The sequence below is a fragment of the Rhizobium sp. P1_E1 genome (genome assembly GCF_056406015.1).
In genome coordinates this window covers 1-52,818 of record NZ_JBFUAY010000032.1, presented here as the reverse complement: position 1 = coordinate 52,818, position 52,818 = coordinate 1, and the positions used below count along the sequence as shown (strand labels likewise).

Annotated in this window: 56 protein-coding genes and 1 riboswitch; of the genes, 37 read left to right on the top strand and 19 right to left on the bottom strand. The window is 61.8% G+C overall.

The features are described 5' to 3' along the window. Positions 1-1,137, top strand: a 1,137-nt coding sequence (locus AC1D1Z_RS14115; RefSeq protein WP_477850895.1) for a VCBS domain-containing protein, incomplete at its 5' end; no start/stop codon positions are given. Positions 1,138-1,321: 184 nt separating this feature from the next. On the opposite strand, the gene AC1D1Z_RS14110 is transcribed toward AC1D1Z_RS14115, so the two are convergent. After that, positions 1,322-1,492: a hypothetical protein gene (locus tag AC1D1Z_RS14110; RefSeq protein ID WP_018242662.1), complete on the bottom strand. Its 171-nt coding sequence runs from the start codon at positions 1,490-1,492 to the stop codon at positions 1,322-1,324. Positions 1,493-1,686: 194 nt separating this feature from the next. Here AC1D1Z_RS14110 and AC1D1Z_RS14105 point away from each other — a divergent pair, with 194 nt between their 5' ends. Both AC1D1Z_RS14105 and AC1D1Z_RS14100 read left to right on the top strand, forming a co-directional pair. Further along, entirely contained in the window at positions 1,687-1,887 is a 201-nt protein-coding gene (locus tag AC1D1Z_RS14105) for a hypothetical protein (protein WP_018242661.1), read from the top strand. Position 1,888: 1 nt separating this feature from the next. Then, positions 1,889-2,098, top strand: a complete 210-nt coding sequence (locus AC1D1Z_RS14100; protein WP_130652674.1) for a hypothetical protein — start codon at positions 1,889-1,891, stop codon at positions 2,096-2,098. A 101-nt stretch (positions 2,099-2,199) separates the two neighbouring features. Here AC1D1Z_RS14100 and AC1D1Z_RS14095 read toward each other — a convergent pair whose 3' ends face one another. Beyond that, complete coding sequence (locus AC1D1Z_RS14095) at positions 2,200-3,090, bottom strand: SDR family oxidoreductase (protein WP_130652673.1); 891 nt, start codon at positions 3,088-3,090, stop codon at positions 2,200-2,202. A 91-nt stretch (positions 3,091-3,181) separates the two neighbouring features. Between AC1D1Z_RS14095 and AC1D1Z_RS14090 the strand changes: the two genes are divergently transcribed. The 3 genes from AC1D1Z_RS14090 (at position 3,182) to AC1D1Z_RS14080 (ending at position 6,585) form a co-directional block, all read left to right on the top strand. Then, the gene (locus tag AC1D1Z_RS14090) at positions 3,182-4,006 is read left to right on the top strand and encodes a helix-turn-helix transcriptional regulator (protein ID WP_018447088.1); all 825 of its coding nucleotides are present in this window, start codon (positions 3,182-3,184) and stop codon (positions 4,004-4,006) included. 286 nt (positions 4,007-4,292) lie between these two features. Further along, positions 4,293-5,834, top strand: a complete 1,542-nt coding sequence (locus tag AC1D1Z_RS14085; RefSeq protein WP_130652672.1) for an Ig-like domain-containing protein — start codon at positions 4,293-4,295, stop codon at positions 5,832-5,834. A gap of 472 nt (positions 5,835-6,306) precedes the next feature. Then, positions 6,307-6,585, top strand: a complete 279-nt coding sequence (locus tag AC1D1Z_RS14080) for a hypothetical protein (RefSeq protein ID WP_018074348.1) — start codon at positions 6,307-6,309, stop codon at positions 6,583-6,585. Positions 6,586-6,688: 103 nt separating this feature from the next. On the opposite strand, the gene ftsZ is transcribed toward AC1D1Z_RS14080, so the two are convergent. The 4 genes from ftsZ to AC1D1Z_RS14060 form a co-directional block, all read right to left on the bottom strand. Further along, positions 6,689-7,708: a cell division protein FtsZ gene (gene ftsZ, locus AC1D1Z_RS14075; protein WP_012758070.1), complete on the bottom strand. Its 1,020-nt coding sequence runs from the start codon at positions 7,706-7,708 to the stop codon at positions 6,689-6,691. 258 nt (positions 7,709-7,966) lie between these two features. Beyond that, a complete protein-coding gene (locus AC1D1Z_RS14070; RefSeq protein WP_130652671.1) occupies positions 7,967-8,617 on the bottom strand; it encodes a hypothetical protein in 651 nt (216 codons plus the stop codon). 150 nt (positions 8,618-8,767) lie between these two features. After that, entirely contained in the window at positions 8,768-10,153 is a 1,386-nt protein-coding gene (locus tag AC1D1Z_RS14065; RefSeq protein ID WP_130652670.1) for a sensor histidine kinase, read from the bottom strand. Then, a complete protein-coding gene (locus AC1D1Z_RS14060) occupies positions 10,150-10,818 on the bottom strand; it encodes a response regulator transcription factor (RefSeq protein WP_130652669.1) in 669 nt (222 codons plus the stop codon). The genes AC1D1Z_RS14065 and AC1D1Z_RS14060 overlap by 4 nt, the downstream gene beginning before the upstream one ends. A gap of 145 nt (positions 10,819-10,963) precedes the next feature. Between AC1D1Z_RS14060 and AC1D1Z_RS14055 the strand changes: the two genes are divergently transcribed. Next, entirely contained in the window at positions 10,964-11,452 is a 489-nt protein-coding gene (locus AC1D1Z_RS14055; protein WP_018447095.1) for a hypothetical protein, read from the top strand. Positions 11,453-11,521: 69 nt separating this feature from the next. Next, positions 11,522-11,959 (top strand): hypothetical protein, encoded by a 438-nt coding sequence (locus AC1D1Z_RS14050; protein WP_130652668.1) that lies wholly within the window; start codon positions 11,522-11,524, stop codon positions 11,957-11,959. A gap of 214 nt (positions 11,960-12,173) precedes the next feature. Here AC1D1Z_RS14050 and AC1D1Z_RS14045 read toward each other — a convergent pair whose 3' ends face one another. The 3 genes from AC1D1Z_RS14045 to AC1D1Z_RS14035 all read right to left on the bottom strand — a co-directional run bounded on the left by AC1D1Z_RS14045 (position 12,174) and on the right by AC1D1Z_RS14035 (position 15,994). Then, positions 12,174-13,160, bottom strand: coding sequence for an aldo/keto reductase (locus AC1D1Z_RS14045; RefSeq protein WP_130652667.1), 987 nt, complete (start codon positions 13,158-13,160; stop codon positions 12,174-12,176). A gap of 178 nt (positions 13,161-13,338) precedes the next feature. After that, positions 13,339-13,875: an ATP-binding protein gene (locus tag AC1D1Z_RS14040; RefSeq protein WP_112903868.1), complete on the bottom strand. Its 537-nt coding sequence runs from the start codon at positions 13,873-13,875 to the stop codon at positions 13,339-13,341. Positions 13,876-13,981: 106 nt separating this feature from the next. Then, a complete protein-coding gene (locus AC1D1Z_RS14035) occupies positions 13,982-15,994 on the bottom strand; it encodes a BTAD domain-containing putative transcriptional regulator (protein WP_130652666.1) in 2,013 nt (670 codons plus the stop codon). Between the two features lie 176 nt (positions 15,995-16,170). Here AC1D1Z_RS14035 and AC1D1Z_RS14030 point away from each other — a divergent pair, with 176 nt between their 5' ends. Further along, on the top strand, positions 16,171-16,434 hold the full coding sequence (locus tag AC1D1Z_RS14030; RefSeq protein WP_018447101.1) for a YjiS-like domain-containing protein: 264 nt from the start codon (positions 16,171-16,173) through the stop codon (positions 16,432-16,434). On the opposite strand, the gene AC1D1Z_RS14025 is transcribed toward AC1D1Z_RS14030, so the two are convergent. Further along, complete coding sequence (locus AC1D1Z_RS14025) at positions 16,362-16,763, bottom strand: hypothetical protein (protein WP_165403071.1); 402 nt, start codon at positions 16,761-16,763, stop codon at positions 16,362-16,364. The genes AC1D1Z_RS14030 and AC1D1Z_RS14025 overlap by 73 nt on opposite strands. On the opposite strand from AC1D1Z_RS14025, the gene AC1D1Z_RS14020 reads away from it, so the two are divergent. Together AC1D1Z_RS14020 and AC1D1Z_RS14015 are read left to right on the top strand one after the other, a co-directional pair. Beyond that, entirely contained in the window at positions 16,752-17,132 is a 381-nt protein-coding gene (locus tag AC1D1Z_RS14020) for a VOC family protein (RefSeq protein ID WP_130652664.1), read from the top strand. The genes AC1D1Z_RS14025 and AC1D1Z_RS14020 overlap by 12 nt on opposite strands. A 45-nt stretch (positions 17,133-17,177) precedes the next feature. Next, positions 17,178-17,660 (top strand): cupin domain-containing protein, encoded by a 483-nt coding sequence (locus AC1D1Z_RS14015; RefSeq protein ID WP_018447102.1) that lies wholly within the window; start codon positions 17,178-17,180, stop codon positions 17,658-17,660. Between the two features lie 107 nt (positions 17,661-17,767). On the opposite strand, the gene AC1D1Z_RS14010 is transcribed toward AC1D1Z_RS14015, so the two are convergent. The 3 genes from AC1D1Z_RS14010 to AC1D1Z_RS14000 all read right to left on the bottom strand — a co-directional run bounded on the left by AC1D1Z_RS14010 (position 17,768) and on the right by AC1D1Z_RS14000 (position 20,707). Beyond that, positions 17,768-18,112: a response regulator gene (locus tag AC1D1Z_RS14010; RefSeq protein ID WP_018242640.1), complete on the bottom strand. Its 345-nt coding sequence runs from the start codon at positions 18,110-18,112 to the stop codon at positions 17,768-17,770. 1 nt (position 18,113) lies between these two features. Further along, a complete protein-coding gene (locus tag AC1D1Z_RS14005) occupies positions 18,114-19,586 on the bottom strand; it encodes a sensor histidine kinase (RefSeq protein WP_130652663.1) in 1,473 nt (490 codons plus the stop codon). Positions 19,587-19,711: 125 nt separating this feature from the next. Beyond that, complete coding sequence (locus AC1D1Z_RS14000; protein WP_018447104.1) at positions 19,712-20,707, bottom strand: AraC family transcriptional regulator; 996 nt, start codon at positions 20,705-20,707, stop codon at positions 19,712-19,714. A gap of 90 nt (positions 20,708-20,797) precedes the next feature. On the opposite strand from AC1D1Z_RS14000, the gene AC1D1Z_RS13995 reads away from it, so the two are divergent. Together AC1D1Z_RS13995 and blh are read left to right on the top strand one after the other, a co-directional pair. Further along, the gene (locus AC1D1Z_RS13995; protein ID WP_130652662.1) at positions 20,798-21,166 is read left to right on the top strand and encodes a DsrE family protein; all 369 of its coding nucleotides are present in this window, start codon (positions 20,798-20,800) and stop codon (positions 21,164-21,166) included. A 181-nt stretch (positions 21,167-21,347) separates the two neighbouring features. Further along, entirely contained in the window at positions 21,348-22,628 is a 1,281-nt protein-coding gene (gene blh / locus AC1D1Z_RS13990) for a bifunctional sulfur transferase/dioxygenase Blh (RefSeq protein WP_130652661.1), read from the top strand. 64 nt (positions 22,629-22,692) lie between these two features. On the opposite strand, the gene AC1D1Z_RS13985 is transcribed toward blh, so the two are convergent. Further along, positions 22,693-23,295 carry a tetratricopeptide repeat protein gene (locus tag AC1D1Z_RS13985; protein ID WP_018447106.1) on the bottom strand — a complete coding sequence of 201 codons (603 nt, stop codon included), beginning with the start codon at positions 23,293-23,295 and terminating at the stop codon, positions 22,693-22,695. Positions 23,296-23,516: 221 nt separating this feature from the next. Further along, positions 23,517-23,771, top strand: a riboswitch (cobalamin riboswitch). A 178-nt stretch (positions 23,772-23,949) separates the two neighbouring features. Here AC1D1Z_RS13985 and AC1D1Z_RS13980 point away from each other — a divergent pair. The 4 genes from AC1D1Z_RS13980 (at position 23,950) to AC1D1Z_RS13965 (ending at position 27,426) form a co-directional block, all read left to right on the top strand. Next, positions 23,950-24,966 carry an ABC transporter substrate-binding protein gene (locus AC1D1Z_RS13980; protein ID WP_018447107.1) on the top strand — a complete coding sequence of 339 codons (1,017 nt, stop codon included), beginning with the start codon at positions 23,950-23,952 and terminating at the stop codon, positions 24,964-24,966. A gap of 5 nt (positions 24,967-24,971) precedes the next feature. Beyond that, positions 24,972-26,003, top strand: coding sequence for a FecCD family ABC transporter permease (locus tag AC1D1Z_RS13975; protein WP_477850882.1), 1,032 nt, complete (start codon positions 24,972-24,974; stop codon positions 26,001-26,003). Then, positions 26,000-26,764 (top strand): ABC transporter ATP-binding protein, encoded by a 765-nt coding sequence (locus AC1D1Z_RS13970; RefSeq protein ID WP_018447109.1) that lies wholly within the window; start codon positions 26,000-26,002, stop codon positions 26,762-26,764. The genes AC1D1Z_RS13975 and AC1D1Z_RS13970 overlap by 4 nt, the downstream gene beginning before the upstream one ends. 98 nt (positions 26,765-26,862) lie before the next feature. Continuing rightward, entirely contained in the window at positions 26,863-27,426 is a 564-nt protein-coding gene (locus AC1D1Z_RS13965) for a hypothetical protein (protein ID WP_018242633.1), read from the top strand. Here the strand turns inward: AC1D1Z_RS13965 and AC1D1Z_RS13960 are convergent. Continuing rightward, positions 27,423-27,920, bottom strand: a complete 498-nt coding sequence (locus tag AC1D1Z_RS13960; protein ID WP_018447111.1) for an HIT family protein — start codon at positions 27,918-27,920, stop codon at positions 27,423-27,425. The genes AC1D1Z_RS13965 and AC1D1Z_RS13960 overlap by 4 nt on opposite strands. 221 nt (positions 27,921-28,141) lie before the next feature. On the opposite strand from AC1D1Z_RS13960, the gene AC1D1Z_RS13955 reads away from it, so the two are divergent. Continuing rightward, positions 28,142-29,065 (top strand): MYG1 family protein, encoded by a 924-nt coding sequence (locus AC1D1Z_RS13955; protein ID WP_477850879.1) that lies wholly within the window; start codon positions 28,142-28,144, stop codon positions 29,063-29,065. Between the two features lie 131 nt (positions 29,066-29,196). On the opposite strand, the gene AC1D1Z_RS13950 is transcribed toward AC1D1Z_RS13955, so the two are convergent. Beyond that, positions 29,197-29,841: a LysE family translocator gene (locus AC1D1Z_RS13950; protein WP_018447113.1), complete on the bottom strand. Its 645-nt coding sequence runs from the start codon at positions 29,839-29,841 to the stop codon at positions 29,197-29,199. 267 nt (positions 29,842-30,108) lie between these two features. On the opposite strand from AC1D1Z_RS13950, the gene AC1D1Z_RS13945 reads away from it, so the two are divergent. The 6 genes from AC1D1Z_RS13945 to AC1D1Z_RS13920 all read left to right on the top strand — a co-directional run bounded on the left by AC1D1Z_RS13945 (position 30,109) and on the right by AC1D1Z_RS13920 (position 35,155). Further along, positions 30,109-30,498: a c-type cytochrome gene (locus AC1D1Z_RS13945; protein ID WP_018242629.1), complete on the top strand. Its 390-nt coding sequence runs from the start codon at positions 30,109-30,111 to the stop codon at positions 30,496-30,498. Between the two features lie 148 nt (positions 30,499-30,646). Continuing rightward, positions 30,647-31,465: a cytochrome c oxidase subunit II gene (locus tag AC1D1Z_RS13940; protein WP_477850876.1), complete on the top strand. Its 819-nt coding sequence runs from the start codon at positions 30,647-30,649 to the stop codon at positions 31,463-31,465. Positions 31,466-31,523: 58 nt separating this feature from the next. Then, positions 31,524-33,317 carry a cytochrome c oxidase subunit I gene (gene ctaD, locus AC1D1Z_RS13935; RefSeq protein WP_018447114.1) on the top strand — a complete coding sequence of 598 codons (1,794 nt, stop codon included), beginning with the start codon at positions 31,524-31,526 and terminating at the stop codon, positions 33,315-33,317. Further along, positions 33,314-34,033, top strand: a complete 720-nt coding sequence (locus AC1D1Z_RS13930; protein ID WP_018447115.1) for a cytochrome c oxidase subunit 3 — start codon at positions 33,314-33,316, stop codon at positions 34,031-34,033. The genes ctaD and AC1D1Z_RS13930 overlap by 4 nt, the downstream gene beginning before the upstream one ends. A gap of 11 nt (positions 34,034-34,044) precedes the next feature. Beyond that, on the top strand, positions 34,045-34,764 hold the full coding sequence (locus tag AC1D1Z_RS13925; protein ID WP_018242625.1) for a heme-copper oxidase subunit III family protein: 720 nt from the start codon (positions 34,045-34,047) through the stop codon (positions 34,762-34,764). A gap of 25 nt (positions 34,765-34,789) precedes the next feature. Next, positions 34,790-35,155 (top strand): cytochrome C oxidase subunit IV family protein, encoded by a 366-nt coding sequence (locus tag AC1D1Z_RS13920; protein ID WP_018242624.1) that lies wholly within the window; start codon positions 34,790-34,792, stop codon positions 35,153-35,155. Positions 35,156-35,217: 62 nt separating this feature from the next. Here AC1D1Z_RS13920 and AC1D1Z_RS13915 read toward each other — a convergent pair whose 3' ends face one another. Beyond that, positions 35,218-36,255 carry an AraC family transcriptional regulator gene (locus AC1D1Z_RS13915; RefSeq protein WP_047621154.1) on the bottom strand — a complete coding sequence of 346 codons (1,038 nt, stop codon included), beginning with the start codon at positions 36,253-36,255 and terminating at the stop codon, positions 35,218-35,220. A gap of 121 nt (positions 36,256-36,376) precedes the next feature. Between AC1D1Z_RS13915 and AC1D1Z_RS13910 the strand changes: the two genes are divergently transcribed. The 5 genes from AC1D1Z_RS13910 (at position 36,377) to AC1D1Z_RS13890 (ending at position 41,566) form a co-directional block, all read left to right on the top strand. Beyond that, on the top strand, positions 36,377-37,828 hold the full coding sequence (locus AC1D1Z_RS13910; RefSeq protein WP_047621233.1) for an APC family permease: 1,452 nt from the start codon (positions 36,377-36,379) through the stop codon (positions 37,826-37,828). Continuing rightward, complete coding sequence (locus AC1D1Z_RS13905) at positions 37,825-37,998, top strand: hypothetical protein (RefSeq protein ID WP_165403096.1); 174 nt, start codon at positions 37,825-37,827, stop codon at positions 37,996-37,998. Before AC1D1Z_RS13910 ends, AC1D1Z_RS13905 begins: the two co-directional genes overlap by 4 nt. A 75-nt stretch (positions 37,999-38,073) precedes the next feature. After that, a complete protein-coding gene (locus AC1D1Z_RS13900) occupies positions 38,074-40,062 on the top strand; it encodes a primary-amine oxidase (RefSeq protein WP_131604868.1) in 1,989 nt (662 codons plus the stop codon). Positions 40,063-40,137: 75 nt separating this feature from the next. Next, positions 40,138-40,911: an ATP-grasp domain-containing protein gene (locus AC1D1Z_RS13895; protein WP_477850870.1), complete on the top strand. Its 774-nt coding sequence runs from the start codon at positions 40,138-40,140 to the stop codon at positions 40,909-40,911. Between the two features lie 73 nt (positions 40,912-40,984). Next, positions 40,985-41,566 (top strand): dienelactone hydrolase family protein, encoded by a 582-nt coding sequence (locus tag AC1D1Z_RS13890; RefSeq protein WP_018447120.1) that lies wholly within the window; start codon positions 40,985-40,987, stop codon positions 41,564-41,566. Positions 41,567-41,660: 94 nt separating this feature from the next. Here AC1D1Z_RS13890 and AC1D1Z_RS13885 read toward each other — a convergent pair whose 3' ends face one another. Both AC1D1Z_RS13885 and AC1D1Z_RS13880 read right to left on the bottom strand, forming a co-directional pair. Beyond that, a complete protein-coding gene (locus AC1D1Z_RS13885; protein ID WP_018242616.1) occupies positions 41,661-42,035 on the bottom strand; it encodes a VOC family protein in 375 nt (124 codons plus the stop codon). 8 nt (positions 42,036-42,043) lie between these two features. After that, positions 42,044-42,220, bottom strand: a complete 177-nt coding sequence (locus tag AC1D1Z_RS13880; RefSeq protein WP_165403095.1) for a hypothetical protein — start codon at positions 42,218-42,220, stop codon at positions 42,044-42,046. A 263-nt stretch (positions 42,221-42,483) separates the two neighbouring features. Between AC1D1Z_RS13880 and AC1D1Z_RS13875 the strand changes: the two genes are divergently transcribed. From AC1D1Z_RS13875 to AC1D1Z_RS13840, 8 genes are all read left to right on the top strand, one after another. Continuing rightward, positions 42,484-43,464, top strand: a complete 981-nt coding sequence (locus tag AC1D1Z_RS13875) for an SDR family oxidoreductase (RefSeq protein WP_130652658.1) — start codon at positions 42,484-42,486, stop codon at positions 43,462-43,464. Positions 43,465-43,728: 264 nt separating this feature from the next. Next, positions 43,729-44,802, top strand: coding sequence for a helix-turn-helix domain-containing protein (locus AC1D1Z_RS13870; RefSeq protein WP_130652657.1), 1,074 nt, complete (start codon positions 43,729-43,731; stop codon positions 44,800-44,802). A 172-nt stretch (positions 44,803-44,974) separates the two neighbouring features. Next, positions 44,975-46,255, top strand: coding sequence for an efflux RND transporter periplasmic adaptor subunit (locus AC1D1Z_RS13865; RefSeq protein WP_130652656.1), 1,281 nt, complete (start codon positions 44,975-44,977; stop codon positions 46,253-46,255). Positions 46,256-46,266: 11 nt separating this feature from the next. After that, entirely contained in the window at positions 46,267-46,971 is a 705-nt protein-coding gene (locus AC1D1Z_RS13860) for an ABC transporter ATP-binding protein (RefSeq protein ID WP_130652655.1), read from the top strand. Next, positions 46,968-48,107, top strand: coding sequence for an ABC transporter permease (locus AC1D1Z_RS13855; protein ID WP_130652654.1), 1,140 nt, complete (start codon positions 46,968-46,970; stop codon positions 48,105-48,107). Before AC1D1Z_RS13860 ends, AC1D1Z_RS13855 begins: the two co-directional genes overlap by 4 nt. Positions 48,108-48,111: 4 nt before the next feature. Then, positions 48,112-49,314: an ABC transporter permease gene (locus AC1D1Z_RS13850; RefSeq protein ID WP_130652653.1), complete on the top strand. Its 1,203-nt coding sequence runs from the start codon at positions 48,112-48,114 to the stop codon at positions 49,312-49,314. Positions 49,315-49,453: 139 nt separating this feature from the next. Next, positions 49,454-50,425 carry a DMT family transporter gene (locus AC1D1Z_RS13845; RefSeq protein WP_130652652.1) on the top strand — a complete coding sequence of 324 codons (972 nt, stop codon included), beginning with the start codon at positions 49,454-49,456 and terminating at the stop codon, positions 50,423-50,425. 422 nt (positions 50,426-50,847) lie between these two features. Then, positions 50,848-52,335 (top strand): right-handed parallel beta-helix repeat-containing protein, encoded by a 1,488-nt coding sequence (locus tag AC1D1Z_RS13840; RefSeq protein WP_130652651.1) that lies wholly within the window; start codon positions 50,848-50,850, stop codon positions 52,333-52,335. Positions 52,336-52,818: the final 483 nt, after the last annotated feature.

Below are 52,818 nucleotides of genomic sequence, written 5' to 3'. Positions count from 1 at the left end.
GCGTTTGCCGCCCCGGCCTCCCTCAACGGCATCTATGGCAGCTTCACCTTCAATGCCGCCAGCGGCAGCTGGACCTATACGCTCGACAATAACCGGGCCGCGACGCAGGCGCTCAACCAGGGCGACGCCGTCAGCGACACGCTGAGCGTCAGCTCGCTCGACGGCACGGCCAGCCACAACATCGTCGTCGCCATCACCGGCGCAGATGATGGTCCAGCTAGGCAGGCGCCGACCGACATTAAGCTGACGCCTGTCGTTCCGGCGGATAGCGTTAACTTCAATAGTTTTGAGTTCAGTGGGCTGCTGGCGGCGACTGATCCCGACGCAGGTGGATTCAGCTTCAGCATTGCCTCGCAGTCGAATCCGGGCTTGTTTTCGATTACCGGCAATACGCTTCATTCGGATGCGCTATCGACGAACGGTACATTTTCAGTGACGGTAACGGCAACGCAGACCGGTGATCCTATAGGCCCGGCCTTCGAAAAGACCGAGACGTTCACGATTATCACCGGTGGCAATGGCAACTCAGTGGACAATCCGACCGGTGGAACGGGCGACRATATGCTCTACGGCGGTGGCGGTAACGATATGATGTTCGGGCTCGGAGGTGACGACACTCTTTTCGGCCAAGACGGCAACGACACCCTAAACGGTGGTGCTGGCAACAACACCCTGACCGGGGGCGTGGGAAATGATACCTTCTTTTTCCAAAAGTTTGCCACCACCACGAACCATATGACTGACTTCAACGCTGGGACGAATAGCACAACCGTGGACAGGTTCCAGTTGGACGTCGGAGGCGGCACGTTCGAGTTCGCCGTCGGCAACAACAATACAAACGTGGACAATGTGAAGGTGGGAAACAACGGCACGATCAATGTTGCCGGAACGGAGGTTGCCGTCAAAACGGACGTGAGCGTCACGAACGCAACCGTCCAGAGCACCATCAATGGTTACAGCAACATAACCACAGGGGCATTGTTCGTGTTCCACAACACGGATCTCGGCCATGCGGCGGTCTACTACGATCAGAACCCAAGTTCAGCCGGCGGCGCGGTGCTGGTTGCTGAATTCGACAACATCACCACCCTCAGCGGGCTTACAAATTTCAACTCGGGCGACTTCTTGTTTAGCTGAGGCGGTCTGTGATCACCACCAGCATTCATCGCAGACGCAGCCCAATGGAGACCTCGCCTGCGGCGTACGTACTCGGGCCTGACGGGGAGGTCCCGGACGTTTGTGCGCCCAGCGCGCTGGGCGCGACGGATTCATCGGGTAGTGGATAGCATCAGGTCACACGCGTTGCGGCAGCCTTCCGATCTCAATTGCCGTCGTTGGGCCGTGCCTTGGCGCTGTCATTGCTGCTGTCCGAGGCGGTTTTTCCGTCCGGCTGTTGGCCGAAATAGGTGCCGCCGAGGTGGCCGCCGGCGCTGGTGTTCTTGACCTGCTGTTCGGCGCGTTTCTGAAGTTCACGGGCGTTGGTCTTGCTCATTTTCGGCTCCATATTTGAGGTCGACCTGTGGTCAACCGATGGAGGCCGACACTGTTCCATATTTTTCTGCGCCAACGCCGGGGCTGGCTGTTCGGTGAGAGCAAAAGATCGGCCGACTGGCTGGCATTTGTGAGACTGGGCGGGAACAGTTCGGGGTTTTGCCTGTTGTTCGAATTCAACATGGAGAAACGAACATGGGCATGACGACACCGAAAGACGGCGCCCCCGGCACGACCGACCAGTCACCCCGCTGGGAAGGGCCGAGGGGGAATAAGCCTCGCGGCTACATGAAGGCCAAGGATGATCCGGATCGCGACCGTGACGCGCATGGCGAAAACAATCGCGACCCCGAGACCAGAGATCTCGGCGATGCGCTGAAGCAGAAGGGCGATTGACATGGCCAACACCGAGAAAGACGCGACCGGCCAGTTCGCCAAGTCGCGGGCCGACCGGAAGAGCACCGGCGTCGCCAGCGCCAAGCCGACCGTCATCACCGGCTCCGAGGATGCGACGGTAAACAAGAACCCGCCCGGCAAGAAAAAGCCTGAGAAGGATTGGGAAATTAATTACGATCCCGCCGATAGGAACGAGAGCCGGTCGCACTAGCTCGGGCTGCCGCCGGTTCTCCTCACGAGCCAAGCCGGGAGGCATTTCCGTTTTTTTCCAGTCACGGAAATGCTCCATTTTTATATGCGGGCACGGTTACGCTACCCACCGAAATAGGCCGGGTGGTCGATATCGGCGAGGAGGCCGGGCTGTTGCGGCTGCCAGCCGAGCAGCGCGCGGGTATGCTCGCTCGAGGTCGGGACGTCGAAGCCGGCAAACATGCCGAACCAGCCGAAATGCTCGGCCGCTTCTTCCCGTGAGAGCGAGACGGCGGGCACATCGAGCCGACGGCCGATGACCTCGGCGATCTGCCTGAAGGGAACTCCCTCTTCCGCGACTGCCAGGAACGGACCGCCGACGGCGCCGCGCTCGATCGCCAGGCGATAGACGCGGGCGGCATCGAGCCGGTGCACGGCCGGCCAGCGGTTCTCCCCTTCGCCGATATAGGCCGAGACGCCCTTGCGCCGGGCCAAATCGATCAGGATCGGCACGAAGCCGTGGTCGCCATGGCCATGCACCGAGGGCGGGAGCCGGACGGTGGAGGCGCGCACGCCGCGGGCGACAAGCGATACCGCGGTGATTTCGGAGGCGCGAGGGTAGGTCTCCGACGTCGGCATGGGCGGATCCTTCTCGGTGCCGACACGGCCGGGGGCAAAGCCGAGGCCGGCCGTGACCAGCAGCGGCCGGCCCGAGCCTTGGAGGGTTTCGCCGAGCGCCTCGATGGCGCGCCGGTCGGCGGCGCAGTTCTCCGCGAATTTCGAGAAATCGTGGTTGAAAGCCGTGTGGATCACGGCGTCCGCCTCAGCGGCACCGCTCTTCAGACTTCCCAGGTCGTCAAGCGTGCCGTGATGGACTTCGGCACCGGCGGCCGCCAGTTGATCCACTCCCTTGTCGGAGCGGGTTAGGCCGAGCACCTTGTGGCCGGCGGCGATCAATTCATCGACGACGGCCGAGCCGACCCAGCCGGTGGCTCCAGTGACGAATATGCGCATGTGATATCTCCAGTTTTTGCCGGAGACACATATCGGCTCTGCCTGTATCATGGTAAAGTAGTGATATTATCATGGTATAAAGGCTAACAGGATGGGTGAGTTCGTCACCTCAGACAACCGGCTCGGCGCCTATCTGAAGGGTCGCCGCGTCAGGCTCGATCCCGCCGCCTTCGGCTTTGCGGGGGAGAGGCGGCGCACGCCGGGTCTGCGGCGTGAGGAGGTGGCAAGCCGCGCCAATATCAGCCCGACCTGGTACACCTGGCTGGAGCAGGGGCGCGGCGGTGCGCCGTCTGCCGACGTGCTCGACCGGATCTCGCGCGCCCTGATGCTGACGGATGTCGAGCGCGAGCATCTCTTCCTCATCGGTCTCGGCCGACCACCCGAGGTGCGCTACCACAGGCAAGAGGGCGTGACGCCGAGGCTGCAGGGCGTGCTCGATGCGCTCGACCCGAGCCCGGCGCTGATCCGCAACGCCATCTGGGACGTGATTGCCTGGAATAGGGCGGCGACGGTGCTTCTGACCGATTACGGCGCGCTGCCGCCTGAGGAGCGCAACGTGCTGCGCTTCATCTTCCTCGATCCGCGCGTACGCGCCGCCCAGTACGACTGGGAAAGTGTGGCCCGCTTCGTCGTCGCCGCATTCCGCGTGGATGCGGCCCGCGCGGGTGCCGCGGCCGAGGTCGAGCCCCTCGTCGACGAACTCTGCCGCAAGAGCCCCGAATTCCTGGCGATGTGGCGCGACAACGACGTGCGCAGCCACGGCGAGGGCGCCAAGCACATCAAACACCCCATCCTCGGCCCACTCGCTTTCGAATATTCCGCCTTCCAGGTGGATGGCCGGCCGGATCTCAGCATGGTGGTGTACAACCCGGCGACGGCGGAGGATACGGCGAAGATCAAGGGGTTGGTGGGCTGAGGCGAGGGCAATTGGTCGATCGACGAGATTGCGGTCTTCATCGCCTCAGTCCCGACAAATCTGCAGTCATTCTGTGGATAGGCGCGCCCAAGATTTGAGCCGCGCGGATGGGGGATTTCAATGAATTCATATCTGCCGCGGTCTTGGGCGCCGCTTCGGGCTTGCTAGCATGACAAAGCTGTGAAAGGCTAAAATACCACTCCTGCTAGAAAATTTATTGACCGACCCGGTTTCAGCTGCTTTCCTCCCGATAGACCAAGGCGAATGGAGCTTGAAGGAGATATCCATGGCAGTGCTTGCAAAACCTGTGGCGGTCGATGATGTCAGGAGCGCTTCCGAGAATGATGTGATCTCAGGCAACCTGCTGGATAATGATCTGGCAGGGGGCTCCGGCAACATGTTTCTCAACTTCTTCGACGGCGAGCGGGTGCTTGCCAAGAAGGATGGTGCGATTACCGATATCGAGGGTGAATACGGCACGTTCCACGTCAAGGCAGACGGCTCTTACACCTATACGCTGAACGAGGCGGCCAAGGCGAGCTTCGTTGACGGAATGACGCTGACGGAGACGATCGGCTACAAAATCTCCGACGGCGCCGGCAATACCGATGTCGGCCATTTCACGCTCGACATTCACGGGGTCACGAGCCCGCCGGTCGCGGTCGACGACGCCTTCTCGTTCCGCGAAGGAAGCGAGATGGCCGGCAACGTGCTTGCCAATGATCACGCTGGAGAGGCGGGCACGCTTTTCCTGCGTTCGGTCGAGGGCACGAGCATTCCTGCCGGTCAGGGGCAAGGGCAGACAACCGACGTGGCGGGTGAATTCGGCACCTTCCATTTCGCAGGCGATGGAAGCTTCACCTACGATCTCGATCCGGCCGTAAAGGCGGGCCTCAACGACGGCGAGCATATCACGGAGAAACTCCAATATTACAAGGTCTCCGACGGCGCCGGTCACGCGGATGCCGGCGTGATCACGCTGACCGTCGACGGCGTGACGGACGGGAAGTCGTTGAACACCAATCATGTCGAGGCCCAGGCGGATGTGGTGCGCCCCTTCCTGGACCATTACGAACTCCAGGGGGTCGCGATCGATCCGCTAACCGGCAAGTATTACGTCAGTTCCGGCCATGGTTTCCCAGATGGTTCCATGGTGAGCATTTACGACAACGCAGCCGCATTTGAAGCCGACAACGCCAGCGGCGCCATCTCTCTCGGCGACTATGACAAGGGCGAATATGACATCGGCGGAACCTATTTTTCGGTCCGCGGCGGCGAGATCATCGGAAGAACCAACGAGGCGAGAGGCGAGGAGGACCCTTTCCCCGATCAGACCTATCTCGCAAAGTGGGATGCCGCCGACGGATCGCTCGATCAGAAGGGCGACCCGATTCCCGGCCTTATCGGCAAGAACGGGGCGGGTACGTTCGACTGGGGTGGATACACGGCCGTCAATACGATGCAGGATTCGACCGGCATTTACGTCGTCGGCCGCATCGATGATGCTACCTGGCAGGTCTCCAAGATCGATCCCGACACGCTCAACCCGATCGAATCCAAGACCTTCGCGGCCGGCGGGCTCGGCTACGGCTTTGCCGTCGACGGCACGTTCTTCTTCGGCGATTCCTCCAGCAGCGAGCATATCGGCACGGCCTTCGACTTTGAAACCGGGGTCAAGACAGCGGTCGACGTCAACATCGCCATACCGGGAGACGACTTGATCACCAACGTGGTCTATGATTCAGCGGCGGATAATCTCTACATCACCAACACCGGGATCGACGAAATCTCCGTGGTGCACAATATCTCGGACGTCCTGTTCATCTAGCGCATCGGCCCGAAAATCGGAATCGATTTTCGGAAAGCACGATGCGAGGATTGAAAGTGTTAGAGCGTCCTTTGTGCGTCCGAAAGCAAGCACGGCGTTCTATTCCTTACCGCTCGAATGCCGACCCCGCCCGTTCTCTTCACGGCGGGGCCTTTAACGGCGGCGTGAGGCGCGGATGCGGGCAGCGGGCTGCCTTCCAGGCCGGTCGCTACCACTGAGACGCGGAACTTGCCGTCGAGGCAGCGGTCGAGATCACCCCGACGTATGCAGTCTTGCCGTTGCGGACAAGGCCGCTCTCCTGCCAGTACGAGGCGTCTCCGGCTGTCCTGGCAGCAAGAGCGGCGGGCCGTGCGGAACATGGATGGCGGCCGACGCCTTCAGCCGGCCGCGTGGACCGGTCTCGGCCGATGATTTGGAACCATGATCCCGCCGTACTGTTTAACAGGAAGGCGCGGAAGCGCCGATAACGGGGATGCCGATTGCCGGCCAACCCGGTAATGACGATCGGCCTTTCGGTTCGCCTATGGAGGAGCACGACATGCAAACGACCCGATCGAAAGAACTGGCGGACGAATACCTGCGGCTTGGCGGCAAACGGCTGGCCAAAATCGATGACAATATTGTCAAGATCCGCCACTGGGATGATGACACGCCGGAGGCCGAGGCCTTCTGGCAGAAGCACATTGAGCCGTTGGATGACAAGCGCCGCGTAGAGGTCGAAACGCACCTTCCGACGATCAACGACCGGTGATCGCGGCGATTTCGCCGGAGCGCAGGACATTGAAGCACGACAGCGCCGCGCGTCTGAAAAGACGCGGCAGGCTGTCGTGCTCGGATATGTCGCGCCGCTGCGCTTACTGCAGCGTGCGCGTCTGGATCTGTTCGGCGGCGTGAGGCGCGGATGCGGGCAGCGGGCTGCCTTCCAGGCCGGTCGCTACCACCGAAACGCGGAACTTGCCGTCGAGGCTGCGGTCGAAGATCGCGCCGACGACGATATCGGCGTCTTCCTGCACTTCGTCACGAATGCGGCTTGCCGCTTCGTCCACTTCGAACAGCGTCATGTCCGAACCGCCGGAGATCGAGATCAGTACGCCCCTGGCGCCCCGCATCGAGATATCGTCAAGAAGCGGGTTGGCAATCGCCGCTTCCGCCGCCTTCATCGCGCGGCTTTCACCGGAGGCTTCGCCAGTGCCCATCATGGCGCGGCCCATGCCTGACATGACCGACTTCACGTCGGCAAAATCTAGGTTGATCAGGCCTTCCTTGACGATCAGGTCGGTAATGCAGCCGACGCCGGCATAGAGCACGCGGTCGGCGGTCATGAAAGCATCGGCGAACGTCGTTTTTGCATCGGCGATGCGGAAAAGGTTCTGATTGGGAATGACGATGACCGTATCGGCCGCCTGGCGAAGCGCCTCGATGCCGATTTCCGCCATCCGCATGCGGCGGTTGCCTTCGAATGTAAAGGGTTTGGTGACGACGCCGACCGTCAGGATGCCTGCGGCACGTGCAGCGCGGGCGATGACAGGTGCGGCACCCGTGCCTGTGCCGCCGCCCATGCCGGCGGTGACGAAGCACATGTGCGAGCCGGCCAGGTGATCCATGATCTCATCGAGCGACTCTTCGGCAGCCGCATGGCCGACCTCCGGCAACGAACCGGCGCCGAGACCCTCCGTCACATTCGCGCCAAGCTGGATGCGGCGCGTCGCCTTGGAGGTGGCCAGCACCTGAGCGTCCGTGTTCGCAGCGACGAATTCGACGCCCGCCAGCTTTTCCGCGATCATATTGTTGATCGCATTGCCACCACCGCCGCCGACGCCAATGACTGTAATATGCGGCCGTAGTCCAGAAATGCCGCTCTTGGCGTCCGTCATCGCGCTCTCCTTTGATGCTTCGTTCATGCCCACCCTCGTTTGCGGACGGCGAATCGTGCGTCCACGATACGCGAGCAACAAGGCAGAGGCGAGGCGAAAGACGTCGCGACGGGAGCGGCGATAATCGGGATGGGGCTTGATGGCGGCATTGAGGGAGGGAGCGTTGTGCCGGGAACTGACAATTGCGCTTAAGGCATAAGGTCCTCCTCCCAATGTTAACCCATGCCAGTCCTACGCTTAACAGCGCAGGGTGAGACACTATCCGCTTTTGAATTCAGCCAGAGTGGGGTCGAAGATGACTATTCCCCGGTTCTCCCATTCATCAGGATTGAAATCAGAAAGAAAACCATCGGGGGTAGGATGCAAACATCTTACAATCGGACCGGTGGGAAGCATCTGCAGGTAGAAAATATTCTCGAAGACTGGAGCCGGATTGAGTGCTTTCAGCTTCATTTTGGCCAACGCAATAGCCTGGCCGGGCGCGTCAAAGGGCTCGTGGGTCGGATAGATCAACAGGTGAGTAGGGATTGACACAACCTGATAGTGATTGGACTTGCTTGTAACGCGCTCGACCAACGCCTCTGCATACTGGCCAAACGTCCGAAGCTTGTTTCCGGATTTGAACGGGTTTCCTTCGCCGTCGTGCAGCACAAGCTCCGTTAGTTCGAGCTTTACCCGCCCGCCCGGTAGGTCAAGGGTGAAGTCGACGTCGTTCTCGGGATTCTGATGCCACCGGAACGCCACACCAGTCTTTGTCTTCCAGGCTTCGGCAAACAATTCAACCACGCGGAGTTCAATGGCGTCTTTGCTTGTCCCTAGCAGGTCACGCAGGAATTCGCCCGAAGCGTTTCCATCGTCCTCAACTATGACCCGATAGCGTCCTTGGTTACCGGTCGGCTTCTTCGCCATTGTGTTTCCTCAAGGTGAGCGAATTTTTGTAGAATTCAATGACGATTCTTTCTGGGAAAGCGGCGACGATGCTAACGTCTTCGTTTGCCAAAGACACCAAAGGCTTCAAGAACTTGTAGCATTGCATCAACCGTCTAGGCGATGCGGGCGTCAACTTCCTCCCGAAGCAGCGACGTGTGTTACCGCCACCGGCAAACATAGCACACACCTCAACCCCACCATCCCATTCGCCTCCAACACCAGCGACCCACCGTAAAGCCCCGCGAGCTCGTTGACGATGCTGAGGCCAAAGCCGTTGCCGGGGACGCGTTCGTCTTCGCGGACGCCCGGCAGGAGGACGGCGGCGAGGCGGGCCGGGGGGATGCCGGGGCCGTCGTCTTCGATGGTGATGCGGGCGGTCGGGCCGTCGCGGCGGGCGCGGAGGGTGACGCGGGAGGCGGCCCATTTGAAGGCGTTGTCGATCAGGTTGCCGAGCATTTCCTCGACATCGCTTTCGTCGCAGGCGACCCGCAGGCCTTGGGCTATATCGGTGTCGAAGGCGATCTTGCGTTCGGCATGAATCTGGCCGATCGCCCGGTGCAGATCGGCGATCGATGTTGCCACGTCGGTGCCGGCGACACTGTCCGACGTGGCCATCACCCGGCGGGCTGCGGCGAGGTGATGCTTGATCCTGTTATCGATCCGGGCGGCGATGCTGCGCAATGCGCCTTGCGGATCGTTTTTCTCGTCGAGCGCCAGCAGCAGGCTCGCCACCGGTGTCTTGAGGCCATGGGCAAGGTTGGCGAACTGCATGCGTGTTGCCGCCAGCCGCTCTTCGTTGGCCGCCAGCAGCGTGTTGGTTTTCAGTGAGAGCGGCGTAAGCTCGACGGTCGCCTCATCGGGCAGGCGGGCGCGTTCGCCCCGGTTGATGGCATCGATATTGGCCGCCATGGATTTCAGGGGGCGCAGGCCGAAGCGGATCTGCCAGAGCGTACCGGCCATCAGCACGAGGCCGAGCAGCAGCATACAGGGCACAAGCCAGAAGAGCGCGCGGAGCGCCGGACCGACGAGGGCGATCATCGGTGCCGTCGCGGTGATCGTCAGCGTCATGCCGTCGATGCTGCGCACCGCCTGGCGAAGATAGAGCGGCCCTCTTCCCCGATCACCGCCGCTGCCTGATGTCGGCATGCCCATCAGCACATGACGCAGATCCTGCCGTGGCGGCGGTGCGTCTATCGTGCCATTCATCAGGGAGCGGGAGGTCAGGCGTTGTTGCCCGTCGTCGATCTGCCAGTACCAGCCGGAGGAGGGGCGATCGAAGGGCGGCGCATCGAGCGGCGTGGAGAGGGCGATCCGTCCCTCGGCGTCGCGCGTCACCGCGCCGGCAAGGGCGCCGATCTGGATGTCCAAACGCTGGTCGACCTGCTCGCGCACCACCGTTTTCAGCGCCAGCCAGAGCACGATGGCGGCCACAGCGAGCGCCAGCGTCACGAAGATGCCGGAAAACATCAGCAGCCGGCCGGCGATCGATCGCGGCTTGAGGGACGGGGCCTTCATGGCGCCACTGCCGCCGTCAGCATATAGCCGCGGCCGCGCACCGTCTCGATCCGATCGGCTCCGAGCTTCTTGCGCAGGCGCGCGACGATGACTTCGATGGAATTGGAGTCGACTTCGGCATCGCCGTCATAGACGCGCTCTGTGAGTTCGCGCCGGTCGACGATCATCTCCTTGCGCAACATCAGACAGGAGAGCACCCGCCATTCCAGCGCCGTCAGCTTCAGCGGTAGTCCGTCGAGCTCGAAGGTGCCGAGCTGCGCATCGAAGACCAGTGCGCCGCAGACGAGCCGCGAGGCGGCATGGCCGGACGCCCGGCGCACCAGAGCGCGCAGGCGCAGCACCAGTTCTTCCACCTTGAAAGGTTTGGCGAGGAAATCGTCGGCGCCGGCCTTGAAGCTCGAGACCTTGTCCGGCCAGCCGTCGCGGGCCGTCAGCACCAGAACCGGCAGGTTGCGATCGCCCTCGCGCCAGCCCTTCAGCACGCTGACGCCATCGATCTTCGGCAGACCGAGGTCGAGGATCGCGACATCGAAGAGTTCGGTGAGCCCCGCATGGAGAGCGTCCTCGCCGTTGCGGGCGATATCGACGACGAAGTTTTCCGATCGCAGCACGGCGGCGATCCGGCCGCTCAGGTCTTCGTCATCTTCGACGAGCAATACGCGCATGGGGCAGGGCTTTCATCGCAGGGCATCTCTGAGGACGGGCCAAAACTATCGGGCCGAGCTTAACTCAATCTGAACGGAGAGGTTCAGGCAGGCGAGGGGGTATGGCGGCTAGATTGCGGCCATTACTGAAGCAAGGAGCAGATATATGCCTGATGAAGACCAGGACAACGGACATCCCGAAGGCGCCGCCACGCCTATGCCGCCAGGATACCGCCGGCGCCGACTGGCGATCCCCGTGATCGCTGCCGCCGTGGCGCTTGTCATCGGTGCTGCCGGGGGCGCGAGCGCCGTGAAGATGATGCGTCCCACGCCTGAAATGGCGCCGCTGACGCCTGTGGCGATTTCGGCCATGCCGGCCACCAGCCTCATCACCATCAAGGGCAAGGTCGCCGAGATCTATGGCAACAAGTTCGTGCTGCAGGACGAGAGCGGCAAGGCGCTTGTTGAAACGGGCCGGGCCGGCGAGGGTGGCGCCCTCGTCACCCGGGATGAAGCCGTCACCGTTCAGGGACGCTTCGACGATGGCTTCGTGCATGCAAGCTACCTCGTTCGCCAGGACGGACGAACCGAAGCGCTGCGACCGCCGAAAGGTCCGCCGCACAGACGATTTGCCGATTTCGATCACAGGCCCTGACGGGCGTGAACCAAAGCCGCGCTGCGGTGTTTACAGACACGCCTCATAACTCCGAAAGGAAAGCTTCTCATGCAACGACTTCTCCTATCAGGCCTTGCCCTTGCCGCACTGGCCGGCACCGCCTTCGCCCAGCAGCCGCCCGCTCCGCCATCCGCCGGCACTCCGCCCGTGGCGGGCGATCCGGCGTCACCGCCGCCTCCGCCTCCGCCGTCTCCGCCGTCTCCGTCCGCCTCTGATGACGATGAGCGGATGATGGGCGGGCCGGATGCACGGCCGGGAGATCGCCCCGATTACCGCTGGCATGGTCGGAGAGGCGACATGGGCTTCCGTGGCGACATGGGCTTCCGTGGTCATCGCCCGCCACCGCCACCGCCGTCCAAGGCAGCGCATTTCCGGATCGAGGATGGGAACACCCGGATCGATCTGAAATGCGCCGAGGACGAACCGATGAAGGCCTGCGCCGATCTGCTGCTCCAGGTGATGGACCGCCTGCAGGGCCAGGACTGATCATCCGCGCTTGAGGCGGATGCCGTACAATAATGCAACCGTCCGCGTCTTTCTCGCGGGCGGTTTTGCGGGTTTCTCGGGGGCCGTGACACCGCCGTCGAAGTCAAACGCCATCCTGTAGACCTCAAGGAATGATGCCGCCGCTCGAATTGCTCGATCCCCCGCATGGTTTGCCCTCAGCGACCAAGGGGCCAACGGGTCATTGGCCTTCGGCTCACCGTGTGACGCGGGCGGCCGACGTTCCCGAGTAGCGGTCGCCGTGGATCTCGATACCTGAGAAGACCGAGTCGATCTCGGCCAGTTCTTCCGATGTGAAGGTGTTGTCGGCGGCGGCGATGTTTTCTTCCAGCCGGTGCAGCTTGGTGGTGCCGGGAATGGGGACGATCCAAGGCTTGCGCGCCATCAGCCAGGCGATGGCGACCTGGGCTGCGGTTGCCTTTCTGCGAGCGGCAATGGCCTCGATCGCATCGACCACCGGCTGGTTTGCCTTGCGGTTTTCGGCCGAAAGGCGCGGATTGGTCTTGCGGTGGTCGTTGCCGCCTTCGAAACTGGTGTTCTCATCCATCTTGCCGGTGAGGAAGCCGCGGCCGAGCGGGCTATAGGGCACGAAGCCGATGCCGACTTCTTCGAGGATGGGCAGGATTTCCCGTTCCGGGTTACGCCACCACAGCGAATATTCGCTTTGCAACACGGTGACGGGCTGCACGGCATGGGCGCGGCGGATAGAGTCGGCATCGGCTTCGGAGAGGCCGAAATGCAGCACTTTGCCGGCGTCGATCAGATCCTTGACCGTGCCTGCCACCTCTTCGATCGGTACGGCAGGGTCGACCCGATGCTGGTAGAAGATATCGATGCGATCGGTGCGAAGCCGCGTGAGGGCTTCTTCGATAACCTGCCGGATGCGAACCGGCCGGCTATCCAGGCCCACATCAGGCCGGCCATCCTTGAAGCCGAATTTCGTCGCGATCACCACCTCATCACGGATCGGCGCCAGCGCCTCGCCGACGAGATCTTCGTTGGTGAACGGCCCGTAGGCCTCTGCCGTGTCGAAGAAGGTCACGCCCCGCTCATGCGCCGCCCGCAAGAGCGCAATGGCATCGCCGCGCTCCATCGCCGGCCCGCGATGATAGTTCAGCCCCATGCAGCCGAAACCGATCGCCGAAACGTCAGGGCCTCTTTGGCCGAGCTTGCGTTTGATCATGCGGATGTCCTCCTCAGGTTTGATCCTACCCTAAGGGCAAAGGCTGGTATCGATTAGCYGGTGATATCGGCATGGGCTTATGAGTTGGGTTCATGAATGTCGCCCGACGAACTGGAAAACGGCGAATTGCAAAAGGGCGGGCGAGGGCTGGTTTGCGCTGAAGGYCGATGGCGTGACGTCATGACGCCAGCCGGAAGGCTCCGCTTTGCACGGCTTCGATAACCGCGCCCAGCGTCTCTTTCCTGCCTTGCCCATCCGTCGACAGAACATGTCGCTCAAACGCACCCAGCGATGAGAACTGTCGATGGAGCTCTGCAATAGGGCCGGGATCGGTCAGCGTATCGCCGCCACGCTCCCGGCAGCGCCGGATGGCGACATCGAGCGGCGGACGCAGAATCACGTAGTGGAGGGGTGTCGCGATTTTCCGGAACGGTTCCAGGAACCACGGCCCGACAATGCCGTCCACGACGACGAAGTAGCCTCCGCCGGCATAGCCCGCCGCGGCCTTCGTCAACACGTCGACGACAACGATGTTCTGTTCATGAGCTTCCGGCAGATAGGGCGGGATCACGCCGTTCTTGATGAAATGCCAGAAGTCGTCGGAATGAAGATGGACCTTCGGCGAGCCGGGCTCGCTGGCGAGCGCCTCGGCCGTCGTGGTTTTTCCGGAGCCCGGCGGCCCGGTGAGAATGAGAACTTCACCCGTGTGATCCATCGCGTGGCAATTTCGCACGAAGCAGCATCGTTTCGCAATTAGCCGATAGGGGGTGGGTAATAGCCCGGTATGCCCCTTCGTTCCGAGGACGCCGCTGAAGCGGCAGCTACTCCGGCAGTCCCGCCATCCTGAGAGCCTCGATATATCGATTGCGATCGTCCGGTCGCCGGAATGGTGGCAGCACGTCGGCGAGATTGGAAAGCCGGAGGGCGGGGTCCATCAGGCACAGGCGAGTGATTGTTTCCCCGGCTTGCGCCAGCCGTCCGGCCATGGCCTGGCCCGCCGCCATCACGCGCATGGCGCTCGGGTAGTTCGGCTGGTGCCGTAGCGATTTTCCCGCCCAAGCGGCAGCGTCGTCATAATGGCCAGCGCAAAAATGCGCGAGGCCGGTGTTGAATTGCCAGGCGAACAGGCGCGGATCCAAAGGGCTGAGGCGCATGGCAAGTGCTGCGTGTTCAACGGCCTTGTCGGGCTCGCCGAGGCAAGCCTTCACCCAACTGCTGACACCGAGCGCAGCGGCCAGGTTCGGGTTGAGAAAGACTGCGCGATCGATGCAGGCCGCACTGTCGTCGAGGTCACCGCCGACATAACCAATGACATATCCGCCGTAGGTGAGCGCAACCGCATCGTCCCAGCCGAGTTCGACCGCTCTGCGGGCCAGCCGGGTGGCTTCGGCGGTTTCCTCTGCGGGATTGAGCATCCAGCCGTTGCTCTTTCGGGTGGCGTAGCAGCGCGCCGCTCGGGCATGGGCTATGGCGAATTCCGGGTCACGCTCGATCGCCTTCATGAAAAGCCGTAGGGCCTCGTCGATGACCGATCTGTTGGTGATCGTCCGGTCGAAGGCCGCCAGGCCGCGGAGATAGTAGTCGTAGGCGTCGAGGCTCTCGGTCGGCTTGCGTTTGGCGCGCTCGATCTCAGCCTCCTCCACTTTCGGCGTTATGGCGCCGACGATGCTCGAGGCGACCTGATCCTGGAGATCGAAGACATTCGCCAGTGTTCCGTCAAAACGATCGGCCCAAAGATGTGTACCGGTGGACGTATCGATGAGCTGCCCGGCAATGCGCAGGCGGTCACCCGTCCGGCGCACACTTCCTTCGACCACATAGCGTACGTCCAGCTCGCGTCCGACCTGCTTTATGTCGACCGCCTGACCTTTGTAGGTGAAGCTCGAATTCCGTGCGATGACATAGAGGTGGCGGAATTGAGCAAGCGCGATGGTGATGTCCTCGACGATGCCGTCGGCAAAATATTCTTGCTCCGCATCACCGCTCAGATTCTGAAACGGCAATACGGCAACCGATGGCCGGTCGTGATGTTTCGCCGGGGCTGGGAAGACCTGCGGCTGTAAGGCCACGTCGAGGCTGGGTGCCGTCCGCTGATGTTCGGATCCCTGGCGCGATTGCAGCGAAGCGGCCAGGGAAAAGGTCTCTGCCTCAGGTTCTGCCTGAAGATGCTTCTTCAAGAACGCCCGACAGGCTTCGAACTGGCGCAAGGCCGCGTTTTCGTGACCCCTGAGAGCGTGGATCCGCATCAGCGCCCGATGGGCGGCCTCCACGGTCGGGTCCACGGCCAGCAGCCTCTCGGCGAGCCCTTCGCAAGCCGATTCTTCCGCGGAGCCCGGCTCGGAGAACGCGAGGCTCAACCGCTCCACCAGCTGCAGCGCCTTGCGTTGATATGTGCTCCGATAGGGTCCAAACCACTCATCCAGCCCGTCCGGAATGGCCTCGCCTGCGAGCACCTCGCCGCGGTAGAGGTCGGCGGCGAAGGCGAGATCGGCCGTCCGGCCGGCCTCCAGTTTACGGTCGAAGATCGAAATGTCGGTTTCATCAGGACCTGTTATCAGCGCGACGGTCTCCTGATCCCCGTCGATGTAGACGGCGGCATCTCCCCCGCTCGGGAACGATCGTCTGATATCCACCAGCGCCTGCCGCAGGCTATTGCGGGACTGCTCACTGCCTCGTCCCGGCCAGAAGGCTTCGGAAAGCAGTTCCCTGCGATGGCCACGGCGGCCTGCAAGCGCCAGGGCAGCAAAAAGAAGTGACGTCTTGCGCGTGGTGAAGCGGATTTGCCGGTGCTCCCGGGACGTCACTTCAAGGCCACCCAGCAACCTGATGCGCACAGATCGTCTCCCAGATTTCGACCGCCACCGCAGAATAGCATTTCGGCAGATAGATTTAACACCGATTTAGCGGCGGCTTGTCGAAGTTTTCCTGGCCGTTCACGCTGAACCGAACAGCCGCAATACGTCCGCGTGTCAGGCTCCCATCTGCAAATCTCACACATGGGAGACTGAAAATGGCTCACACGGAAACTCACGCCGGCATCAGCGCGCCGAAAGGACAGTTGTTCGGGTTCAGGTCCAACAGCGTCGCAATGATCGTCGCTGCCCTGAGGAAGTGGCAGCGGAGCGTCGCAAGACGGAAAGCATTGGCAGACATGACGCCCGACCAACTGAGGGACATCGGTCATCCCCGGGATGACATCGGTCATCCCCGGGCCAATCGACCCGTGCTCGAAATCAAAGCGGGGCTGATGACGAAGTTGATGTCGATGCGATAATCGGAACGTTCCACCGTGCGGACGCGTCGGCTGTCGGTCGACAAGGCGAGGATCCAAGGCGCAAGCTTTGACCGAAGGCAATCATTGATTCCTCCGAGGATGTAATGCCGATCGATTTTCAGCATGCACAGCCCCGTCAATGATTGGCGGGGTTTTTTGCTGTTCGGCGGCAGGTGGGCTGTGGGTGTGGGCGAGTCCGCTCTGTCGGGGCAGGGACCGTTGATCTGGCATTCACCCTTCGCCATCAGAGTCGTCGGTTTTTCCGCTGCGGCGATTTCGACTATGATGGGGCGCTGGAACGATCGGGAGGGCACGGCATGATCGATCATATCACCATCGCAGTGAGTGACCTTGAGAAGAGCAAGCTGTTCTATGAGCGCGCTTTCGACCCTCTGGGTTATCGCCTCTCCTTCGGAAAGGAGGGCGTATTCTGGGCCTTCGATGTGGGTGGCAGCCTGTTCGAAATCCAGCGCACCGAAGACAAGCCGCCTCTGACGCGTGTGCACGTTGCCTTCCGGGTTCGGAGCAGGGCGGAGGTCGAGGCGTTTTATCGGGCCGCGCTCGACGCCGGCGCCCGGGACAATGGCGCGCCCGGCCCGCGGCCGGAATATGAAGAGAACTATTATGCCTGCTTCGTTCTCGATCCCGACGGATACAATATCGAAGCGATGCTCAATGAGCCGGCGCCGCAAGGGTGAGGCGCAGGGCTCCGCCCAAAGAATGCAATCGAGGGGGAGGTGGATATGTCGAGTTTCAGGAACGCCGTCGTCTCTTTGCCCGGTAAGGAGCGCGTGGCGAGGACGCCCTTTGGCGCGAGGATCGTCATCCATGCCACGGCCGCCGAGACCGGCGGCGCGCTCGGGATGTGGGAAACCTTCACACCGCCCGGTCATGGCCCGGCCCCGCACACGCATACGCGGGAGACGGAAGTCTTTCGGGTCATCCGCGGGCTCTATCGATTCCAATGCGGCGACGAGGCGTTCGACGCGCCTGTGGGAACCGTCGTCGTTCTGCCGCCACATGTGCCGCACAGCTGGCGAAACATAGGCGACGAACCCGGCCAGATGTTCGGCACGGTCACGCCAGGCGGCTGCGAGCAATTGTTCATCGATATCGAGGCTTTTGGTGCTGATACGCCCGAGAAAATCGCGGTGATCGAAGCGCGACTGGGGATCATCAACGACATCACGCTTGCCCTCGGATTGACAGGCCTGCAACCGCGCTGATCGTCCATCAGGGTGTCGATCGGATCCAGTTCAGACCTGCGCCATCGCCCGCCACAACAAGTCTCATTGGAGCGGCTCTTTGACTTGGGCATCGGCCCTCTTGCATCTCAGCCTTCAGTTTCGATGACAGCGGCAAGATCGGCAGTTGTGAACGGCTTGGTCAGCACCGGTCGGCCGGCAAAGGCGGGATCGATACCCGCTGGCCCATATCCGGTCGCGAAGGCAAACGGGATACCGCGCTGCTGAAGGACTGCCGCCACCGGGAATGACTGATGCCCGGCGAGGTTCACATCGAGAATGACGAAATCAAGGTTACCGTCGCCGGCAACCTCCAGCGCCGTGGGCAATCGCGCGGCTGTCGCGACCACTTCGTGACCGAGGTCCATGAGCATGTCCTCGATCATCATGGCGATGGTCATTTCATCTTCAACGACAAGGACGCGCTTGGCCATGTCATTCATTCCGCAGACGGTCTGCGGGAGCGTCGAGACGGAAGGAAAAACCCGTTTCGGCGAACGAGATATCCACACTGCCTCCGGTCTCCGCGGCAAGGCCGCGCTGGATGAGGACCGTGCCGAATCCCTTCCTCTTCGGCTGCTCTACGCGCGGTCCGCCATGTTCGTCCCAGTCTATGCGGTAGCGTTGCGTTCCGTCGTCGATGATTTGGAGGGAGCATTTGACGCTGACGGCGCCGCCATCATTCGACCATGCGCCATGACGGACAGCGTTTGTGCCGAGTTCGTGAAAGGCCATGGTCAGCGCCAGGGCCGTTTTTGCGGAAACCCGGATATCGTCTCCGGTCAGCTTCCATCGCTCGCCGTCCGGCCGATGCGGAACGGTCGCCTGGTCGAGCGTCTGTTTCAACGACGCGCTGCTCCACAGTTCGCCTGTCAACAGATCATTGGCACGGCCGAGCGACACCAGCCGCGCCGTGAAACTGTCCAGTGCACGAGGGATGTCTTCAGCATCGCGGAAGGTGCGGTACGCAAAAGCCTGCACCATCGCCAGATTGTTCTTAACGCGATGGTTGAGCTCATGAACGATAAGTTCCAGCTGTTGCTGCTTGCGTCGCCGCTCGGTGATATCGGTCGCGGCCCCAAACCATTCGACGATAGCGCCGCCGTCATTCAAGACTGGAACCGCTCGTGACAGCACCCAGCCGGTACTGCCGTCGGCCCGCCGGACGCGATGCTCACATTCGAAAACACCCTTGCTTGCGATGGCCTCGTCGATTATCGCCTGGATCGCGGGAATGTCCTCGGGAAACAGATAGGCCTCCTGCCACGCGACAGTTGGATTGGCCGTGTCTGCGAGAACATTGCGACCGTCGAGCTGCTGCATCTCCTTCCAGTCGGCGCTCATACGGTAGACGATGTCGGTCGTCGCAGTCGTGAACGCCCTGAACCTCTCTTCGCTCTCGCGCAGCCGACGCTGGGCAAGGACGCTTTTCGTGGTTTCGACGACGATCGCGATGACGCCGGCGGGTTTTCCGCTTTCGTCGAGGACTGGCGAATAGTCGAGGTTCATCCAGGCAGGAGCCGGACTGCCGTGGCGCAACAACGTCAACTCCTGATTCTCGTAGGCGAGTGTTTTCCCTGACAGTCCGACCTTCATCACATTGTCATTAAAGTCGGCAATTTCGCTCCAGCCCTCGCGGACCTTCGAACCGAGAAGATCCGGATGACGGCTGCCTGCGAACACGGAGTAGGCGTCGTTATAGATCATCACGCCGTCTTCKCCCCATAGAAGAACGATTGGCACGGGTGAAAGCAAGAGCATATTGGTGGCCGTCTTCAGACTTTGCGGCCAGAGGTCGAGAGGACCGAGCGGCGTTTTGCTCCAGTCGCGGGTCTGGATCAGCCGGCCAATTTCTCCGCCACCGACAGGAAAGCGAGCTGTGAGTGGCTGAGGGGATTCGGAATCCAAGGCTCGCTCCAAATTTTGATGGTGTTTCTAATTAGCGCATCCCTTGATTTTTTCCACCCATGGATGTCGTGGCTTCTCCCTACCAACCTCTCTTGAGCATCGGCGCTTATTGAGCCGATCACCCTCTACGCCCGCGACATCGCCCGCCAGGCGGCCGGCGGGGTGGCGAAGGCGCGGGAGAAGGCGCGGTTGAAGGCGGCTTCGGTGGCATAGCCGGCCTCGTAAGCGATCGCCGCGATCGGCTGGCTTGTGGTGGCGAGCGCCACGCTTGCGAGGTAGAGCCGCCAGTCCCTGATATAGCGGATCGGCGAGGTCGAGAGCACCGTCTGGAAGCGATCGGCGAGGGCGCTGCGCGAGAGGCCAGAGGCCGCCGCCAGTTGCTCCAGCGACCAGTCGCGTTTGGGATCGCCATGAATGAGGGAGAGGCAGCGCGAGAGCGCGGGGTCGCCAAGCGCTGCCAGCCAGCCGACGGAACGCGACTCGGCCATCATGATCTGATGGCGCAGGATCTCGATGAAGATGATTTCGGTCAGTCGCGGCAGCATCGAGACGCCACCGGCGCGCCGCCTGTCGACCTCCTCGACCATCTGGCGGATGGTGGCGCGCAGCCAGTCGCCGTCATTGGCTGCCCGTGTCCTGACATGGATCAGCCTGGGCAGCGCCTGGCGCAGCGGCGCAAAGCTCAGCCCGCCCCATTGCAGATAGCCGCAGAGCAGCCGCACGCCTTGCGCGGCCTCGCCGTAGCGCAGCACGGGAATCTCACGCCACGGCTTTTGCGGCAGGTCGCGGGTCGGCAGCACCAGCTTGCCGTCTCTTCCCGCGCCGAGCTGATGTCCGGTGCCGAAGGGAAAGACCAGCACGTCGCCCGCCTCGAGATCGGCCTCTTCACCTTCCGTCTTCAGCCAGCAGCGGCCCTCCACAACGATGTGAAACGGCATCGTGCCCGAAGCCTTCGCCGAAAGGCTCGCCAAGGCCGGCGTGGCATCGGTCTGCCAGTCGCCCGTCGGCATGAAGCAGAACTGCAGTGATCCCGACAGGCGGATCGTCGACAGCAGCGCCGACAGCACGTCGTCACGCGCGACACCCGCAGCGCCTGGATTTTCGGACAAGGCTTCACGCATTCCGGCCAAATACGCGCCCCGCGCACCCTCCTATCATCAGCTCGTTCAAACAGGGTGAACGCTGTTCACCCTGACAAACGGGAGAATACTATGCAAACCCAAAGCGACAAGCTGGTCGTGCTCGTCAACAAAGGCATCGAATCCGAACTTTCCTCCGTCGCCTTCACCATTGCCAATGGCGGCATCACCGCCGGGCTGAAGGTCTCGGTGTTCCTCACCAGCACCGGGATCGACCTGGTGCGCAAGGGCGGCCAGCGCATGACGCATGTGCCGCCGCTCGATCCGCTGTCGAGCCTGATCGAGAATTTCCAGCAGCGCGGCGGCACGATCTGGGCTTGCCCGCCCTGTGTGACCTCGCGCGGTTATACGCAGGAAGACTTGCTCGACGGCGTCGTCATCGTCGGTGCCAGCGCCATGCATGCCGAGATCAAGGAAGGAGCTGCGACGCTATCGTTTTGACGATACTCCGTCGGGATGGGCGGGAGTTTGGGCGGCGTCTCCCACCGGTTTCTTCAGGCTTTGCGGATCGGCGACAGGTGCAGAGAAATACCAAACGCCTATTCTTGCGTTCGGCAATATACTTGTGAGATTGTATCGATATACGTGCGATAATGCCTGGAGCGGCAGCGCGGGGGCTTCGATGACATCCGTGAGGGTCAATGAGCTGATATCGGTGGCGGAGCAGCCCGACGCCGCAGGTTTTGCCGCCTTCGCGGCTGATGGTTTTGCCGCCGTCATCAATGCCCGACCGGATGGCGAGGAGCCGGGGCAGCCGGGCAATACCGCGGAAAAGGCTTCCGCCGCCACCGCCGGGCTCGCCTACAGCTTCGTGCCGGTGAAGGGAACCGAGATCACCGAGGCCGATATCCGTGCCTTCCAGGCAGCGATGGCCGAGGCCAAGGGACCGGTCGTCGCCCATTGCAAGAGCGGCACACGAGCGTTGACGCTCTATGCACTGGGCGAGGTGCTCGACGGGCGGATGAAGCCCGGAGATGTCGAGGCCTTCGGTCAAAACCTCGGCTTCGATCTTGCCGGCGCGCGCCGCTTTCTGGAAAAGCGGGCAGGGCAGGCGGCTCATGTGAAGGCCTTCTTCGAGCCCCGCACCTGCAGTGTACAATATGTCGTTTCCGACCCGGCGACGAAACGCTGCGCCATCATCGACCCGGTCCTCGATTTCGACGAGATGTCGGGGGCGACGGGAACGGCCAACGCCGACGCCATCCTCGCTCATATCAAAAGTGAGGGGCTGACGGTCGAGTGGATCCTCGACACGCATCCGCATGCCGATCATTTCTCCGCCGCGGATTATCTGCATGAGAAGACCGGCGCGCCGACGGCGATCGGCGCCCATGTCACCGACGTGCAGATGCTCTGGAAGGAGATCTACAACTGGCCGGCGCTTAAAGCCGACGGCTCGCAATGGGACCGGCTGTTTGCCGATGGCGACGCCTTCGAGATCGGTGCGCTTAAAGCCCGCGTGATGTTTTCGCCCGGGCACACACTCGCCTCAGTGACCTATGTAGTCGGCGACGCCGCCTTCGTGCACGACACAGTGTTCACGCCGGATTCCGGCACGGCGCGAACCGATTTTCCGGGCGGCAGCGCCAGTGCCCTCTGGCACTCGATCCAGGCCATCCTATTGCTGCCCGAGGAGACCCGGCTCTTTTCCGGCCACGACTACCAGCCCGGCGGCCGCCACCCCCGCTGGGAAAGCACGGTGACCGCCCAGAAAAGCGCCAATCCTCATATCGCAGGCATCGACCAGGCCGGCTTCGTTGCGCTGCGCCAGGCGCGCGACCGCACGCTGCCGAAGCCGAAGCTGATGTTGCATGCGCTGCAGGTCAATATCCGCGGCGGGCGGTTGCCCGAGCCGGAGGAGAACGGCCGGCGGTATTTGAAGATACCGCTGGATGCGTTGTAGGGGCGGAGTGAATAGGACGGCGACGGCGTCTGGACGATTGCGCCGCCGGACAAAGGGCTGAGTATCAGGAACGACCTTTGCCATCGAGCAATTCTGATACTGGAAGCGGCAGGTCTGGATGTGCACGACATAAATCGAGCAGATCTTCTCTTGCATCAGGGTAATCCTGAAGCGCTGCACGACGGTACCATTTGAAAGCCTCTGTCAGATTGATCTCGCAGCCCACGCCGTGCTCTTTCATTTGGGCTAGCCTGTATTGCGCACCGGCATGATCCTGGTTTGCGGCCTGGCCGTACCATCTCACGGCGTCTGTTGGATCGATATCGCAACCGTCGCCGTCCTCTCTCATCAAGCCCAATAAATACTGTGCGTCGGCATGGCCTTGACTGGCGCCTCTATCAAGCCACTCGACGCCTTCCGGCGCGCTCTGTGCAACGCCGTCCCCCATGAGATACAGGCCAGCCAGGAGGAATTGCGCATCGACATGACCTTGTTCGCCCGCTTTCCGAAGCCATCTCGCGCCTTCGGCTTTATCCCCGGTGACACCTTCACCTCGTGCGGTCATATGGCCTAATTCAAATTGTGCTTGTGCATCGCCTTGCTCGGCTGCTTGGCGAATTGCGTCTATCCTGGCTGCGGCGAGATCGGTGCTATCCGGATTGCTCATTGCTACATCAGACCTCGTTGAAATCGGTGGCGCCAAAGCTATGTCGGGGGCCCGCCTTCCGCAATCCGTCGTGACGCACGCCGACTGATGACCCGACGCCAGCGCCGCAGACGATAGCTTTTGCGCGAGGGTGCTCGCGAGTTTTGCTTCGAGGTCTCGCAATTTGCCGCGGTGGGCCGGCACGATCCTCCGCAATAATCATTGACGTTAGGCAGGTCTGCGACGTAACTGGGTTCGACGGTTCCCTGAAGATGACTCCAAGGGGATTAATAGGGAACACGGTGAGGACGACCCAGTAGGGACCGAGACCGTGGCTGCCCCCGCAACTGTAAGCGGATTGTCGATCATCTCAGGAGTGGCCAGCGACTGGCCATCTCTGAAGGGCCTATGGCCCTGCCACTGCGGATATCGCGGGAAGGCGGATGTAACGACGGATATCCGCAAGCCAGGAGACCTGCCGTCAATCACGATCCAATCAACCGGGCGGGGATGCCCGGACAAGGAACAGATATGATTGACCTGCTGAACCTTCGCCGAATTCCGGCATGCATCCGTCTCGATTGGGCCTCCTGCGGCTAGGGCACGCTTAAGCGTGCTTTCGGTCCGCGCACATGCGCGGAACGGCCGTGATTTTTTCCTTCATCGAGGTTTTCCATGCGCCAGATTCTCGCCGCCATGACATTTGCCTTCGGGCTCGCCGGCCTTGCGGCACCAAGCCTTGCCGCGACGCACTACCCCCTGACCGTCAGTAATTGCGGCCAGCAGGTGACTTTTCAGAAGGCGCCCGCCAGGATCGTTTCGATCGGCCAGGGTATGACCGAAATTCTTTTCTCGCTCGGCCTTGCCGACAAGATCGCCGGGACGGCCGTCTGGGTCGGTCCAGTCCTGCCGCAATATGCCGAGGCCAACAGCAAGATAAAGCGGCTTGCCGACAACGATCCGAGCTTCGAATCCGTCGTCGGGCAGGAGCCCGACCTGGTGGCGGCCGAGTTCGAATGGCATGTCGGCGCGCAGGGCTCCGTCGGCAAGCGGGAACAGTTCAAGGATCTCGGGATCAATACCTATCTCGCGCCGGCCGATTGCGTCGCCAAGGTCAACACAGATGGCGGCGACGGCGTGCGTGGGGAATTGTTCACGATGGACCTGATCTACCGGGAAATCGCCGAGCTCTCGGAGATTTTCGACGTGAAGGACCGCGGCGATGCGCTGATTTCGGCGCTGAAGAAGCGCGAGGCGGATGCTGTCGCGTCGATATCGGGCGCATCGGGCAAGAACCTGCCCGTCGTCTTCTGGTTCTCCAGCAAAGAGGTCAGCGGCGACGCCTTCATCGCCGGCAAGAACAGCGCGCCCGCCTATATCCTGAAGACGATCGGTGCGAAGAACGTCGTCACCACGGAAGAGGAATGGCCGCTGGTGGGTTGGGAAACCATCGCCCAGGCGAACCCTGCCGTCATCGTGCTCGCGACCATGGACCGCCGCCGTTATGCGGCTGACGATCCTAAGGTCAAGGTCGATTTTCTTGAGAACGACCCTGTGACCAAGGAGCTCGACGCGGTCAAAAACAAGCACTTCGTGATGATGGACGCGCAGTCGATGAACCCGACGATCCGCACGATCGATGGCATCGAGACATTGGCGAACGGCATCAAGTCCTTCGGCCTGGCGCAGTGAAGGCAATGTCGGTCAGGCAACAGGGATGGTGGGCGCTTGCCGCGCTCACCATTGCCGCACTTCTCCTGCTCGGGCTGATGATCAGCCTTGCCGTTTCCATCGGCGAGATCGCAATTCCCGTTGCGACCACGGCGGAGGCGGTCTCGAACCGGCTGTTCGGAACGAATTTCGAGATCAGCCGCATCCACCAGGGCATCGTCTGGGATTATCGTCTGAGCCGCGCGCTCGTCGCGGCCAGCGCCGGCGCATCGCTCTCGCTTTGCGGTGCGATCCTGCAGGCGCTGCTGCGCAATCCGCTGGCCGAACCCTATGTGCTCGGCATCTCCGCCGGCGCCTCGACGGGCGCCGTCTGCGTGATGATCCTCGGCTTCGGCTACGGTATTCTCGGCCTCTCGAGCGGCGCCTTCATCGGTGCGGTGATCGCCTTTCTGCTGGTCGGCTTCCTGGCAACGGGTGCGGGAGGAAGCGGCGAGCGCATCATCCTTTGCGGCGTCGCCGGTTCGCAGCTCTTCAATGCGCTGACCTCCTACATCGTGACGACATCGGCGAATGCCGAGCAGGCGCGCGGCATCCTGTTCTGGCTTTTGGGTTCGCTCAGTGGCGTGCGCTGGCCCGATGTCTATCTGTCGGTGCCGATCGCGCTTGCCGGCTTCATCATCTGCATGGCCCATGTGCGGGCGCTGGACGCCTTCGCTTTCGGCACGGATGCTGCCGCCTCGCTCGGCATTGCCGTACRCCGCGTCCAAATCGTGCTGTTCGGCATGACGGCGGCGATGACGGCAAGCGTCGTCAGCATGGTGGGTTCGATCGGCTTCGTTGGCCTCGTCATCCCTCACGCCGCCCGCTTCCTCGTCGGGCCGGGGCATGGGCGGCTGCTGCCGGCAACAGCGCTCGGCGGTGCGATTTACATGGTCGGCGCCGATATTGTTTCGCGCGTCATCATACCGCAGCAAATCCTGCCGATCGGCGTCGTCACCGCACTCTTCGGCGCGCCGGCCTTCGCCATCATCCTCTATCGCGTGCGAGGGAATGCATGAGCATCAGCGTCGACGAGGTAAGCTTTGCCGCCGGCGATACCGTCATCGTCAACGGCGTCAGCCTAACGGTGGAAAGGGGCAAGGTGTTCGGCCTGCTTGGGCCGAACGGTTCCGGCAAATCGAGCCTTCTCAGATTGATTTGCCGGCTGCGCAAGGTTCGCAGCGGCGTCATCCGGCTGGGTGATGACGATATATCCTCGCTGTCGCGCGCAGCGCTTGCGCGGCGCGTCGCCTTCGTCGAGCAGCAGACGACGACGGATACGCAATTGACGGTGCGCGACGTGGTGCGGCTCGGCCGTACGCCGCATCGCGGGCTGTTGTCGTCCTGGGGCGCCGGAGACGACGCAGCCGTCGACGAGGCCCTGTCGCGGACGGGCATGCGGGAGAGGGCGGGCCAGCTCTGGCAGACGCTGTCGGGCGGTGAGCGCCAGCGCGTCCATATTGCCAGATCGCTGGCGCAGGCGCCGAGCGAACTGCTGCTCGACGAGCCGACCAACCATCTCGATATCCAGCATCAGCTCGACATTCTCTCGCTGATCTCGAAGCTCGGCATCACCTGCATCGTCGCACTGCACGATCTCAATCTGGCGGCGATGTTCTGCGACAGGCTGGCGGTGCTTCAGAAAGGCGAGGTCGTCGCCTCGGGGGCGCCGGAGGAGGTGCTGACGGAGGATATGATCGGCCGGGTCTTCGGCGTTCGCGCCCATGTCCAGAAATCGGCCGTGCACGGCCGGCATCATATCCAATACGTCATGGATTGAGGAATGGCGGGGAATTTCGATCTCAAGAGGAGGTATGGCCTCGCTAGCCTTTTTCCCGGACTGGCGTATTATTTCCTGCGGTCGAATGGAGTTTCGAGATGCTCGAACGAAATCAGCTTCCCCTGCGCCCTGTCGCACCCGGCTTCGCTGTCGCCTGGGTCGTCGTCATTTCAGGTGCGAGCGTCGCTCTCAGCCTGCTTTTCGCCTGCATAACGCCCTTCGTGGCCTTGGCGGCGGTATCGGCTGTCATTCTTCCCCGGCGGATGGCGGTGACGGCGGTTCTGCTGGCCTGGCTCGCCAACCAGATGGTCGGATATCTCGTGCTCGGTTATCCCCAGACCTGGGACAGTTATGCCTGGGGTCTGGCGATCGGTATCGCGGCATTTGCGTGCCTGGCTACGGCGCTCGGGGTACTTCGTCTGTCGACAGATCTTACCGTTACGATGGCCGGCGCCTTCCTGGCCGGGTTCGTTGCCTATGAAGGCGCGCTGTTTGCTGCAACGGCGGTGCTTCCGTCAGGTGAGGGCGCGTTTTCGGCAGCGGTGGTGGCGAATGTTCTGCTAATCAATTCTCTCGCGGCGATCGGGCTCATCTGCCTGCATGCCGGCGCGGCGGCCAGCCGGGCGCTTGTCGCAAGACAGCCGGGAACGGTGTTGTCTTAGGCTTCAGGCGCCGAAAACCGCATTGTCTCCCGCAGCAGCTCGATGGCCTCTGAGACCGATGGCCCTTTGACCGGTGGCGGCTCTGCGCGTTCGCAGAACTCGCGCCAGACAAACAGCGTCAGTTCCGCGCCACCCGTTGCGGTTTCCCCTGGCCCCTCTGCGAAATTCTCGAGCAGACGATAGCGAGCGTCCTTCCAGAACAACTCCTCCACCCAGTCATATATCGGGATCACATGAAAATGGATCGGGTAACCAGGCGAGTGCCCGTATCGGCCGATATAGACGCGCTGAGCATTCAATTGCTGTTTCAAAGCACTCTGAGCTCTTGCCAGCAAAGGGCCGAATTCAGCCAAAGCATCTTCGGACAAATCCGACAGATCGTTGGTGTCGGTCTTGGAGCTGATCATGAGGTAACCGGGAAGGGCAGAATTGATGCGGTGGTTCACAAACCATCCTGCCGTCTCGGCGACGTGAAAGTGCTGGGGAATCTCCACGGACTTACTCCTGATGCACCCTTCAGGGGCTTCGATGAATCCCGCTAGAGGCCGGTATCGCGGTGACGTCAGAAAGGACGCTGTAACACATTGGATTGCTGCATCATTTTATTCTTAAATCGACTCCGATTTAAGGTATGGGTTGAGATAGCAGCCGGCAACGGTTATTTGGTGCCGACCTGCAAGCGGACTCTCCGCGAACGACAAGGCGCATAGCTCCCATGATCCCCGATTTCCTCGTCACCCATTCCGGTGGCTTTCATGCCGACGAATTGCTGTCGAGCGTCATCCTGACCCGGCTTTTCCCGCAGGCGCGGATCGTCCGCAGCCGGGCGCCGGAGTGGATCACGCCGGGCGAAGACCGGATCATCTATGATGTCGGCGGAGCCTATGACCCCGCTGYGGGGATGTTCGATCACCACCAGCGCGGCGCGCCGCTGCGCGACGATGGCCAGCCCTACAGCTCGTTCGGCCTGATCTGGAAGCATTACGGCCGTGATTATCTCACGGCCTTCGGCCTTCCCCAAGCACATGTGGAAGCGATGCACGGCTCTTTCGACGCCAGCTTCGTGCTGCCGGTCGATCTGACTGATAATGGCGCGCTCAGCCCCTCGGGGCCGTTGGCCGGGTTGACGCTGCCGGCGCTGCTGGAGACCCTGAAACCGGTTTTCGACGAAGCGGACCCTGAGGCCGATAACCGCGCCTTCCACGCGGCCCTTGCCATTGCCCGCAGTTTCGTTGAGGCCAGGATCGCCCAGAGTGCCGCAAAATTGCGGGCCGAGGCGATTGTGCATCGGGCAATCGAAGCTGCGGGGCAGGGGCGTGTTTTGGAATTGCCGAGGGGCATGCCTTTCCGTCCCGCCATCGTCAAGGCGAGCGCCGATCACCTGCTGTTCGTCGTTCATCCGCGCGAAAAGGACTGGTGCGTGACCGGCATCCGGCGCGCCGAGGAGGGGTTCGAGCTCAGGGCTGATCTGCCGGCGGCCTGGGCCGGGCTCACCAATGGCGCACTGGAGGCGGTTTGCGGCATAGAGGGCGCAAGCTTCTGCCACAACGGCCGCTTCATCGCCGCCGCCAGGACCCGCGAGGCGGTGCTTGCCATGGCCGATTTGGCGGTAAAGGAGGCGCTTTCAATCGGGGCGTAGTTAAATGGCGGCGGTTGAGGTTGCGCGAGGCCAGTATCATATCCAGTCCCGGCGGCAGGTCGCTGATCCTGTTGCCGCCCTCCGGACGTTCGCCCAGCCTTTCTGTGACGAAGGCGGTTTGCCCGTCTTCGCTATCCGGCCTGCAATGTCGCCATCTTGGCGCCGAAGCCGATGAAGACCACGCCTGTCGCGGCTTTCAGCCAGCGCTGGAAGCGCTGGTTGCGCGCAGCTCTGGCGAGCCTCGCAAAGAGCAGGACCATCGAGCCGAACCAGATGACGTTGAGGCTGGCATGGACGGTGACCAGAAGGAAAGCCTCGCCGATCGCGGCCCGGCCATTGGCATCGTGATAGATGAACTGCGGGAAGACCGCGAGGTAGAACATCGACACTTTCGGATTCAGGGCGTTGGTGAGGAACCCCTCGAGGAAGGCGCGGGGGAGATGCCTTACCTTACGGGAAGGGGCCACTGACGTTACGGAAGCATAACCGCGCCAAGCACCGACCAGCGCCTTGATACCGATCCAGCAGAGATAGGCGGCGCCAATCAATTTGACGACGAGGAAGGCCTGCGCCGACTGCGCCAGCAGCAGGGAGATGCCACAGATCGACAGGGTGCCGTGCACATAGAAGGCGGCGACGAAGCCGGCAATATTGGCGAAACCGGCGCCACGCCCCGAGGCCGGCACCGTCTTGGCGATGAGGATGCCGTTGGGCCCGGGGGAGATGATCAGCAGCGCGGTGACGAAAGCAAAAGACAGAATTTCAGCAATCGACATTGCGCGCCTTTCCTGGGCTGGTTTCGAGGGCGGCCTTGAAGCCGACGGTCAAGTATGTCGTCGCCGATACCGCCGTCAATATCCAATCCTCGAGGGTGACGGACCCGCCCGGGAGGACTGGACCAGGCCTGGCCCGCGTCCCAATTGTGGAAGCGATTGACTTGCTATCGTGAAGGACTAAGCTTTACGCCATACAACCACCACTCACACGCGAGAGATAACGGAGGGTGTGAGTGGCTGGCAACCTTGAGGAGGATGAGGTTTGCCATGGATTACCGTGTTGTTCTGCTGATCGGCGCATTCGTGATTGCTCTTTTCCCTGGTAACGCCGGGGCGCAGGAGGGCGATGCGACGGCGGGTGCCACCGTTTTCAAGAAATGCGCGACCTGTCATGTCGCCGATACCGATACGAACAAGGTCGGCCCGTCGCTGAACAAGCTGTTCGGCAGAAAGGCCGGGACGCATCCGAATTTTGCCTATTCGGCCGGAATGAAGGCTGCCGGCGAGGGCGGTCTCGTCTGGGACGAGACAGTGCTGCGCGACTATCTCCACAATCCGAAAGCGAAGGTGAAGGGCACGAAAATGGCCTTCGTCGGCGTGAAGGACGACAAGGAGATCACCGATCTCATCGCCTATCTCAAGCAGTATTCCCAATGATGGGCAGCAATACTCCAAACGACGGTTCGCGGCCGGCGGCGCATGCCTAAATTGCCGTAATTGCCGATATTTTCTATCTGTGCGATAATAAAACAGACTTTTTTGCGGAATGCGGTTTCACGGGTCGACTGCTCAGGGAGGAGCGGAAATGGCTGTCGTGCTGATCCTCGTCCTGATTGTCGTCGGCTCCGTGCTGTTCCATGTGCTGAGCCCGTGGTGGTGGACGCCGATCGCGTCCAACTGGACCTATATCGACAGCACCCTCGTCATCACCTTCTGGATCACCGGCATCGTCTTCGTGGCGGTGGTTTCGTTCATGGCCTATTGTGTCTTCCGCTTCCGGCACAAGCCGGGCAACAAGGCGCATTATGAGCCCGAGAACCGCAGGCTGGAATTGCTGCTGGGAGGAGGAACGGCGCTCGGCGTCGCGGCGATGCTGGCACCCGGCCTCATCGTCTGGAACCAGTTCATCACGGTGCCTGCCGATGCCGCATCGGTTGAGGTCGTCAGCCAGCAGTGGCTATGGAGCTTCCGGCTGCCCGGAGCCGACGGAAAGCTCGGCCGCGCCGAGACGCGCGACGTCACCCCGGAAAATCCGCTCGGCCTCGACAAGAATGACGCAAGCGGTCTCGACGACGTTATCATCGAGGGCGGCGAGCTGCATCTGCCGATCGGCAAGCCGGTGCACATATTGCTGCGCTCCGTCGATGTGCTCCACGATTTCTATGTGCCGGAATTCCGCGCCAAGATGGACATGATCCCCGGCATGATCACCTATTTCTGGTTCACGCCAACGCGGAYGGGGACCTTCGAGATTCTCTGCGCCGAACTCTGCGGCGTCGGCCATCCGCAAATGCGCGGCACCGTCGTCGTTGACGAGGATGCGGACTACCAGACCTGGCTCGGGCAGCAGCAGACATTCACCCAGTTGACGGCGTCATCGGAAGCGTTGCCGCCGGCAAACTGAACCGGTCAGGCGGCGTGCCGGTTCAAGGAACCGGCGGGGAAAAGGGAGGAGAGAGATCATGGTCGAGATTCCATCCGGAAGCATTCCATCCGGTAGTGCTGGCGCCATCCCCTCCGCCGAAGTCGAGGATGTCGAGCTTTATCATCCACATAGCTGGTGGACGAAATATGTGTTCAGCCAGGATGCCAAGATCATCGCCGTGCAATATTCGATCACCGCCATCGCAATCGGCCTGGTGGCGCTGGTGCTCTCCTGGCTGATGCGGATTCAGCTCGCCTTTCCCGGCTATTTCGCCTTCATCGATGCCGATCACTATTACCAATTCATCACCATGCACGGCATGATCATGGTGATCTATCTCCTGACTGCGCTCTTCCTCGGCGGCTTCGGCAATTATCTCATTCCGCTGATGGTCGGCGCGCGCGATATGGTCTTCCCTTACGCGAACATGCTGAGCTACTGGATCTATCTGCTTGCGGTGCTGATCCTCGCCGCCGGCTTTTTCGCGCCTGGCGGCCCGACGGGGGCGGGCTGGACGCTTTATCCGCCGCAATCGGTTCTGTCAGGCACGCCTGGCGGCAAGGACTGGGGCATCCTCTTGATGCTCTCCTCGCTGATCGTCTTCATCATCGGCTTCACGATGGGCGGGCTGAACTATGTGGTGACCGTGCTGCAGGGGCGGGCGCGCGGCATGACGCTGATGCGGATGCCGCTCACCGTCTGGGGCATCTTCACCGCGACCGTGATGGCGCTGCTTGCCTTTCCCGCGCTCTTCGTCGCCTGCGTCATGATGATGTTCGATCGCGTGCTCGGCACCAGCTTCTTCATGCCCGCCATCGTCGAAATGGGCACGCAGCTGCAGCACGGCGGCGGCAGCCCAATTCTCTTCCAGCACCTGTTCTGGTTCTTCGGGCATCCGGAGGTCTATATCGTCGCACTCCCGGCCTTCGGCATCGTTTCGGATCTGATCAGCACGCATGCGCGCAAGAACATCTTCGGTTATCGCATGATGGTCTGGGCGATCGTCATCATCGGGGCGCTGAGCTTCGTCGTCTGGGCGCACCACATGTATGTCAGCGGCATGAACCCGGCCTTCGGCTTCTTCTTCGCCACCACGACGCTGATCATCGCCGTCCCGACGGCGATCAAGGTCTACAACTGGGTGCTGACGCTCTGGCGCGGCGACATCCACCTGACGCTGCCGATGCTTTTTGCGCTCGCCTTCATCGTCACCTTCGTCAATGGTGGTCTGACCGGCCTCTTCCTTGGCAACGTCGTCGTCGACGTGCCGCTGTCGGATACGATGTTCGTCGTCGCGCATTTCCACATGGTCATGGGTGTGGCGCCGATCCTCGTCATCTTCGGGGCGATCTATCACTGGTATCCGAAGGTCACGGGACGCATGCTGAACGACGTGCTCGGCCATATCCACTTCTGGATCACCTTCCTCGGCACCTATGCGATCTTCTTTCCGATGCACTATCTCGGCCTGCTCGGCGTGCCGCGTCGCTACTTCGAGATGGGAGAGACGGCCTTCGTTCCGCCTTCGGCCCATACTCTGAACATCTTCATCACCGTCATGGCGCTGATCGTCGGGGCCGGGCAGATGGTCTTCCTGTTCAATCTGGTCTGGAGCCTTTTCCGGGGCAGGGAGTCCGGCGGCAATCCATGGCGGGCAACGACGCTCGAATGGCAGACGCCGCAGACGCCGCCCGCGCATGGCAACTGGGGTAAGGATCTGCCTGTCGTCTACCGCTGGGCCTATGACTACAGCGTGCCGGGGGCGGCCGAGGATTTCATTCCGCAGAATGTGCCGTCAGGCGGCGGCGTAACCCGGGAGATCCACGCATGAACGTCATCCTGGTCTTCCTTGCCGCCATCGGCGCCATCATCTTCTGGTGGCTGGCAGGGCAACGGCTGACCTCGAAGCCCTGGCTGGAAACCGGGTCAGTACAGCTGCCGGCTCATGACGGCGTCGACCGGCAACAGTCGCCCGCGCCGGCAGTGAAAATCGGTCTCTTCGTGTTTCTCGGCGTCGTCGGCGCCGTCTTCAGTCTTGCCGTCAGCGCCTATTTCATGCGCATGGCGTCCGCCGATTGGTGGGCAATGCCGGTTCCGCGCCTCCTCTGGGTGAACACCGCAGCACTCGCCTTGAGCAGCGCCGCGCTGCAATGGGCCAAACGAGAAGCGGGGCATGGCCGCATGGAAAACCTGCGGCCGGCGCTTGCCGCCGCGTTTGTCCTTGCCGTCGCTTTTCTCGTCGGACAGGTCCAGGCATGGCGGGAGCTGGTATCAGCCGGCTACGTGCTTGCCGACAATCCTTCCAACAGCTTCTTCTATATGCTCACCGGCCTGCACGGCCTGCATATCCTCGGCGGGCTTGCCGTGCTTTCGCACACGACGGTCAGGGCATTCTCTACCGACATTGCGCCGGAGAGGCTGCGCCTCAGCGTCGATCTTTCCGCCATTTATTCGCATTTCATGCTCGCCGTCTGGCTCTTGCTCTTCGCGCTCTTTGCTGGCTGGGCAAATGATTTCGTCGATCTCTGCCGCACACTTCTGAACTAGGAGATTTGCAGATGGCACAGACTATCGGGATACACGGTGAGCCAGACGTAAGGCCCGCCGGCCTGCGCGGTGTCGCCGCCGATTTCAGCTCGGATCAGCGCGCCTTCAAGACCGCCTCCTGGGGCAAGGCGATGATGTGGATCTTTCTGCTCAGCGACACCTTCGTCTTCGGCTGCTTCCTGATCGCCTATATGACCGCCCGCATGTCGACGCCCGTTCCATGGCCCAATCCGAGCGAGGTCTTCGCGCTGCATATCGGCGGCCAGGACGTGCCGCTGATCCTGATTGCGATCATGACCTTCGTGCTGATCTCCAGCAGCGGCACCATGGCGATGGCGGTCAATTTCGGCTATCGCCGCGACCGCCGCACGACGGCGATCCTGATGCTGCTGACGGCCGTTCTGGGCGCATGTTTCGTCGGCATGCAGGCCTTCGAATGGACGAAGCTGATCACCGAAGGCGTGCGTCCCTGGGAGAACCCGTGGGGGGCGGCACAGTTCGGATCGACCTTCTTCATGATCACCGGCTTTCACGGCACCCACGTGACGATCGGCGTCATCTTCCTCCTCATCGTCGCCCGCAAAGTCTGGCGCGGCGATTTCGACCAGGAACGGCGCGGCTTTTTCACCAGCCGGAAAGGCCGCTACGAGGCCGTTGAGATCATGGGCCTCTACTGGCACTTCGTCGACCTGGTCTGGGTCTTCATCTTCGCGTTTTTTTATCTGTGGTAGGGCTTCTATCTGTGGTGAGGTCGTCATGAGCGAAACAACGGCGCATGCACAAAGCCAAACGGTGCACGCACAAGCACACACCGGACAGCAGCACCCGATCCGGCTCTATCTCCTGGTCTGGGGCCTGCTCTTCGTGCTCAGTGCAGCGTCCTACATGGTCGATTATCTCGGCGTCCAGAGCTACTTGAGGTGGACGCTGATCCTGCTGTTCATGATGCTGAAGGCCGGTCTGATCGTCGCCGTCTTCATGCACATGGCCTGGGAACGGCTGGCGCTCGTCTACGCCATCCTGCTGCCGCCGCTGCTGGTGCTGGTTTTTGTCGCGCTGATGGTATCGGAAGCGGACTACACGATCTTCACCCGGCTCGCCTTCTTTGGGGCTGGGCCGTAGGGCAGCAATCGGCGGTCTTCGTTGTCGGTCCGATCGTATTTGCTTTACTTTTACATCTTCGATCAACGTCTCGAAGATAGGTGGTTTCCCTTCTTCTCCCAGGACCGCAGCGCACGCCAGAGCACCGTGTTGTCTGCATAACCTAGCACACGCGCAATCTCGGACATCGGTGCGACTTGTTGGTCGCCGAGATAATGGGCGGCGAGTGTTTGGCGGTGCTGGCGAACGAGATCGCGAAGCGACACGCCTTCCTCCGACAGTCGGCGCTGCAGGCTTCGCGGCGACATCTTCAGTTCGGCGGCAAGGGTTGCGACCGTGATCGGCCTTTGGCCGAGATAGATGCTGATCAGAGCCTGGACCTTTTCCGTGACGACATCACCGGCCGCTGGCTCGTTGACCAGATCGCCGATATGCCGTTCCAGGATTTCGATCAGGCTTTTGTCTTCCGAACGGTACACACGATCGGCATCCGCCTTGTTCATGACGATCCGGTTGCCGGATTGGCCGAACAGGATGGGCGCGCCATAGATGCGTTCCAGCACGCTGGCGTCGCGCGGGGCCTGGTGCTCAAGCTGGATTTCGATCGGCCGCCAGCCACGGCGGAAGCACGACCGGACGAGCTGACACGAGGCGGCAATCGTGAATTCGCTGTCCTGCCGGCGTGGCCACATGCTGGGATCGACGATCCGGTAGGTCCAGACAAAATCGCCATTCTCCTCGAACACGCCGGAACTGGTCGCGCCCTGGACCGCGTTGACATATTTCGACAGCCGTTCGAAAGCGCTGCGAATGGTCGGCGAGAGCGCAAAGAGCATGCCGATAGGGCCGATGTCGGCGGGCTTGAATCCGGTGCCCATGCGGGCTCCCAGTGCCGGTTCGCCGGTTATGGTCGCCGCATCCTCGAACAGCGCGACATAACGCGCCATGGGCAGGACAGCATAGGGGTCTTCCAGTTGCGAGCGCAGAATGCCGTGCGAAGCCAGAAGAAGGTCGGTTTTCCCGGATCTTTTATCGATTTGTTGCACCAGCGGGATCAAGACAGAGGCTCGAATTGAAGCAACTGCGGGCATGCGGCTGATCAAATGCGATGCAACTGCCATTTTCAGCGTCTCCGGTGACCTTCGTGGCGCGAATTATCGATTCATTGGCATAAACTGCAATTTCGGGGCCAGATCGCCGCGCTTACCTTCTTCGCAACAGACAAGCAAAGAGGGGTTCTCCATGACACTGGAAGCAAGCATGCCCGCACCATCATCGCCGGAGCGTCGTCTGGCCAAGGACTCGGTGGGCCTCGCCCACATCGTGTTCTTCGTCGTTGCTGCGGCCGCGCCGCTCACGGCCGTCGTCGGCGCTTCGCCGGCCGCCTTCGCTTTTGGCAATGGCGCAGGCGTCCCCGGCGCTTTCGTGCTTGCCGGCCTGCTCTACCTGCTCTTCTCGGTCGGCTTCACCGCCATGAGCCGGCATGTGGGCGGGGCAGGAGCCTTCTACACCTATATCACCCATGGCATCGGCAAGCCGGCTGGCGTGGGTGGCGCCTTCATGGCGCTGGTCACCTATAGCGCGGTTCAGATCGCCATTTATGGCCTGTTCGGTTTCTTCATGGCCAATGCCATAGCGCCGCTTGGGCTGGTCCTGCCCTGGTGGGCTTGGGCCTTCGCAGCACTCGTCGTCGTGCTGGTCTGCGGTCAGCGCAACATTGCCTTCTCAGGCGCGATCCTCGGCGTCTGCATGATTGCCGAAATCGCCATATTGCTGGTTCTGGATCTTGCCATCGTCTTTTCAGGCGGCGGACCAGAAGGCATCAGCTTCTCCTCCTTTGCGCCATCGTCGGTCTTCGCGCCCGGTCTTGGTGTGGCGCTGGTCTTCGTCATCGGTTCCTTCATCGGCTTCGAAGCTACGGCCATTTTCGGCGAGGAAGCCGAAGATCCGGAAAAGACCATTCCCCGCGCCACCTATGTTGCCGTGCTGCTCATCACCCTCTTCTATGCTTTCTCCACCTGGGCAATCGTGCAATTCTACGGTCCGGGCAAGGTGCAGGCTGCTGCGGCTGCCAGTCTCGACAGCTTCTACTTCACGGCCGCCAATTCCGTGCTTGGCGCATGGTCGAGCCAGGCGATGAACGTGCTGCTGATCACCAGCCTGTTTGCCTGCATCCTGTCCTTCCACAATACGCTCAACCGCTATTTCTTCGCCCTTGGCCGTGAAGGCCTGGCCGCACAGGTGCTTGGCAAGGTTCACGCCAAGCATGGCTCACCCTATGCTGCAGGTCTGCTGCAAAGCCTGATCGCGGCCGTCGTCCTTGGCCTGTTCGTGATCTTCGGCGCCGATCCCTACACCGTCGTGTTCTCGTGGATGGCGGCGCTTGCGGGTATCGGTATCCTGCTGGTGCAGGTGCTTGTCTCCGTCGCGATCATCATGTTCTTCCGCAAGACGCCGAACAGCTACAGCGCCTGGACCACGATGATCGCTCCGACGCTCGCGCTCCTCGGCCTCATTGGTTCGCTGGTGCTGGTCAGTTCCAATCTTTCACTCCTTTCCGGCAGCGAAAGCCTGATCGTCAAGGCTTTCCCCTATGCCATGGTGCTGGTGGGCATTCTTGGCGCGCTGTTTGCGATCCGGATCAAGAGATCCAACCCCGCTCTCTACGCCTCGCTCGGAAAGGTCTTTGAATGAGTGCCGTTGCTGAATGTGCACCCGTCGATCGCCTTCTGGTTCTCGCGGTCGCGATCCTTGCCGGCGCAACATTGCTGGTTGCCGTCGAGGCCCACGCCTTCTGCTCGGTGTTCTGCATTCATCCAAACCTGATGATGATCGATACGCAGATCTGCTCCGGTCGATCCTGATCACCGCAGCTTGCGACGCGCCATGGTGCGTCGTCTCTCCCGAAACCAAGAGGCCCGAAACCAAGAGGTATACCAATGGACGCCGTTGTCGCAGTCACCCATCCGCTCGATCCCCTGAGCCTCGCTGAGATCGCTTCTGCCGTTGCCATACTCAAGGATACGCAGACACTCGCAGCCACCTTCCGCTTTCCGATAACCCGGCTGGAGGAGCCGACCAAGGCGGATCTTGCCGCCCATCGCCTGGGCGAGAGGCTGCCGCGCCTCGCCTTCATCCTGGCAAGCGACATCAGCAATGGCGAAACCTTCGAGGGCATCGTCGACCTGACTACCGGCACGGTGTGCTCCTATATCCGGCTGCCTCTCGATGAACTGCCCTATGGCCAGCCGCCGATCATGCTGTGCGAATTCGAAACTGTTGAAGGCACCGTCAAATCCGATCCGCGCTGGATCGCTGCCGTCAAGAAACGCGGCATTACTGACGAGGATATTCCGCTCATCCAGATCGATCCTTTTTCCTCGGGCTATTTTGGCCGCGAGTTCGAGAAGGGAAAGCGCATCGTCCGCGCCGTGTCCTATTGGCGCGAGGATATCCGTGACAACGGCTACGCGCATCCGATCGAGGGCGTGGTGGCGGTGGTCGATCTGATCGCCAACCGAGTGGTCGATCTCGTCGACGATGAGAAGATCATTCCGGTCCCGAGGAAGAAGCGCAATTATGGCCGCGAAACCTTCCCGGAACCGCGGCCTGATCTCAAGCCGCTGCATATCGTTCAGCCGCAAGGGCCGAGCTTTACTGTCGACGGCTGGAAAGTCGAATGGCAGAACTGGAGTTTCCGTGTCGGGTTCACCCCGCGCGAGGGGCTCGTTCTGCATGAACTCGGCATCAAGGATCAGGGCAGGCTACGGCCAGTCGTCTTTCGCGCCAGTGTCACTGAAATGGTCGTGCCTTACGCCGATCCGACCGCGAACCACTATTGGAAGAGCGCCTTCGATGCCGGCGAATATGGTCTCGGACGCCTGGCCAATTGCCTCGAACTCGGCTGCGACTGCCTCGGCCATATTCACTATTTCGACGTGCCGGCGGCGGATGATTTCGGCCAGCCCTTCACCATGAAGAACGCCATCTGCATGCATGAGGAAGATTACGGCATCCTCTGGAAGCATTACGAATTCCGCAACGGTATTTTCGAAGTGCGCCGTTCGCGCCGCCTCGTCATCTCCTTCTTCGCAACCGTCGGCAACTACGATTACGGCTTCTACTGGTATCTCTACCAGGACGGCACGATCCAACTCGAAGCCAAGCTCACCGGCATCATCCAGACGGCGGCGGTCGCGACCGGCGAAACCTATCCATGGGGCGGCATGGTCGATGACAATCTCGGCGGTCCGACCCATCAACATTTCTTCAATGCGCGCCTGCACATGGATGTCGACGGCGGCGACAATACCGTGACCGAACATGAGTTCGTGCCGCGTCCCTGGGGTGAAGACAATCGCTATGGCAATGTCTTCGATACCAGGACCCGTGTGCTGAAGCGCGAACTCGACTCCCCGGCACTCGCCAATGGCGAGACCGGCCGTTACTGGAAAGTCTCCAACCCCAACATCCAGAACAGTGTCGGCAAGGCGCCGGGCTACAAGATTGTCGTCATGCCGTCGCCTGTCATGCTTGCCCAGCCGGATTCGACCGTTGCCCAGCGCGGCGGCTTCGCCAAGAAGCACATCTGGGTCACCGCCTTCGATGCCAGGGAAAAATATGCGAGCGGCGATTACCCAAACGTGCACGCCGGCGGCGACGGTCTGCCGGGTTATGTCAAGCAGAACCGTAATATCGAGAATGCCGATGTCGTGCTCTGGCATTCCTTTGGCCATACCCATGTCTGCAAGCCCGAAGATTTTCCGATCATGCCCGTGGAATATGCCGGCTTCACGTTGAAACCGAACGGCTTCTTCGCGTCCAACATCGCCATGGACCTGCCGCCGGAAGGAAACGGCCAAAGTGTCGACAGTCGCCTGCAGCCTTCGCCCGACGACATCGGAAACGGTTCCTGCTGCCACACATAGCTGTAATACTACGGCTGTTCCTTTTTAAATTGCTTTTTGATAGTCCGACGGATTGTAAGAAAGGCAGGGAACAGAATGCAGTGGCTTCTCCAGCAGTTCGAAGATACCAACAAGCTGGCCGAGGCGCTCGACCAGCTCGGAATCTCCTACACATGGCACAAGGTCGTACCGTTTGTCGGCGAGCTCATCCCCGAGCCGGTCGTTGCTGATCCGGGTTCAGTGGTCATGTTCGGCTCCTACACGCTGTGGAAGAACGCCGAGGCGAACGGTTACCGGCCGGGTGTTTTTAAACTGCGTCCTTTTGTTCACGAACAGGCGTGGCACCCTTACCTCCTCAACGGTGCTGATGCGCTGTTCCTGACACTCCAGGATGTCCCCCAGCGTCTGGCGGATGACGGCAGGGACTGGTTCCTGCGCCCGGTCGACGACAGCAAGGAGGAGCCCGGAAATGTTAAATCGACCGGCGAGATCATCCGTATGGCAGAGAGGGTGCTGGCGCTCGACGAAGATGAAATCCCCAAGGGTTCACTTCGTCACGACACGCTGCTGATGCTCACCGAGCCCGTTCGCATCCTGCGCGAATGGCGTCTCTGGGTCGTCGACGGTCGGATCGTCACCTATTCGCTCTACAAAGACGGATCGCGTGTCGTCCATCGCCACGAGATTGATGACGATGCGCAGCGCATGGTCGACATCAACGCCGGCTACTCCCAAGCTTATGTCATCGATGTCTGTCGGACGGAAGAGGGACTGAAGCTGCTCGAGACGAACTGTCTCAATGCCGCCGGGTTCTACGCCGCAGATCTCGTGAAGCTGGCGAGGGCGATCGACGGCCTGGCCCGCACCTGACGTCTTTCCGGCGATGGAATGACGCTGTAGAGTTGCAGAATGTTTGCCCGACTATCCCACCCGGAGGCTCCGTATGGCTGAGGTCCTGTTGTTTCACCACGCACAAGGGCTGACCCCGGGTGTGCGCGCGTTCGCCGATGACATCAGGGCAGCCGGCCATATCGTGCACACGCCTGACCTGTTTAACGGACGCACATTCCCGAGCATCGAAGAGGGTCTCGCCTACATCGGGGAGATCGGATTCGACGAAGTCAGGGAGCGCGGTGTCCGGGTCGCCGACGAATTGCCGCCCGGGCTCGTCTATGCTGGGTTCTCGTTCGGCGTGCTGCCGGCGCAGAAGCTGGCGCAGACACGCCCCGGCGCCCGAGGGGCGTTGCTCTTCTATTCCTGCCTGCCGATCAGCGGCGAGTGGGCCTTCGGACCCTGGCCGGACGGCGTCGCGGTGCAGATCCACGGCATGGACAACGATCCGATCTTCACAGGTGAGGGCGACATCGACGCCGCCCGCGAGATCGTCGCGAAGGTCGAAGACGCGGAGCTTTTCCTGTACCCAGGCGATCAGCACTACTTTGCCGATAGCTCGCTGCCGTCCTATGACGCCGATGCGACCGCGCTGCTCACCCTCCGCGTGATCGAGTTCCTGAATCGCGTCTGATCCAGACATTCCGCGAGAGATCCGGTTTGGCTCCGGCAAGCCGTCCTGAGATGGGTGCCGTTCATCCTGCGTCGCGGCTTCGGCGCGGCGCGGACTATTCGGACGCCACGCAGAAATTGTTGCCTTCGGGATCATTCAAGACCGTGTAGCCATCTGCTTCCCGGACGAAGGTCGCTCCGAGGGATAAAAGCCGTTCTACCTCCCTGGCCCGATCGGGGGTGGCAATATCGAAATGAAGCCGGTTGCGGGCGGGACGTTCCCCCTGGCGGAGGTGGAAGCAAAGGCGGGTTCCGGGACCTTCGACCATCACGGTCGGGTCAGTTTCTGGCGTCAGTCCGAGAGCGGCCAGGCGGGCCAGTTCGTCGTCGTCATATGGCATCACTTCGTAGCCATCGAGCGCCTCCGCCCAGAACTGGGCGACACGCGAGGGAATGTCGCAATCAATGACAATTTCTTTCAGCCTTGCCATGGAGCTCTTCAAGAATTGTTCGGCCGGCGATGGCAAACGCGTTCAACGACCGCACCGCCGACTGCCGGCAGCAATGCAAAAAGCACGAGATGCGGTGTCTCCGTCAGCCCCAACAGGCCAGACATGAGGAAGGCGACCAGCAAACCTGCCAGCGCCCCGGCTGCATAGGGCAGATAATCTTTCAAGAGAGCCTCGGTCTTGTGCTGATATCAAACATTAGCTGCGTCATTCGCTTGAGATAGAGATCTTTGCGTTATCGGCAATGGTTGGCTGCGGTCGAACCTCACGCCGACCGATCGGCCTATGCGGAATGTCACAATGTTGGTAGGGGGCAGATCGATCAAACGATGTGACCCGGTGCGCCTGATTTTGCAGGAGACGACCATTTTCTTTCGCGCTATGAAGACTGACCGCATATCCCGCCACATCCGACACCGAGGTCCTTCCCATGGCTTTGAAAATCCTTTTCGTTGGCGGTACCGGCCAGATTTCATATCCGTGCGTCGAGCGCGCTGTGGCCCAGGGTCACCATGTCAGCGTCTACAACCGCAGTTTGAGAGGCGACCCATTGCCTGCGGGGGTTACCTCGATCGTCGGCGATCTCGCGGCACCCGCCTATGTGGACTTGTCCAAAGCCAATTATGACGTTGTCTGCCAGTTCATTGCCTTTACACCCGATCAGATTGCGCGCGATATCGATGTGTTTGCGGGGCACTGTGGCCAGTACATCTTCATCTCTTCGGCCTCGGTCTATGAAAAGCCACCGCGCCACTACGTGATTACCGAGCAGACACCGGCGATCAACCCCTACTGGCGCTATAGCCAGGACAAGATTGCCTGCGAGACGCTGCTCAAGAATTCCCAGAATCTCGCCTGGACCATCGTACGTCCCAGTCACACCGTTCGCACGGGCCTGCCCATCATGATGGGCGACAGCGATGTCATGGCGAGACGCATGCTGGATGGTGAGCCCACCATCGTGGCGGGCGATGGCCATACGCCCTGGACGCTGACCCGCTCGGTCGATTTTGCGGTGCCCTTTGTCGGGCTTTTCGGCAAGCCTGCGGCGTTGAACGAGATCTTCCACATCACCTCCGACCGCGCCCACATCTGGAACGATATTCAAACGGCGATCGCCAGATTGCTTGATGTCGAGGCCAGGATCGTACACGTGCCGACGGACACCTTGGTCCGCTACAATCCGGAGTGGGTTGGACCTCTCCGGGGCGACAAGGCGTGGTCGGCAATCTTTGACAACTCAAAGGTCAAAAGCGTGGCAGGCGACTTCACCTGCGCCGAGAGCCTTGATGAAATTCTGGCGGGGCCGATCATGCATCTCAAGCAGCGCCTGGCCAAGAACCGCCCGCCAAGGGGCGATCTTGATACTTTGGTCGATCGGATTTGCGCTGCGCAAAGCGCTCTCGGCTAGGCAGGTCCTCGTAGAGCAACTTTCCGAAAGACACGGCGCAGGCGGTCGTGCCCGCGCTGATCACCCGGACTTGCGATGTCGCCGATCTCGACAGCCTGTCGGGTTGGCTGGAAAACAACCATGCAGACCTCAACGGCGGATTGAGAGTTGCGGCCGGCGGCCCAAAGGGTCGGACGAGGAATCACGGCAGGCATTCACAAAAAATCCCAGCCTAAAACGCGTCCTAAAACATGATGGAGGTCGCGCCGGGTGAGGATCTCGGCAATGATGGCCATCTATTCGCCACTCCGATCCTACCAGGCCATGCTGTTCGTTCCGCTTCCCTTCGTCGTTGCCATTCTGCTGCTTGTCCTCTTCGTCACCGTCCTCCGGCGCGACGAGGAGACGCAGCCCAACCGGCCGTTTCTGGCACTGATCCTGCTCGCCGTGCTGCAATCCGTCCTCTCCGGGCTGCGCTGGGGCTACGGGGTGCAGGCTGTGGGTGTGATCGCGCCCGTCACCGCGGCGATGGTGCCGCCGCTTGCGTATGCCGGGGTTTCCAGGCTGGTGAGGACGAGCCGGCGGCCGCTGGCGGCGCGGATTGCGCTGCATGCCGTGCCCGCTGCCGTCATCCTCTTGTTGATGGTGGTCTGGCGGGATGTGATCGATATCGCGCTGGTGCTTGTTTTCGTCGGTTATGCCCTGGCGATCCTGCTTCTGATGCGGCCGGGCGCGGATGCGCTTCGGCTTGCGCCCTTCGAGGGAGCGGTGCCGGCCTATCGGGCAATCATCTTCGCGGCGGCGGCGCTGTGCCTGTCGGCCTCGGTCGATATCTTCGTCTTTCTCGACTTCACATGGACGCATGGCGAGCATGCGCTGACGCTGATCAGCGTCAGCAACCTTGCCGTCCTTGTCATCCTCGGCATTGCGGCCGCCGCCGCCAGCCGAAGCCGGGCGCCGGCCGAGACGATGGAGGCGGCGCTGAAGCTCGAAACGACCGAGGACAAGGAGACGATCGCCACGGTCGATGCGCTGATGGAGGCAAAGAGGCTCTATCGCGACGCCAATCTCAATCTCGACCGGCTGGCCCGTAAGGCCGGCATTCCCGCCCGCCAGATCTCAACGGCGATCAACCGGGCGATGGACAAGAACGTCTCGCAATATGTCAATGATTACAGGATCGGCGAGGCCTGCCGGCTGCTTGCCGCTACCCAGAAATCGGTGACCGAAGTGATGTTCGAGGTAGGCTTCCAGACCAAGTCAAATTTCAACCGCGAATTCCGCCGAGTTACGGAAATGACGCCGCTCGCCTGGCGGCAGAAAAAGGGCGGCGCGGGCTTCCCTCCAGTGTCATCCTGAAGTGACGCCAGTCCTCTTCCGCCTCGTCCTGAGGCGCCCCTAAGGGGCATCGAAGGACGGGGCTGGCCACCGGCACTTCATCCAGCCAGCATGCAGCCTGCCCCCACGCAATCACCCGCCCTCGTGGTTCGAAACGGCCCTTCGGGCCTCCTCACCACGAGGGCTGACCCGGATGCCCCGCGCTGCCACGTACACAATCGCGATCGAGGACTGTCTGGAACGTGTTCGAGGTCGTGATTTCAGCCGGATCGGCGATGCTTGCGGCATGAACACGACATCAGAACATGACCGAGACCTTGCCGCCAAGCTGAGATCACTTTCGATCGAGCCCGCGGCCTTCAAGACAGAGCCGCCGGAGCGCCGTGCCCGGCGGCGAGTGATCCCTCGAGCAGTGCTGGCCGTTGCTGCGACGGCATCGCTAGCGGTGGTTCTTTTCTATCGGCCAGAGACGCTGGAGCGCATCGAAAGCATGCTTGCAGGCTTCGAGGACAGCGACTCTGCGATATCCGCTGGTGGAGCGAAGGCGCCGGCCGAGGGCGGCGCTGCTGCCGAGCGCGGACGGGCGTTGCCTGCCGATGAAGCAGCGAGCCCGGCCTTGCCAATCCGGGAAGTCACCGGCTCCGGCTACGTCGTGGCGCCCGATATCGCCACCGTCTTTTCCAAATATGAGGGCCGGATCGTCGCCGTCGAAGTCGAGGCGGGCAGCAGGGTCGCGGCGGGGCAGGTGCTGCTGCGGCTCGACGATGCGGGCGCCCGCTTTGCGCTTCAGGCGGCCGAGATCGCCCGGCAATCGGCGGGGCTGGCGCTTGCGGCGAAGACTATCGAATTGGCGCAGGCGCGGTCTTCCCTGACGCGCACCGAGCGGCTGGCCGGGCGCGATGCGATGTCGGCGCAGACGCTGGAGGAGGCGCGGACGGCCTTCGACACTGCCGAAAATGCCGCCCTGCGGGCACGGCAGGATGTGGCCAAGGCGGATCTCGATATCGAGAGGGCGCGCGAGCAGGTGGAGGCACTGGCCGTCCGGGCGCCGATATCGGGCACCGTCACGCGGCTCGACGCGCATGTTGGTGACACCGTGCTGTCGCGCGAGGACAGCGTGCGGGAGAATGAAAGCCTGCTTGCGATTGCCGACATGACAGACATGGTCATCGATGCCGATGTGGCCGAGGCCAATATCGCACTGATGCGGCCGGGCTTGCGTGGGGAGGCGGTGCTCGACGGCTTTCCTGACCAGCCGTTTGCGGTCGAAGTATCGAAGATCGCGCCCATGATTTCGCGGGAGAAGGGGACGGTGACGCTTCGCCTGTCGCCCTCCTCGCCGCCGCCAGACATGCGCCCCGCCATGGCCGCGCGCATCCGCCTTGTGGTGGACGAAACAACAAATTTCGGCCCGCAGGCGGGCGGACCTGCGACCTTTCGGCCGCAGGCCGCGGATATCACAGACCATCAGTAAGGAGCAGAGCGATGGTCGACTCTCAAGAACCCTATATCGCGCTTCGCGGCGTCCGGAAGGCATTCAGGATCGGCGCGGAGACGATCCCGATCTTTTCCGGGCTCGACCTTTCCATCGCGCGCGGCGATTTCATCGCCGTCATGGGGCCGTCGGGTTCGGGGAAATCGACGCTTCTCAACATGCTCGGCGGCATCGACAGCCCTGATGCCGGGGAAATCAGGATCGGCCGCAGCCATCTCGAGCAGATGGGCGAGGGCGCCAGAGCCGCATGGCGGGCGCATGGCATGGGCATCGTCTTTCAGTTCTACAATCTGCTGCCGATGCTGAATGCCGGCGAGAATATCGAGCTGCCGCTGCTCTTGAAGCCGCTCGGGCGAAAGGAGCGGCACGCCCGCGTCGAGACCGTGTTGGAGCTCGTCGGTCTTGCGGGCCGGCAGCGGCAGTTTCCATCGAGCATGTCCGGCGGGCAGCAGCAGCGCGTCGGTATCGCGCGCGCCATCGTCGGCGATCCCGACCTTTTGCTCTGCGACGAGCCGACCGGCGATCTCGACCGGAAGTCGGCCAACGATATCCTGGAGATGCTGGGCTTTCTCAATCGCGAGCTTCATAAGACCATCATCATGGTCACGCATGATCCCGAGGCCGCCGCCTTCGCTCGGCGCACGCTGCATCTCAACAAGGGCGAATTCGTCGAGCAGCAAGGGAGGGGCCGATGACCTTCTTCCAGCTCATGCGGCGCAATGCCTGCCGCAAGCGGTTCAGGGCAACACTACTGATGTTCTCGGTCGGCATCGCCTTCCTGATCTATGCCCTGACGGCGAGTTTCCTCGGCGGCAGCCAAGGGGCGGCCGGCGCCAGCGACAATCTGCTCGGCGTCTTCAACAAATCGGGCCGGGGGCTGCCGCTGCCGTTCGCCTATCTCAACCGGATCGCTGCGGATGGCGATGTCGCCGCGGTCGCCTATACCGCGCGCATGCGTGGGTTCGTCGAGGTGGAGAAGAATGTCGTCATGACGAGCGCGGTCGATCCACGCTCGATTGCCGCTGCCAATGGCGACGAGCTTGGGCTGACGTCCGCGCTGATCGCAGCGCTCGAAGAGGGCCGCGACCGGGTGCTCGTCGGCCGGGCGTTGGCGGAGGCGCAGGGCTGGTCGGTCGGCCAGCGCATCAGCGTCACCAGCCAGCTGATAAAGGCCGATGGCAGTCGTGACTGGAGCTTCGTGATCGCGGGTATCTTCGAGGGTGCGAATGCCAGCACCGACACTTATTTCATGCTCGCCCGCTACGACACGATCAATGCAGCCCGCGCGCGCGACAAGGATACGGTCGACGCCTTCGTGGTGCGCCCGCGCCAGGGCGTGTCGCCGGGCGTGCTGGCGGCGCGGATCGATGCACTGTTTGCCAACTCGGCGGCGCAGACGCGGACGCAATCGGAAAAGCAGTTCCTCGAAGCCTTCCTGCGTCAGTTCGCCGACGTTGGCCTGATCGTCAGCCTCGTCGTCGGCGCGGCCTTCGTGACCATCCTGATGATTACGGTGAACACCATGCTCTTCGCCATCCGGGAACGCAGCTTCGAGATCGGCGTCATGAAGGTGCTGGGCTTTTCGCGCGGCCGGATCATGACGCTGGTGCTCGGCGAGACGCTGTTCATCTTCGCCGCCGGTGGGGCGGGCGGGCTCCTTCTCGCCAGGCTTGCGACGCTGTTGATCGGCCCCGAGTTCGGCCTCGCCTTCAGTCTGTCGGTGCTGTTGAAGTCCGTCGCGATCCTTGCGGGGCTTGGTCTGCTGACTGGCCTGCTCCCCGCCCTCAACGCCATGCGCCTGCCCATCGTCAACGCCTTCAGAACGAGATAGTCCAATGTCATCAGCGCTCAAGCAGATCTTTCTCATGATCAGAGTCAATCTCGGCAGCCTGCCGCGGCGGCTCTGGATCTCGCTGTCGATGGTGCTGTCGGTCGCCCTCGTGGTGGCGGTGCTCTCGGGCTTTTTGGCGATGGCGCGTGGCTTCGAGGCCGCCCTTGTCGGGGCAGGCTCGCCCGATATCGCCGTCATCCTCGGCGGCGGCACCAACCAGGAAACCGGGTCGGATGTGCCGGCCGAAGAGATCCGCAGCCTGACCGCCGCAACCGGCGGGATCGGCGTGGCGCGGAATGCCGCAGGCGGCTTGGCGCTGTCGCGCGAAATCGTCGTTGCCGTCGATGTCACCAGGGCAAGCGACGGCGCCGATCAGACGCTGTCGCTGCGGGGCATGGATCTGGCCGGCCCCGGCTTGCGCGACCTCGCCACGCTGTCGGCGGGCAGGCTGTTTTCACCAGGCGCCCGCGATATCGTCGTCGGCGCCCGCATCGCCAATGAATTCTCCGGCTTCGCCGTCGGCGACAAGGTGCGGCTCGGTGCGGTGGACTGGACGGTCGTCGGGCATTTCACCTCTGGCGGCAACGCCTTCGAATCCGAGATCTGGGCGGATCTGGAGGCGGTGCAATCGGCCTTCGACCGGCAGGGACAGGTGCAGACCCTGCGCGTGCGTCTCGATGGGGCAGGCGGGTTGCCTGTGTTGCAGGAGCATCTCTCCGCATTTCCTGGTGCGCCGCTCACCGCCCTCTCCGAGGCCGACCTCTATGCCGCGCAATCTGAGCGTACCGCGAGCCTCATCCGCCTGTTCGGCTGGCCGCTGGCGCTCTTGATGGCGGTCGGGGCAACCGCCGGCGCTTTGAATACGATGATGAGCTCGGTCTCTGACCGCACCGTCGAAATCGCCACGCTGCGCCTGCTGGGTTTCGGCCGCCTGCCGGCCTTCACTGCCACCTGGGTCGAGGCCATGCTTCTCTCGGTCGCCGGGGCAGCGCTCGGCATCCTCGCCTCATGGCTCGCCTTCAATGGCTGGCAGGCAAGCACGATGGGCGCCAACAATACCAAGATAGCCTTCCAGCTCGGCGTCACCACCGACGTGGCGCTGACCGCCGGCCTACTGGGCCTCGCCATCGGCGTGATCGGCGGCGCGTTGCCGGCGCTTGCGGCGACACGATTGCCGCTGACCTCGGCTTTGAGGGCGAGGGGGTAGAGGCTGGCTGTCTGAACCTTCCGGGCGGCTCACATCATCACGGCGACCCGTCCTGATCGGCCCGATGGAGACATCCGCAACAGGCGGAGCGCCGCCGCCTCATCTGTGCAGCCCACCGAAACTGTGGCATAACTGAGCCATGGCAATGAATGTCTTGGCGGTCCATCGCGACACGGTCGGGACGGAACAGGCGGCAGGCAATTCGCTTGCCGCCGCCTATTCCGTGGGCGTTCTCTGCTGGCTGCTCTCGGCCGGCGTCTATATCGCGGCGAAATGGGTTTCTACCGAGATGCCGCCCTGGGCGCTCTGCTTCTGGCGCGTGCTGATCGCCTTCGCGATCCTGATGCCGATCGTGCGCCGACATTTCGCCGACATGGTCGCGCTGATGTGGGCTCGCCCGCTCGAACTGCTTCTTATTGGCGGCGTGGGACTGGCGATCTGCCAGGGCATGATTTTTGTCGGCCTCGAACATGCCGATGCCACCACTGCCGGCATCATCATCGCCCTGATCCCGATCATCACCATGATCCTTGCCCGCTTGATGCTGGCCGAGCCGATGGGACGCTGGCAGGTGATCGGATCGATCCTGGCCTTTCTCGGGATCGTGGTCATCATCATCAAGGGCAGTCCGGCCGCGCTGATGCGGCTCGACTTCAACCCGGGTGAACTGTGGATCGTCGCCGGCGCGTTCTGTTTCAGTCTCTATACCGTCCTGCTCCGCCGCGCGAAATTCGACGTGAATCGCCTTGCGCTCCTGGTGCTGCTGCTCGGTGCGGCGGTGCTGACGGCGCTGCCCTTCTACCTGTTCGAGCTATTCTCAGACGAGCGCTCGACGCTCAACGGCAGCGGGCTCATCGCGCTCGCCTATGTCGCGATCCCCGGCGGGGCGGTCATGTACTACCTCTTCAATCGCAGCATCGAGGCACTGGGCGCGGCTCGGGCGGGCGTCCTCCTCTACATTCAGACCATCTTCATAGCCGTGCTCGCCTATCTGATCCTCGGCGAGCAGTTGCAACGCTATCACCTCGAAGGCGCGGCACTCATCATCGCCGGCTTGCTTCTCATCATCCTGCTGAAGCCGAAGATCAAGGCCGAAGCGGCTAGGGCCTGAGGTCTCCCCATCGCTGCGACATGGTTGCCGCTGACCTCGGCTTTGAGGGCGAGGGGGTAGGGTTTCACCTTGGAGTGCGTCTTTCGCTTACGCTGAAGGCGTTCGTCGCCGGCGCTCCCGACCCCCTGAGCGCAAGCGAAGGCACGAATCACATGGCGCACAGACGGAAGGCGACGTGTGCCTCGCGCAAACATGCCGCGATTTATTCACCTCGAAGTCGCCGATTTCTTGGCCCAAGTTGTAACTTTCGTCACACCAGGCCATTGCCTGTGGAATAAGGCCTGCGAGGCGCTCATTGCCCCATTGACAACATCTTGTCGCCTTTTTGCCGTGGCCGGTTGCCCCCGCCGCATCCGATCGGCCGATCCTGGACGATCCCGGCGGCGACATTAGCGATCCGACGAACAGGGCAACATGGCGATATGACAGTCTACTATGTGAACTCAGCGACTGGCTCCGACCGCAACGGTGGAACGGGCCAGAACTCGGCTTTTGCGACTTTGTCCAAAGTGGAATCCTTGAAACTGAAACCGGGCGACAGTGTGCTTCTTGCCAAGGGGAGCGTGTTCAACGAGCAGTTCGATATCAAATATTCCGGCACCGAAAGCGCGCCGATCAAGATCGGCAGTTACGGGACGGGGACAGCGCCCGTCATCCACAGCGGCGGCGACGGCATTCACAGTCTCTATGCCTCGAACATCATCATCGAGAACCTCAAAATATCGAATACCGGGACCGCCGGTATTTATGGCGGCAGCGTCACGAACTGGACGGTCCGTAATGTCGAGATCGCCAAGACGGGAATGTCGGAAAATGCCGGCGCCGTCACCTTCCGCAACAGCACGAACGTCACGGTCGAAGACAGCAAGATAACGGGCGTCAAGGGCGACGGCTTCTGGATCGAAAAGGTYGCCGGCGTCAAGCTTCTCGACAACACCGTGACCAGCGCGAACGGCTCGACCGCCGATGCCGTGCAGGTGAACGACAGCAGCAATATTCTGATCAAGGGCAACCATCTCGACCAGACGAACGCCGATAGCCCCAAGGGCGTGATCGCGCTGGTGCGGGCCACCGATGCCGTGATCGAGGACAATGTTCTCACCGGCGGCGGCTTCGGTATCAGCGCGCCGGCCGGCAAGAATGTCGCCATCCGCGACAACGACATATCCGGATTTCACGGCTACGACTGGTCCTTCGGCGTCGGCCTTGGCGATCAAGGCAATGCGCGGGACTATGATATTTCAGGCAACCACATTCATGACGGCGCATGGGGCGTTGCCGTCAGCGGCGCGAGCGGCACCAGCTATACCCGCACGAATATCAAGGTGCACGACAATGTCTTCGACGACCTCTCGCAGGCGGCGTTGAAGGTCGATAGGCCGGCCTCCGGCTCCTTCACCCACAATACGATCGAGACCGGCACCACGGCCACCGCTATATCGCCGTCCATCGTCGACGCACACACCTTCACCGTTAGTAACAACCATACGGTCGCCAATGTCGAAACGGTGCTGGCGAGCCCGGTTGCCAAGGCTGCCGCAGTCACGGAGGCGTCCGCGGATCCGGCTGTTGTCGCCGTCCATGACAATTTGAAGATCTTTACCGATACGGGCGAGGCCCATCGCGGCAATCTTCTCGAAAACGACAGCTCTGACAACGACACCTTGGTTCTGCGCCGGTTCGGCGACGAAAGCGTCGGCAAGCACGGCCTGACGCTGACCGGCGACTACGGCGTCATCCACGTGGACCGGGAAGGCAACTATGCCTACACGCTCGATGAAACGAAGCTTCCCGACCATGACGGCCATGTGAGCGAGTCCTTCAGCTACGGGATCAACGACGGAAACTCGCACCACACCGACGGCGATACGCTGACCGTCTACATCCATATGGATAACTTGCTGGGCTGAGGGTGCGAGGCTGCAATGACACAAGGAGAAATCCCGGAAAGTTTCCGGGATTTCATGAGCAGCCGTCAGCCCCCGTGCGGAGCGCGGACGCGTTTTTTCAAGCTCAACCGCAAGTTTTCGCCGGCCGCTTCGTTGCCGCGGGATCGGATTCAGGCAACGACCGAACGAGCACAACCTTCGCCGCAGCTGCAACCCGGTCGTGCATTGGCGGAGCAACGCCTTCCTGGATGCGCACCTCGTCCTTGCCCGCGGAACGTTGCGGTGTCTCATAATGAACCGCAGCTGCATTAAAATGCACCGGAAAGCCTGCAAAAGCGTGTTCACTGTCAGCTCCGGTGACCATTGGTCGCGGGCTGCGATACGGCTCATTCACCTTTCGGTCGTTGTTCTGTAGATTATTTTCTTATAAGTTGTAGCCTCTAATATACCGCCACCGCCAGGCGTTTCTCGGGACCAAGGCAGGCCCACAGGGGGCCCACAGGG

Excerpts from the sequence above, each read along its gene's own strand:
- AC1D1Z_RS14100 (WP_130652674.1), top strand. The coding sequence starts at position 1,889 with ATGGCCAACACCGAGAAAGACGCGACCGGCCAGTTCGCCAAGTCGCGG.
- AC1D1Z_RS13985 (WP_018447106.1), bottom strand. The coding sequence starts at position 23,295 with ATGAGCAATCCGGATAGCACCGATCTCGCCGCAGCCAGGATAGACGCA.
- AC1D1Z_RS13970 (WP_018447109.1), top strand. The coding sequence starts at position 26,000 with ATGAGCATCAGCGTCGACGAGGTAAGCTTTGCCGCCGGCGATACCGTC.
- blh (WP_130652661.1), top strand. The coding sequence starts at position 21,348 with ATGACATCCGTGAGGGTCAATGAGCTGATATCGGTGGCGGAGCAGCCC.
- AC1D1Z_RS14055 (WP_018447095.1), top strand. The coding sequence starts at position 10,964 with ATGCCTGATGAAGACCAGGACAACGGACATCCCGAAGGCGCCGCCACG.
- AC1D1Z_RS13905 (WP_165403096.1), top strand. The coding sequence starts at position 37,825 with ATGAGTGCCGTTGCTGAATGTGCACCCGTCGATCGCCTTCTGGTTCTC.
- AC1D1Z_RS13870 (WP_130652657.1), top strand. The coding sequence starts at position 43,729 with ATGATGGCCATCTATTCGCCACTCCGATCCTACCAGGCCATGCTGTTC.
- AC1D1Z_RS14050 (WP_130652668.1), top strand. The coding sequence starts at position 11,522 with ATGCAACGACTTCTCCTATCAGGCCTTGCCCTTGCCGCACTGGCCGGC.
- AC1D1Z_RS13885 (WP_018242616.1), bottom strand. The coding sequence starts at position 42,035 with ATGGCAAGGCTGAAAGAAATTGTCATTGATTGCGACATTCCCTCGCGT.
- AC1D1Z_RS14095 (WP_130652673.1), bottom strand. The coding sequence starts at position 3,090 with ATGCGCATATTCGTCACTGGAGCCACCGGCTGGGTCGGCTCGGCCGTC.
- AC1D1Z_RS14070 (WP_130652671.1), bottom strand. The coding sequence starts at position 8,617 with ATGGCGAAGAAGCCGACCGGTAACCAAGGACGCTATCGGGTCATAGTT.
- AC1D1Z_RS13950 (WP_018447113.1), bottom strand. The coding sequence starts at position 29,841 with ATGTCGATTGCTGAAATTCTGTCTTTTGCTTTCGTCACCGCGCTGCTG.
- AC1D1Z_RS14110 (WP_018242662.1), bottom strand. The coding sequence starts at position 1,492 with ATGAGCAAGACCAACGCCCGTGAACTTCAGAAACGCGCCGAACAGCAG.
- AC1D1Z_RS13995 (WP_130652662.1), top strand. The coding sequence starts at position 20,798 with ATGCAAACCCAAAGCGACAAGCTGGTCGTGCTCGTCAACAAAGGCATC.
- AC1D1Z_RS13850 (WP_130652653.1), top strand. The coding sequence starts at position 48,112 with ATGTCATCAGCGCTCAAGCAGATCTTTCTCATGATCAGAGTCAATCTC.
- AC1D1Z_RS14025 (WP_165403071.1), bottom strand. The coding sequence starts at position 16,763 with ATGATCGATCATGCCGTGCCCTCCCGATCGTTCCAGCGCCCCATCATA.
- AC1D1Z_RS14090 (WP_018447088.1), top strand. The coding sequence starts at position 3,182 with ATGGGTGAGTTCGTCACCTCAGACAACCGGCTCGGCGCCTATCTGAAG.
- AC1D1Z_RS13875 (WP_130652658.1), top strand. The coding sequence starts at position 42,484 with ATGGCTTTGAAAATCCTTTTCGTTGGCGGTACCGGCCAGATTTCATAT.
- AC1D1Z_RS14040 (WP_112903868.1), bottom strand. The coding sequence starts at position 13,875 with ATGGATCACACGGGTGAAGTTCTCATTCTCACCGGGCCGCCGGGCTCC.
- AC1D1Z_RS13930 (WP_018447115.1), top strand. The coding sequence starts at position 33,314 with ATGAACGTCATCCTGGTCTTCCTTGCCGCCATCGGCGCCATCATCTTC.
- AC1D1Z_RS13895 (WP_477850870.1), top strand. The coding sequence starts at position 40,138 with ATGCAGTGGCTTCTCCAGCAGTTCGAAGATACCAACAAGCTGGCCGAG.
- AC1D1Z_RS14045 (WP_130652667.1), bottom strand. The coding sequence starts at position 13,160 with ATGATCAAACGCAAGCTCGGCCAAAGAGGCCCTGACGTTTCGGCGATC.
- AC1D1Z_RS14085 (WP_130652672.1), top strand. The coding sequence starts at position 4,293 with ATGGCAGTGCTTGCAAAACCTGTGGCGGTCGATGATGTCAGGAGCGCT.
- AC1D1Z_RS14010 (WP_018242640.1), bottom strand. The coding sequence starts at position 18,112 with ATGGCCAAGCGCGTCCTTGTCGTTGAAGATGAAATGACCATCGCCATG.
- AC1D1Z_RS13845 (WP_130652652.1), top strand. The coding sequence starts at position 49,454 with ATGGCAATGAATGTCTTGGCGGTCCATCGCGACACGGTCGGGACGGAA.
- AC1D1Z_RS13865 (WP_130652656.1), top strand. The coding sequence starts at position 44,975 with ATGCCCCGCGCTGCCACGTACACAATCGCGATCGAGGACTGTCTGGAA.
- AC1D1Z_RS13855 (WP_130652654.1), top strand. The coding sequence starts at position 46,968 with ATGACCTTCTTCCAGCTCATGCGGCGCAATGCCTGCCGCAAGCGGTTC.
- AC1D1Z_RS14020 (WP_130652664.1), top strand. The coding sequence starts at position 16,752 with ATGATCGATCATATCACCATCGCAGTGAGTGACCTTGAGAAGAGCAAG.
- AC1D1Z_RS14065 (WP_130652670.1), bottom strand. The coding sequence starts at position 10,153 with ATGAAGGCCCCGTCCCTCAAGCCGCGATCGATCGCCGGCCGGCTGCTG.
- AC1D1Z_RS14105 (WP_018242661.1), top strand. The coding sequence starts at position 1,687 with ATGGGCATGACGACACCGAAAGACGGCGCCCCCGGCACGACCGACCAG.
- AC1D1Z_RS14080 (WP_018074348.1), top strand. The coding sequence starts at position 6,307 with ATGCCGATTGCCGGCCAACCCGGTAATGACGATCGGCCTTTCGGTTCG.
- AC1D1Z_RS14000 (WP_018447104.1), bottom strand. The coding sequence starts at position 20,707 with ATGCGTGAAGCCTTGTCCGAAAATCCAGGCGCTGCGGGTGTCGCGCGT.
- AC1D1Z_RS13910 (WP_047621233.1), top strand. The coding sequence starts at position 36,377 with ATGACACTGGAAGCAAGCATGCCCGCACCATCATCGCCGGAGCGTCGT.
- AC1D1Z_RS13860 (WP_130652655.1), top strand. The coding sequence starts at position 46,267 with ATGGTCGACTCTCAAGAACCCTATATCGCGCTTCGCGGCGTCCGGAAG.
- AC1D1Z_RS13980 (WP_018447107.1), top strand. The coding sequence starts at position 23,950 with ATGCGCCAGATTCTCGCCGCCATGACATTTGCCTTCGGGCTCGCCGGC.
- AC1D1Z_RS13945 (WP_018242629.1), top strand. The coding sequence starts at position 30,109 with ATGGATTACCGTGTTGTTCTGCTGATCGGCGCATTCGTGATTGCTCTT.
- AC1D1Z_RS13965 (WP_018242633.1), top strand. The coding sequence starts at position 26,863 with ATGCTCGAACGAAATCAGCTTCCCCTGCGCCCTGTCGCACCCGGCTTC.
- ftsZ (WP_012758070.1), bottom strand. The coding sequence starts at position 7,708 with ATGACGGACGCCAAGAGCGGCATTTCTGGACTACGGCCGCATATTACA.
- AC1D1Z_RS13900 (WP_131604868.1), top strand. The coding sequence starts at position 38,074 with ATGGACGCCGTTGTCGCAGTCACCCATCCGCTCGATCCCCTGAGCCTC.
- ctaD (WP_018447114.1), top strand. The coding sequence starts at position 31,524 with ATGGTCGAGATTCCATCCGGAAGCATTCCATCCGGTAGTGCTGGCGCC.
- AC1D1Z_RS13890 (WP_018447120.1), top strand. The coding sequence starts at position 40,985 with ATGGCTGAGGTCCTGTTGTTTCACCACGCACAAGGGCTGACCCCGGGT.
- AC1D1Z_RS14015 (WP_018447102.1), top strand. The coding sequence starts at position 17,178 with ATGTCGAGTTTCAGGAACGCCGTCGTCTCTTTGCCCGGTAAGGAGCGC.
- AC1D1Z_RS13920 (WP_018242624.1), top strand. The coding sequence starts at position 34,790 with ATGAGCGAAACAACGGCGCATGCACAAAGCCAAACGGTGCACGCACAA.
- AC1D1Z_RS14060 (WP_130652669.1), bottom strand. The coding sequence starts at position 10,818 with ATGCGCGTATTGCTCGTCGAAGATGACGAAGACCTGAGCGGCCGGATC.
- AC1D1Z_RS14030 (WP_018447101.1), top strand. The coding sequence starts at position 16,171 with ATGGCTCACACGGAAACTCACGCCGGCATCAGCGCGCCGAAAGGACAG.
- AC1D1Z_RS13915 (WP_047621154.1), bottom strand. The coding sequence starts at position 36,255 with ATGGCAGTTGCATCGCATTTGATCAGCCGCATGCCCGCAGTTGCTTCA.
- AC1D1Z_RS13925 (WP_018242625.1), top strand. The coding sequence starts at position 34,045 with ATGGCACAGACTATCGGGATACACGGTGAGCCAGACGTAAGGCCCGCC.